Raw genomic sequence first — 50,184 nt, forward strand, 5'->3', positions numbered from 1 at the left:
GCCGGAAGTCGGATGTTGCAAGGGCTCTTGAGAGGAGAAGGGTTGGAAACCGGGCGGCTGCACGTCGCCACGCTCATGAAGAAGATGGGCATCGAGGCGATCTACCGTCGCCCGAACACCTCCAAACCAGCGCCAGGTCACAAAATCTATCCCTACCTCCTGCGCAAGCTGGCGGTCACCCGACCCAACCAGGTCTGGGCAATGGACATAACCTACGTTCCAATGGCACGCGGCTTTGTCTATCTCTGCGCCGTCGTGGACTGGTTCAGTCGGCGGGTTCTGTCGTGGCGGCTGTCGATCACGATGGAAGCAGCCTTCTGCATCGAAGCAGTCGAGGAAGCGCTGGCCCGTTATGGCAAACCCGACATATTCAATACTGACCAGGGATCGCAGTTCACCTCAATGGACTTCACGGCAGTGTTGAAGAAAGCCGAAATCGCCATCTCGATGGATGGCAAGGGCGCTTGGCGGGACAATGTCTTCGTGGAACGCCTTTGGCGTTCGATCAAATACGAGGAGGTCTACCTCCACGCCTACAAGACCGTGTCCGAAGCCCGCGTCGGCATTGGCCGATATCTGACCTTTTACAATAGCCGACGCCCACATTCATCCCTTGACCGGCAGACGCCGGATCAGGCCTACTTCAACGCGCTGGCAACAATGAAGGTGGCGGCATAATCGAGGCGGAAATCCACTTAGCGAAACGCCCGAAACTGTTCAGACAAACCGAGCCACCTCACTTGGTGCAATCCACACCATAAGTTTGAGTTGACCTGAGGTGTGGTATACTGAAGTGTAAAACTGCGACGCGCAAAATTCGTTTCAGCGGAATAGAATGCGACAATTTTCTCGGCCTTCCTCGCTCTTGATCGTCTCTGATCGTTTGGAATATCGGGTAAATAGCGGAAATATATGTATTTATGTCCGATCTGCGAGTCGCCGCGCGGATTTCATTGCTGCGGAAGCGAATTTTCTTTCGCGTTCTGTCAGTGGGGCTAATGCAAGGTGCGTTGACTTTTGGTATACCTAATGCTAGCTCTCATCTGATTAATATTGATGTTCGTGAACGTCGCTCTTATGTTTCGAGAAAGATTATCGATATGTCTGCAATTGACCTCCGTGTCGCTGAATAGGACGACTCGACCAGTGGCATGGCATCCCGGCGATCAAGGAGATTTGCTGGTGGGAGAATTTATGGATGGTAATCGAGCGGGAAATGTTGGCGCGGGGATAGATTCCGCAGCCGAGACGGGCCGTCGGCTCTCCCTAAGCAGTGATATCTATATGCGGCTCAAGAAGGATATCCTGTCCTTCTCGCTTCCGCGTGGCAGTGTTATTCAAGAGGCGGTATTGGCAGAGCGCTATCATGCCAGCCGCACTCCTGCGCGCGAGGCGCTGCGGCGACTGGTTCAGGAGGGGCTAACGGTCCGCAAGGGTCGCAACTACGTGGTGCGCACCTTTACGGCCGACGAAGTCCAGGACTTCTACGAGGTGCGCGAGGGCCTTGAGAAGATGGCTGTGCGCCTGGCCATCGAGCGTGCTTCGGATGAAAGCCTTGAGGCGCTCTGTAAGCATATAGAGAAGCAGACCCAGGCGACGCGGCGGAATGATATTGCGACGTTCAATCAGCTCGACACCGAGTTTCACGTCGCCATAGCTACCATGTCCGGCAATCGTCTCCTGGAGCGCGAGGTCTCGCTGCTCCATGACAAGGTGATGCTGATCCGTGCTCTCGAGCTGAGTCACGAGGCCGGAATGACCAATGCCATGAAAGACCACCAACGTATCGTTGATGCCATGTTGCGGCGCAATATCACCGTCGCGGAAGCCGAGATGCGATATCACGTCAGAAGCGTCATCGCTCTCTACCGCGGCTTCAAGGAACCTCCACCATCGGGGCTCGATTTGGCTATCGAACCCGACCCGACGCGCAAGTAGAAATTCATGAATAGCAAATCTGCCCATCCGCGACTCCCATTGCCATCACTTTGGGAGGCCACGGCCGCGCCCGCGCCCGTAACGGAGCAACTGGACGGAAGCAGCAGCGCCGACATTGTAATTGTTGGTGGCGGCTTTCTCGGTCTGACAACGGCGCTTGCATTGTCGGAGGCCGGCAAGAGTGTCACCATTCTCGAGCAGTACGAAATCGGTTGGGGTGCGTCTGGGCGTAATGGTGGTCAGGTCATTCCTGGGCTCAAGCGGGACCCGGATGAGGTGGTTGCCAAATTCGGTGAGGAGCTGGGTGAGCGGCTCGTCGCATTTGCCGGGCAGGCGCCTTCCGTCGTCTTTGAGAATATTGCACGTTATGGGATCGATTGTTCGTCGGTACGAAAGGGTTGGATCCAACCTGCTCATACGTCGGGCTCTATGGCGCTGCTCGAAAATCGCGCCGCGCAATGGCAACGACGTGGGGTAGAAGTCAGCCTTTTGGACGCCGCCCGAACCGCCGAACTCGTAGGCACGGGGACATATTGCGGTGGCTGGATTGATCCTCGCGCTGGCGGGATTCAGCCGTTGAGCTATGCACGCGGACTGGCCCGTGCAGCTATTGCAAGGGGTGTAAGGATTTTCACGCAGTCGCCGGCTACCAAGCTTGGCAGATCCGGCTCGTCCTGGTGCGTCAGCACTCCGAAAGGCGATGTTGTCGCCGATCAGGTCCTGCTGTGCACGAATGCCTATAGTGGAACGCTCGGCGCAGATCTCAGGCGCACAATCATCACGCCGAACAGCTTCCAGATCGCCACTCGTCCTTTGGATGAGGGGATCAGGCGCAGCATCCTGCCACAAGGTCATGTCGCTTCTGATGCGCGCCGGCTGCTACTTTATTATCGTCTCGATGATGACGGACGATTGCTTGTCGGCGGCCGCGGGACTTTCCGTGACCCAGAGGGCGCTGAGCATTTCGGGCATCTTCGACGAGCCTTGGCACTATTGTTCCCTCAGGCGGCCAACGCCGGAATTGAGTATTACTGGGGCGGGCGCGTGGCAATCACGCTGGACGACCTTCCTCATGTGCATCGGCTCGATGACGGTCTGATAGCTGTGCTCGGCTGCAACGGACGCGGCGTTGCCCTGACCTCGGCGCTTGGGCCGCGTATTGCTGCCTGGCTGCAGACCAATGATGACGACGAGATCCCTTTCCCTCTCTCCACGCTGCGATCGATCCCGTTCCACCAGCTCCAGACATTCTACGTCGCTGGCGCCTCGGCCTGGTACCGGCTGCGCGATTGGTTGACCTGAATTTATTCACCGTAGACTTGGCCGGCCGACATGTCGATGACAAAGAGTACCATTTCTATGCCTGTTCCAGACGCCGTCGCCATAGCGCACGATCTCGAGCAACTTTTGGGGGCGGATTGCGTCCTGGCAAACGCCACGGACATCGAGCCTTATCTCACCGAAAGTCGCGGACTTTATCGCGGCACCGCAGCGGCGGTTGTGCGGCCCCGCGATACGCCCGGTATCGCCGCTGCGGTCGGGTATTGCGCTCGCCATGGAATCGCAGTCGTCGCCCACGGCGGGAACACGGGCCTGGTAGGTGGCAGCGTTCCAGATGGCGGCGTCGTGATTAGTCTGGAGCGGCTGAATGGCGTTGTCGACCTTGACGCTGCCGACGGCACGATCACGGTGCAGGCAGGTGTCACACTCCAACGGGTGCAGCGGGCTGCGGAGGAGGTCGGATGCCTCTTCCCTCTCTCGCTCGCTGCCGAAGGCAGCTGCACAATCGGAGGCAATGTCGCGACCAATGCCGGCGGTACAGCTGTCCTGCGATATGGCAATGTCCGGGCGCTCGTCCTCGGTCTCGAAGTTGTTCTCGCCGATGGACGGGTCCTCGATATGCTGACGCGACTTCGAAAGGACAACGCCGGCTACGATCTGAACCATCTTTTCATCGGTTCGGAAGGAACATTGGGCATCGTCACCGCCGCGGTTCTCAAGCTGTTCCCGCGCCCTAAACACGTCGCGACAGCATTTGTCGGTTCAAACGACCTGAGCCAAGTTTTCGCAATGTTTGAGCGCATCCGCGGGGAGTTTGCAGACTCTATGGTCGCTTTCGAGCTCATTCCCCGCAACGGTCTAGAACTCGTACTGAAGCACATGCCCGCCTGCGTGCGACCGTTGTCAGAGGGGCATAACTGGTATGCGCTTGTTGAGCTTGCGTCGCCCTCGACCCAATCCGAACTCAGCGAACGGATCGAAGAAGTTCTGGCGCAGGCGATCGAAGACGGAGAGGTCGCCGATGCGGTCCTGGCGGCGACGGAGAGCCAGAGAAACGCTTTGTGGGCTTTGCGGGAGAATTTGGCAGAGGCCCAGCGTTGCGATGGTCCGTCAATTAAGCATGACATCTCGCTACCGCTGTCGTCACTGAAGGCATTCATAGACGAGGCTACTGTCGCTTGTGAAGCAGAGATCGAAGGCGTGCAAGTTTGCGTCTTTGGCCATCTGGGCGACGGCAACCTACACTTCAATATTCTCCCGCAGGCAGGGGTGGATGCGGCCGGCTTCATGTCCGAGACAGCACGTTTCAACAGGATCGTCCATGACCGAGTGAGCGCGATTCGAGGATCGATCGCCGCCGAACATGGCATCGGCATTCTTAAGGTCGATGAGTTGCTGCACTATAAGGACGCTACGGCGATCGATGTCATGCGCTCCGTGAAGCTAGCGCTTGACCCGAAAGGTATCCTCAATCCGGGCAAGATATTGAAGAGGCTTGCATGACTATTTGTTTCATCGACTGTTCGCCGTTCATCGCAACGCTGATTCATGAGCATGGCATCGACGCCTCTGGTGTGTCTATCCATGTTGGCGATCCGGCCGTAGGGGAACTTGCCAGCGTGGTCGGCAGAGCGCGCGTCGTGATAAACGGACATACCATGATGGACGGTCCCATGATGGAAAGCTGCCCGGACCTGAAAGGCATCGTTTTTCTTGGTACCGGGGCAGCGTCATATATCGACCTTGATGCGGCCGCCAAGCTCGGCATCGCAGTGCAAACGGTCAAGGGCTATGGGGACCGATCCATCGCGGAACACGCCTTTGCGCTGGCGCTGGTTGCCGCACGCAACATCTCGCGGATGGACCGTGATCTACGGGCGGGGATTTGGGATCCACTGGATGGGATCGAGCTTAAGTCGCGCAACATGGGCGTAATCGGTGCCGGGGGCATCGGGTCCGAGATGGTCGAGATCGCCAGAGGGTTCGGAATGCGTGTTTTGTTGTGGAACAGGACAAGGCGGCCTGAATTCGCGGAAATTCAGACTGACATCGAGACGCTTCTGGCAGAATCCGACATCGTGTCACTGCACCTGTCGTTGTCCGAGGAAACCCGCGGCTTCCTTGCTGCCCCACAATTCGCGCGAATGAAACGCGGAGCGATCTTGGTGAACACCGCGCGGGGAGCGATCATCAACGAGGCTGATCTTTTGGCCGCGCTCGCGTCCGGAGAAACGGTGGCTCACGCGGCGCTGGATGTCTTCGATACTGAGCCTCTTGATCCGACCAGCCCGTTGCTCGCGAACTCAAACGTGACGCTCAGCGCTCATGCTGGGTTCAAGACGCGTGAAGCTACCGAACGGTTGGTAAGAAATGGCCTCGAACTCGCGCGCGGATTACAGAGTCTCCAATAGGATAACAGCTGCGGTTTATTCAGGCTCCAGAAAAGCATGTCGCCGGCAACGCTGCGCCGTCATTTGGCGAACCTGGTTGAATGCGGGCTGATCATTCGCCGCGACAGTCCGAACGGCAAGCGTTATGCGCGCAAGAGCAGGGCAGGGGAGATCGAGCAGGCATACGGCTTCGATCTGACACCTCTTGTTGCCCGTGCGGCAGAGTTCAAGCAGTTGGCAGAAGCGACACGTGAGGCCAGACGTGCTCTGCGCGTTGCACGCGAGAGTCTGACGATCTGCCGCCGCGACATCGTCAAGATGATCGAGACCGGCATTGACGAAGGTGTTCCGGGGAATTGGGGCAGGGTGCACCTTGCCTATCAAGGCATTGTCTCAAGGCTGCCACGCACGGCCTCGCGGGAGCTTCTCCAGGCGATCATGAGCGAGCTCGATGAGTTGCGCACGGAAATCCGTGACACTTTGGAAACATTCATCAATTCACAGAATCTGAACGCCAACGAGTCTCAGTTTGATCGTCACATACAGAATTCAAATCCAGAATCTTATTTTGAATCTGAATATAGCTCCAAAGACATAAAAGAAGCTGGCAGTACGCTTGAGCATGACAACAACGTGCACAGCCTGCCAGACCGGAAGTTGCCCCTTGGCATCGTGTTGGAGGCCTGCCCGAACTTGGCGCTGTTGGCCCGAAGTGGCAGAGTTTCGAACTGGCACGATCTGATAGCGGCAGCGGAACTGGCACGATCAATGTTGGGTATCAGCCCAAGTGCATGGCAAGAAGCGGTGCTGGTGATGGGTAGCCGCGACGCGGCGGTAACCCTGGGTGCGATCTATCAGCGTCAAGAGCAGATCTCTTCGACAGGCGGTTACTTGCGTAGTCTGTCCGCGCGGGCTCGGCAGGCAAAGTTTTCGACTTGGCCGATGGTGATGGCGTTACTGCGCGCCAAGCTGGACGCCACCAAGACGGGCAGGGAAGGGGAGGGTGTCGGTGTGCTGGCAGACAGACCGACACGGTCTCTGGCTATCCCCCACTGCTCAGACTTCTTAACAAAGAAGATATGACCAAGGATCGGATGCTCACCACCTCGTCGCCCAGCCCGTCGCAGACGGGCAGGCGCAGTTCGCCACCGGTAATAATGATCCGGTTCGTGACCTCTTCACTCAGCGCCATCGCCGCCGTGAGATTATTGGTGATCACTGTCGGCCCTTGCGTGAACGCAGAGTACGGGCCACTGCCGCTGACGTAGAGTCGATAGCGATGAAGATCGTGGCGTGGGTGCCTGGTCGCTGCAGAGCCGGCAGACCACTGATGTCGTGCTGCAGGCATTGCTGATGGCGGTGTGGCGTCGAAAGCCGAAGAACAGGTCCTGGTCCACTCGGATCAGGGCTCGCAATTCACCAGCATGGACTGGGCGGCGTTCCTGAAGCACCACAATCTTGAGGACTCGATGAGCCGTCGCGGGAACTGCTACGACAATGCCGTGGCGGAAAGCTTCTTCAATCTCCTCAAGCGCGAGAGGATACGGCGCAGGACCTACCGAACACGCGAGGAGGCAAGGTACGACGTGTTCGATTACATCGAAATGTTCTACTGTCCGTCGTCAGAACATTTGGCTCAGTTTGGGGCGTAGCCTAGCGGAGTTTCGGGCTCGTCTTTATGTTGATGTTAAGCGGCGAGCTTGCGGTGCTGCAAGCGCCGATGTTGGATGGTTTGCCGTTTGATCCTTTCGCGCTGTTTGATGATGGCGCTGGCCCTGCCGAAGTAGGCGTCGGCCGGCGTCACGTTGCCCAGGCTCTCGTGATAGCGCCGATGGTTGTAGTGCTCGACGAAGGTGCCGATCTGGGCCTCGAGGTCGCCGGGCAGGAAGTAGTTCTCCAAGAGGATTCGGTTTTTGAGGGTCTGGTGCCAGCGCTCGATCTTGCCCTGGGTCTGGGGATGCATTGGAGCGCCCCGGACATGGCTCATGCGTTGGTCCTGGATATAGCTCTGTGCGATCCCTTCCTTACGGCACAGCTCGGCGATGCTGTCTTCACCGCGTAAACCGTCCAGCACGATCCGGATCTTGTCTTCCGCTGAAAAATACCGGCGGGTCGCCCGGCGAATGTCCTTTACCACCTGCTCGGCGGGCTTCTTGGCACTTGAGGATTTGGGGCTCATTTTGGTTCCTTCGTCATGACGACGAGACCAAAACCCTCCTTAAATCACAACCTCAAATCTGGGACACAGCTGCTGACGGGGAACACTCAGCGTGGTCACAGAAAAAGCCGTGAGGGTGCTGTCGATTTACACTTCAATCTGGGACTCTGGCACTCTGCGCGAGAAAGTTACACTCCAATTGAGACTCAGGGCAGGGGAGTCTCAATTGGAGTGTAACGTCTGGCGGCTATGCGAACGCTGCTTCCTTTTCCAGGGCAGGCCTCCAACATCCAATGCTTTCATCGGTGATGCGCTCGATACCGTCCTTGATCGCCTCGATTGCAAGTTCGTTTAATATCTCGAACACCCGAGCCGTGATGCCGTCACCGAGGCGAGAAAGATGGCGAAGGCTTTGGCTCGATAGACCCGATGGAAGTCTGAGCGGCAGGCTGCGCAGGATCGCGGTTACCAATTCCTGGAACTCCTCATCTGCCTTCCACCTGGGCAGTACGAACTGATCCAGCCGTCGGGCCAGTTGGGTGTCGCCGGCAATAGCGTCTCGCGCTTCCGACACGCCAAGGCAGACAAGCGAGGCTTTGATCTCGTTACTCAGATATCGCAGAAGCTGCAGGATCACGCGCTGTTCCCTCGGAGTCCCAGCGAGAAGGTTATGAACCTCGTCAAACACCAGAACGCGCACATTGTTGCTTTTCAGCAGGAGGACGGTTCTGATCTCAAGTTCCATGAGGGTCAGGCGTTCGTTGATGCTGGCTCCCATTGCCATCAGCAACTGCCCATATATCCGGCGCTCTGTTGGGCGCGACGTCAATGTAATTGCCAGCACCGGCATGCTCTCCACGCCGGTGCTGTGGTTGATGGTGGGCGGATGATCGCGCTTGAACTTCTCCACGAGCATGGTCTTGCCCATGCCGCTATGACCATAAATAGCGAGGCCGGGTGGGCGTGTTGTTGGCGGATGATCGCATAACGCATCAAGATGCCGCAATACCCGACGAGCGCGATCAAAGCCGACCCATCGATCGGACCGAATGGCACGAATCCTTGTATGGTTTGGTCCATTTGCCAGTGCGGCAGCGCCGGGTGCCAGGTGAGGGAGTTCAATCATTGGTCCCAATATTCCGTGTCGTCGTCAGAATGATTATGTTTTGTCAAATCGATAGATTGAACGGTACTGTGTCCTTCACGGCTCGGTTCAGTTGGTCTTCTTGTAACATTCCGGCGTGCTTTTGCGCTTGAGGATGCTGCGATATCCTCGATCTGTCTCTGTTGTGCGATAGCCGCAAATATAACGTCCTCATGCAATTCAAACCGTCCCTGGTCTCGAAGGGCCTTCTTGGCGTGCTTCCACTCCCACCAGGAAACAGGTGGGAATGCGAGATTGCGGTACCGTGCTTCAATAAATCGGCCATCTGATTGGCGAACGAATATTCGGGACAGGTCTCGTGGGTCATATTTGATCTCGAGTTCGCCGCCACGACCGACATCGCGTGATAATGCATCAGACCAGTACCGGATCTTTTCCAGATGGATGCCGTCTTTCAGCAGGCGCCGCCGTTCGCCAGGCAGGAAGCTGGTCCAGAATGCCATTCGATCAGATGGCAGGTTGAAGTCGACTTCACCTTGCCGTTCGCGCCAGACCGCCAGGGGAGGGCGCAACAGCGAGGTATGTATCCGCTGGTGATATTTGCCGACGATCTCCAGCGCGATCCATTTTTCCAACTCGCGCAATGTAAGATTCGCGCGACCCTCTGAATCGTAGCCGCCTCTAATCTTCACATTGCTGAAAGTTGTGCCGGGTAGCAGATGCACTGCCCCCATCATTGTGCCGATCAACCGTTCGATATGTCCGCCGAACCGGGGTGTGGCCGGCGGCCTGAACAGGAGTTTCATGCCGTACTCCCTGCAAGCATCGGCCAGCGCTCGTGACCTGAAATCTGCCCCGTTGTCGCAATGAAGAACCTCGGGCAATCCGGCGACAGGCCAGGGGATGTCAATTCCTCGCTCATCCAGCCAGGCAGTCTTGTCGTATACGGAATGCAGAAGGCATAGGCCGACTGACGTACTCGATGGGGCTTCCAATGATAAATGGAACCCCGCGACCATTCTCGTGCAAACGTCGATGGCGATCGTCAGAACTGGTCGACCGATGGGTTTACGAAACTGTTCGTCGACAACTATGACGTCGACGATGGTATGATCGATCTGCCAAAGGGCGTTCGGCTTTGCCACATTGAACTGACCAGGGCTTGGCGTCGAGGCGGCTTCAATCTCGCGTTCCCCCCGTTTGCGGGCCGCTGCCATAGGAATAAGTTCCGACACTCTACGCTGGACGGTGCTCCGGTGAGGAGGGGACAGACCTTCCGTTAGGCAGACTTGCCCAATACGCCGCAAGAGTGCAGCAAAGCTTGGTTTTTCTTTTTTAAGCCAGAAGCCATCCACTTGCTCGGCAATGACACGCTCGGTTCTCGGGTCCAGCCTGACAGCACCTGCTTGTGTGCCGCGTTTTCTGGGGCAGAGACTGGATGTGCGTTGCGTCTTTCTGAACCGTGCAGCGAGCCGAAACAGCGTTGATCGCGGGATGCCAAATTTTTCACGTGCTGCCGCGACGACCTCAGCAGTGACCTCACCGCCTGTACGGCGGAGAAGATATCGAAGGAATTCCTCCGGGCAATCATCGTGTTCAGGGTAATCTGGGGGTGAGATCATACGCGAGACTACGGTCGATCGACCGGTCGATCAATCTCATTTTGAGTGTAACGTATGCCCGCTGGAGTCTCATTTGAAGCGTAAGGTGTTACACTTCAATCTCACACAAGCAATTGAAATCACTCACTGCGTGAGTCCCAGTTTCAAACATAAATCGACATCAGGCCACAAGAGAACTGGCTCCTGCTCAAATTCTTTTGTAAAATAAACCTGTTTCGCCATAAGATTTCCTTTCATATCAAGAAAAACTCTCCGCTATTGCGAAGCAAGTCCGCTCAGCTCCTAGTGTGAAAATGGCTCAGGAATGAACGGGTGGCTTCCTCAGCTGGCTGATCGATAACCTGCAAGGCCGGCCCCTGTTCGACGATGACACCATCGCGCATGAATATTACCTTGCTTGCGACTTCGCGCGCAAATGCTATTTCATGAGTAACAATGATCATTGTCATGCCTTCGCGTGCAAGATCTCGCATGACCTGCAGCACTTCCGCAACGAGCTCTGGATCCAACGCAGACGTTGCTTCATCGAACAACATTACTGAAGGCTCCATTGCCAGAGCACGAGCGATTGCCACGCGCTGCTTCTGGCCACCGGAAAGAAAATCAGGATATTCCTGCGCCTTTTCTGCAAGGCCGACTTTCGCAAGCAGCTGATTGGCCAGCTCCTGTGCCTTTGTCTTGGACATTCCCTTGACCGTCAGTGGCCCCTCCATGACGTTTTGCAGAACCGTCATGTGAGGAAAAAGATTGAAGTGCTGAAACACCATGCCAGTGCGCGAACGGAAGCTAGCCTGAACCTTGGCACCAGGCAAACGTGACCCTTTTCCGAAAACGAAAGAATCTTCTCCGATGCGCAATTCGCCATTATCAGGAATCGTCAGAAGATTCAGACATCTGAGCAATGTCGATTTCCCTGACCCTGAGGGGCCAATCAGAGCAACGACTTCACCCGCCATTACATCAAGATCGATATGCCTCAGGACGATCAGGTCGCCGAATTGCTTGCGGATTCCGCGGACGTTGATCTTGGGCTGAACAGGCTGGTTCATGATGTCCTCAATTGCTCTTGTTGAGCTTATGTTCGGCACGCTTTGCAAAAGCGGTCATGGGCACAAGGATCAAGAGATAGATGATGGCAACGATCGTATAGACTTCAAGTGGACGATATGTGTCGGTTGCAGCCACCTGCCCCTGATAAAGAAGATCCGGAACAGCCAGAACAGAAACTAGAGACGTATTCTTGAACTGGATGATCGACTGGTTCATCAAGGGCGGACTCATCCGCTTGATTGCCTGCGGTAATACGATACGACGCATCACATGCAGCGGTCGCATCCCAAGCGCCAAACCGGCTTCGGTCTGGCCACGATCAAGCGAGATAATGCCGCCACGGATGATTTCAGCATAAAATGATCCGCCATAAAGTGAAAGCGTGACGACGGCAGCCGTGTAGGCAGTCATCTCGATGCCGAGGAGGATCGGCAGCGCGTAGTAGAACCACAACAGCAGCACAAGAAGTGGTGTACAGCGGAACAGTTCGATAAATGCCCAGGAGCCGAGCCGGAATGTACGAAAATTCGACAATTGTGCCAGCGCGGCAATAAGGCCGACCAGCAATCCCAGAACAATCACCGAAAGCGTCAGCAGCACGGTTATTTTCGTGCCGTCAAGCAAAATCCAGCGGTAGTTCCAGAGAATTCCGAACTCCCATTTATACATTTTCCATGTTCCCTTATTGTGCAGACTGCCTAGTTGGGCAGAAAGGAGGATAGGCGCAAAACCTATCCTCCATCCATGCAATCAGAGGCTGATGCCTTCCGGAATGTCAGCGGTTGTCAGGTCTACCGCCTCAAGGCTTTCAATTACCAACGAGCGGATCAGGCCCATATTGCGAGAATAGCTGATCCAGGCATTGGCATAGTCACGGAACGTCTTGTCCTGCTCGCGACGCACGCACGCATTGGACGTTGCACCAAATTGCGGCTGAGGAACCACAACATGCCCCATCTGCTCATCCCGCTTGACAGCCCGCAGAGCACCCATCCAGAACAGGCACTGAACGTCTGCGCGGCCACTGCGCAGCGTCATGGAAGCTTCATCGAGTGAACGCAGCCGTGAAATCGTGGCATTCGGGCACAGGCGGCTGACAATATGGTCATGGGCGGTGCCGACATCGACAGCGATGCGACAATCGGGATTGTTCATGTCTTCCCAGGTGACCGGTTCAAAACCATGGCGGGCGATGACGACCAGCGCTGAATCGTAGACAGTATCCGTGAAATCGACGGCAAGCGCACGTGTCGGGGTCAGGTTCATGCCGAACATGATGTCGATCTTGTTGGCCTGCAGATCCATGATCGCATTGCCCCACTGGGTTTCGACAACCTCAAGCTCGACATCCATATCTTCAGCCATTGTCTTGGCGATATGATAAAAGTGGCCATTCCACTCACCGGTGGCGACGTCCTTCATTGTCCATGGAGCGCCGGTGGTGACGCCACCCGTGCGCAGCTTCTTGGTCCGCATGATGCGTTCCCAGGTCGTCTCATGGGCTGTCTGGGCAGAAGCGCTGGTGGATAGAGCCCCAACGGCTGCAGCAGTGGCTCCCAGTCCTACCAGTCCGGCAAGATCACGACGTTTAATCATCTGCATACTCCCTAAAAGTTGGCCTTTCCTCCAGGCCAGGATTTCCGCGAAACTGCGGGGGTTCATGCGCCCTTGTGATCGGACATGCATGGGTTCAGCAAGACACCGGGATTCAAACGATTATCCGGGTCCAGCAAGGACTTGATCTGTCTCATCACCTGAATTCGCGCCGGGTCTGCCAGACGCTCAAGTTCGGAAGTGAGCTTTCGCCCAATTCCATGCTCTGCGCTTATGGTTCCATCCAGACGGACTGCTACATCATGAATGGCCTTCTCGACCTCAAGCGCAAAAACCTCATCATCGGCCGGAACGTCCTGGCGCTGAAACATCAGCGTGTAGTGCACATTGCCATCGCCCAGATGGCAAACAACCATGGATTTTGCTGATGGAAAGCGTGCAGCGCTTACTTCATCGGCGGCCTGGATAAAATCAGGCACGCGCGAAACACGTACGCAAACATCGTGAACGATACCGATGCCTTCTTTCTTGTTGGCTTCGGAAACTGAATGGCGGAAATGCCAGATTTCCTCAGCTTGCGCCTGTGAACTGGCAATGACAGCATCCAGGATCAGTCCCGTCTCATAGCCTTTTTGAAGGACATCCTCCATGATGGCATCAAGATCCGTCGCAGCGTCGGCAGACCCAAGCTCGACCATAAGGGACCAGGCTGGCAATTCGGCAAAAGGCAGCCGCACACGTTCTATGTGGCGCAGAACAAGCTCATACTGGCTTCGCGAAACCAGTTCACACGCCTCAAGAAGATTTGGCGCTCTGTCTCTGAACAGAGCCAGAAGGCTGGTTGCATCGGAAGGGCTGTTCAGTCCGATCCACGCATGTGCACTTGTTGCAATCCGGGGATGCAGCTTCAGAACCGCCGCCGTGATGATGCCAAGCGTGCCCTCCGCTCCGATGAAGAGCTGGTCGAGCATGTATCCGGTATTGTTCTTTTTGAGGCCTTCGAGATTTCGTAAAATAGTCCCGTCCGCCAGCACGAGCTCAAGGCCGGCGACAAGGTCGCGCATAGGCCCGTAGCGTATCACATTGGTGCCGCCAGCATTGGTCGAAATGAGGCCACCGATCTGGGCAGATCCTTCGCTGCCAAGATGCATTGGAAGCGATCTTCCTTCTGCTGCGACAGCATTATGCAAATCGCCCAGAACAACTCCTGCATCGACTGTAACGAGATTTGCAATCCGGTCGATCTCACGGATCGTGTTCATCCGGCGCAGTGACAGCATTATTCCCGGATGGACAGTATCCTGCGCCTGCGGAACAGCGCCAAAGCACAGGCCGGTATTGCCCCCGACAGGGAAAACCGGCTCGCTATAACGGGCGGCAATACGCATAATTGCAGACACTTCTTCGGTGTTCTTCGGGAACACGACACAATGCGCCCGTCCTTGGCGCCGCCCCCGCCAGTCCATGACGAAGGGGGCCATTTCTTCGGGAGAGCTTATGAGGCTGCTTGTACCCACGACGGCCAGAATCGCCTCAATCATGGCGGCCTTTTTGCTCATGCCAATTGCTGTTTAGCAGTTTCAGCAACGCTGGCGATCAACTTCAGAGTATCTGCTTTGGGCGGCAAAAGAGGCTTGCGGACACCACCTACCGAACGGCCGACCATAGCCATATAAGCCTTCAGGGGGCCGGGGTTGGTTTCCGTGAAGATGGCAGCGATGACGGGATCAATACGCCCCTGGATAGCCAGCGCCTCTTTCAGCCTACCTGTGGCAGCAATTTCCATGATTTCCAACCAGATGCGGGGATGAATTGTGGCTGATGCAAGGACGCCACCTTTAGCCCCTAGTGCCATGTGGGTTGCAAAAAGCGGCTCTTCTCCGCTTAAGATGGCCATCTTGTCGCCAGCCAGCTTTATGGTTTGAATGAATTCCGGCATGTCATAATGCGAGAATTTCATTCCGATCGCAGTTCCATCTTCAGCCAGGGCCTGAATGCTTTCCGGATCGAGAGTGACGCCTGTGCGGCGTGGAATCTGGTAAAGCATGATCGGAAGATCGACATCATTACGATAGGCACGGAAATATTCGACCATACCTTCCTGCGTTCCTGGCGCGTAATAGGGTGTGACAACCATTAACGCAGACGCTCCGGCTGACAGAAAATCCCTGCCCGCCTCAACCGCATCCATATAACCAGTAGACAACACACCAGGAATTACCGGTTTGCCTTCAGCAGCTTCAACGCATGTCTCCACGACGCTGCGGCGCTCTGCCTGAGAAAGCGCAGGATATTCCCCGGTCCCACCGATAGGAACGATCCCGGACGCGCCGCTTGAAATCTGGAAGCGGACCAGATCAGCCAGCGCGGCATGATCAACCCCGCCATTCACGTCGAAAGGCGTGACGATCGCGGTATAGAGACCGCGGATGTCGGTATGGGCTAGCGGCATGTCAGCAAAATTCCTGATTCGTAAGGTTGTGACTGCCGCTACCATACGCGGCAGATGTGGGAGATAATATTTGTTGTGATTGAATTGTGAAAAACGGAGTTTGTCAATCAGATAATGCTAAATTTGTCGGATATGATAAATAATAAGCTTCTCGATGAGAATCTGAGAATCAGCTAGAGATGATTGCTAAAATTCGAGGCAACCAAACTGAACATGGAAAAGAGTAAGCATCAGGATGAGGCCGCAGAGTTGCAGCCAACATCCATGATTCAAGGCGTCCTGACACAGAGCGAGCTTGGCGAAGTGGAGCGTAGCGGCAGCTTCGACGCCATCGCTATGGGTGAGCAGCTACATGCGTTGCGCAAATCGCGTAAGCTTACCCTTCAGGATATGGCCAGGCAGACTGGCGTATCAGCTTCGGCAGTTTCCAAGATAGAACGCGGCGAATTTTCCCCTACTCTTGGCACCATGCAACGTATCGCTGAGGGGCTGAAGATTGATATCGTCAGCCTGTTGAGTGGTACAAGCAACGAAGTTCAGCCTTATGGGCGCCGTAGTGTTAACTCAGCTGACAGCGGACGTCAGCATTTGACATCAACCTGTGTAAACCGTCTGCTTTCACCTGATCTGCGTGAAAAGCGGATGCTGCCGGTACGAACAACTGTCACTGCTCGCCATGTCGATGATTATATCGACTGGGCACGCTCCGACAGCGAGATTTTTCTTTTTGTTTTGAGCGGTATTTTGGTGCTTCACAGTCGTGCTTATGAACCCTTGCGGCTCAAAATGGGGGAATCTGTCTATTATGATGCCAATATCCAGCATGCATGGACATCCGAAGGCGATACAGATGCTGAGGTTTTGTGGCTTATTTCTACCCGTTGAGGTCTGATATATGCTTCTCAACTACAGCGACTACCGCAAGGCTGCCAGATATGTGCTGCCCCGCGGGTTGTTTGAATATATTGACCGCGGCACCGAGGACGAGCACGCTCTTACCAGAATCCGTGATGATCTGAATGCCATACAACTAGTTCCACGCATCTTTTCCAGGCCGGGAGATCTGGACTTATCCGTTGAACTTTTCGGTGAGCGATATGCTACGCCGCTTATCATCGCGCCAACGGCACTCGCTGGCATGCTGGCCTATAATGGCGAGCAAAAACTTGCACGCGCAGCCGGGAGAAACAATCTGACCTATTGCGCGGCCACCCAGTCTGTTTCATCCATTGAAGATATTGCAGCCGGGGCACCGGACTCGAAACTCTGGTTCCAGCTCTATTATTGGAAAAACCACGAACTGACGCGGGATCTGCTTGTGCGTAGCAACGCAGCCGGCATCAGAACCCTCGTTGTTACCGCTGATACACCAACCGGCCCGAAGCGAGAATATAATCAACGCAACCGGTTCGGTGTTCCTTTTGAAATAACCGTGAGAGGCATGATTGATGTGCTACGCCATCCACGTTGGTTTACGCGCGTTCTCCTGCGCTATCTCCTGACATCGGGGATGCCAAGTTATGGAAATTACCCAGCGCAATTCCATACACCAATCACCCGTAGGAGCATCAGAAATGATGTCGCCCTTGACCATGCGCTGACATGGAATGAAATAGCCGATCTGAGAGGAGTTTGGAACGGCAACATCATCATCAAGGGTATATTATCAGCGAAAGACGCTGAGCGTGCTGCAAGTCTCGGGATGGATGGGATCGTCGTTTCTGCCCATGGCGGCCGTAACCTTGATATAGCGCCAACCCCGGCCAGAGTTTTGCCTGATATCAGAAAAGCCGTTGGCAAGGATCTCTGCATTATCGCAGATAGTGGAGTAACGCGCGGTACAGATATTCTGAAATATCTGGCGCTTGGGGCAGATGCAGTGATGGCCGGCCGATTGCCTTTATGGGGGCTTGCAGCTGCCGACGAAAGAGGCGCTGGCGATGTATTGGCAATGCTTATCGATGAAATGAAGACGGCGATGACAATGCTTGGTGCTAACAGCCTGATAGATATTCAGGAACTTGAGCGCACAAGTTTTACGTAAAGGCCACTCAGGGGTGTCAATGACCGTGGAATCGGGACCCCGCATTTTCGTGTAAAAGGGGCTCTGACTCATATGTGGAACGGCCCGGTTGGCAAGGTTTTTCAGCGTGAATCGCCGTCGGACGGTGCAGTCATATGTCCGGCCTGTTAGTGCGGTCATCGACCGCTGGCCACGATGAGATCCGCGATGTCGATTGCCTAATCAAATTCTCGCGCTCAAAGGCGCACTGAGTCAGACGGTCTGATCGACATCGAGGTATCGCCCCTCGGGTTCATCACGCTCTCGTACCTTGCCGCTTTACCCCGACGCAGAGACGCCGGGGATCTGTCTTAAGCCTTCGCCATGATCGCCGGCGCTTGGTATGTGCCACCCTTGATGAGAAGCGCCCATATTGTGCGGGCCATCTTGTTAGCCAGTGCTACGGCTGCCACCTTGTAGGTAAGCGTTGGCTGCAGTGCACATTGTTTCAGCTTGACGGTGTGAAGTTCCATGGCAGGAGTTCGTCGATCGGTTTTGTTGCAACGGCAGACTGGAAACACAAAGAGGCCTGACCCGAGGCCAATTATGCGGCAAGAATTGCGAACTGCTCGGCCAAGGACGGATTCGGATTGAAGGCGTATCTCGCCTGTCGCTTGCGCATCATATGAACCATCTCGATGCCGGACAGGATGATCGCGGCTGATCCCTGTGATTTGAAGCCAAGCATTGGCCGGACGCGGCGCTTGATGCGCCGATGATCCTGTTCAATCCGATTATTCAAGTATTTACTCTTGCGTATTTCGATCGGCTTCAGCCGGCGTCGGGAGCGATCCAGTAAGCGATTTGTGGTATCACAGGAAACGATAGCCTCGTGGTTGGTCGGACTACCATCGATGACGACGCGGTCGGGCCGGCCATGACGTGCCAGTGCCTTCCTGAAAAACCGCTTGGCCGATGGCAAGTCGCGCTGCTCGCTGAACCAGAATTCAACCGTGTCGCCGACACTGTCGATGGCGCGGTAGAGGTACATCCACTGGCCGCGGACCTTGATGTAGGTCTCGTCGATATGCCATCTGCCGGTCACGCTCCGCTTCCGTCGGTTGAAACGCTCCAGCAATAGCGGTGCGTAACGGACGGTCCAGCGGTGAATGGTCGTGTGATCGACGGCAATGCCCCGCTCGGCCATCATCTCTTCCAGATCACGCAGGCTCAGACTGTAGGCCAGGTACCAGCGCACGCAAAGCAGGATCACGGACTGGTCGAACTGGCGGCCCTTGAACATTCAATCCTCCGAAAATGCCAGAGGCGCTCCTTGCCACAGTGACGGTATTCAAAACATTGCAACACAACCATATTGCTTCCGTACGGTTGATGAGCAACAGGGCCCACACTAGGGGCACGATCTTCCGAAACTCGGAATTTGGCTAAGCTGACTTACTTACCCATGCGGCTACCTACCCCAAGGGGAAAGCGCGTTCCGAAGACAGCTCTTACGGGAAGCTCTTGCTTTCCAGGTGCTCGCCGATGAGGAAGCAGTTTACCGTGATTGGCTCGGCCTGCACCTTGTTTACCTCTCCATCGATCAGGTCACATTCGATCAGGTTCTCATCGCTGGATTTGCGGGAAGTGTAGAGGTTGACATTGACGCTCGGCTGTCCCTTGACCCATTTCAGCCTCATCCCTCCGGCATTCTTGCCAGTGATATGCACAACACCGGGCTGCCCCGGCAATTCGAAGCTTTCCTTGCCGAGGTCAACCATACCCAGCTCATCGGTGTGTTTTTCGCCTTCGCGTGTCGGCTCGCCGTAAAATGACGCCCATACGGTTATGGTTTCATGCGCAGACTTGAGTTTTGCCGCGGCTTTTTCCGAAAGCGTGAGTTTGAAGTCGAAAGCAAGATTGGCGTCATTTGAGTGTGCCGGAACGGGTAACATCGACAGCACGGCTACCGACAGAAAACCGCCGCTGGCGAGGGTGCACACCTGCGCCCGCAGTTTGGAAAACCGGTCCCCGATCATTCTTTCACGCTCCTTCGTTGCGGCTGTCAGAACTGATAACGCAGTTTACTCATCAGCATCCGGATCATCGACGAGGCATCCCATGCCATGACAGCCCTGATAGTTACCCTCTTCATCAAAATTGGGTTCGCCCTGCTGGTCGAACTGGGGTGTGTCATCAATCTCCTCGTCGGGGTTGTCGACCAGACAGCCCACGCCATGACAACCATTGTAATCACTGCTGCGAACGTAGTTGGAAGTCGTGTGCTGTCTGTTGTGCTTGCGGTCGTCCGTCATCCCCTCAACAATTGCGCCTAGCACCACGCCAGCCGCCACTGCGCCGATATCGTGGCCATGATGGTCGTAGACGCGCGCATTGGTGTCGAACGTGTCACCGCGACCATGATGGTAACCGCCGACATCGGCGAAGATGCCCGAACACCCCTGAGCAACCCAAATGTACTTAGTTTTGGGATTATATCCCCAGCTGCGGTTGAGGATGCATGGGCTGCTGGAAGTCTGATGAATGAGTTGGGGCTTCGACAGCGGTCCGGCCCAGCATTCGCCATACTGATGATGGCGCGACTGGCATTCAACAGTGGATTGCGCCTGTGCTCCCGGGGCTTCCAGAAAGGCGAAAGCGAAAAGAGCGGCGGCAAGCCAGAGGGTTCTGTTCATCGATAGGCTCCGGTGGGATTACGTTGAAACACGCGATCAGTCGTTGATCGCAGTGACCTTGATCACGTCGGCATCGCCCACACCGGAGAACCAGATTTCCCCCTCGCCGACCATCACGCCCTGCCAGTTGGCAAACAGCGTTTCATATGTCTGTCCCTGCAGGGCATGCTTTACTTTGGCGGTAATGACTTGATCGTAGTCAGCAATGAAATGCGCGGCATCGCGGATTTTTAGCGATTTGCCACCAATGCGTACCTGGAAGGGATATTCGATCACCGCTGCAACTGCAGACTTGTCGCCTGCGGCCACGGCTTTCTTCAAATTGTCGAAGAATGTGTGATAGCGGGTATGGTCGCCGAACAACGTATCGAGTGTGTTGTTCATTTCGGCGACGGGATTGGCGAGGACAGGCAGCGGGGCCGCAAGCGCCACCAACGTTGCTGCAGCCATTCCCAGAAAAGATTTTCGCATAATGACTTCCTCGTATCAGCCGCGTCGATGATGAATATCTATCCAACCTGAGCTGACATCAGAGCAGCCGCATTCGTTTTCCAGATAGAAAACAGATAGCTAGAGCAACTATTGCTATCAAAGGAACCTTTGTGCGCCCGAATTCTCAATTCCATAGTCGGAATGTGAAAAGCAGATCGTATTCTGAAAGCCTGTCATCATAGCAGCACGTCACATGCGTGCGGTTATTCAGATAGCCAGCGACTCCAATGTTCGCATTTCAGTTTTCATATAATGACCGCTTCTTTCAAAAACGCATCACTATCTGCGCTGGACAACAGTCCTGATCTTGGAAGCAGGAAGACTATTTGGCAACAAGCGCAGGTTTGACGATATTAGAGAGTAATTATATGAGATCCATGTCGGTCATTGCTGCCGCTATTGCAGTCACCACGCTTGGCGCCTGTGCGCAAAAGGCTGATCGGGTGCAGGCGACCTATATGTCAGCAGCGCTTTACCAAAACCTGACCTGTGAGCAGTTGGTGCGCGAAGGCTGGACTGTTTCGAACCGCGCTCACGCCGCTGCTGGCAAACAAAACCGCCATCGCCTGGAGGATGAGGTAGCTATCACAGCTGGCGTCCTGGTTTTCTGGCCAGCGCTGTTCTTCACCCATGGCAACAATGCCTCGACAGCGGAACTTGCGCAATTGAAGGGCGAGATGGAAGCGATTGAGGCAGCATCGCGAGCCAAGAATTGCGGGATCGTCTTCAACCGCGCCTGATCTCGGCGAAACTCTCCACACAGAAACTGGCGCGCCTGCCGCAATACTGAGCTTTCGGAGGCGTTGCCACAATGCGGGACAGGATAGTCATGCGTAAGAACGGATTGAAAGCTGCTATTTCAGCAGCCAAAGTCGCAACCATTGCCGGAAAGCTGGTGCTGGCAGCCGGGATGACCATTCCGCACACGGTTCCCGCTTTTTCAGCTACACTCGATCTGCCGCCGCCCTATGTATCAAGGGCATTGGGAGCGGTGCTTATTCCCATCAACCACGCGTCGCGCCACCGCTACCAGATCCCGCCGAAGCTGCATGGCGTTTATGTGCTGGCAGTGTCACCGCGTGGCGCGGCTGCCCGGCAGGGTATCAGGCCGGGCGATGTGCTTGCTACGGTGCGTGATCACCCAATCCTTGTGCCTTCTGATGTCGATCGGCTGGTGTGGGGCGCGCTGGCAGTTAGTGTTACGGATTTTTTGTTTGGAGTCGCGCGCGGCCCCGACATTGTCCAAGTCAACACAAATATCACCGTCAACAACTTCAACCAGTCTATCAATATCAACAATATCAATAGCTGGACGAGCATAGAAACCCAAAACAACTGGACCCAGATTGTCAATCAGTACAACACCAATATCTCCACCAGCATCACGGATAACAGCTATCGTTCCGATGTCTCTGTCCCGGAGCCCGGCCAGAACTTCGACGGCACTAATCGAATAACGAACACCGGTACCGATGGCTTGCCAGAGCCAGGGCAGAATTTTGATGGCACGAACCGGACTGCTGATGACATTCCTGAACCCGGACAAAATCTCGACGGCACTAATCGAATTACCAACACTGGCACCGATGGCTTGCCAGAGCCAGGGCAGAATTTTGACGGCACGAACCGGACTGCCGATGACATTCCTGAACCCGGAGAAAACCTGTCTTCCGATGATGTCGATGATGTCGATGATACAGATGATGACAACATCACTGACGACGATACGGATGACACGGACGATGACGTCGATGATGGCGACGACGACGATGCAGATGACACGGATGATGGCGACGTAGACGACAGCGATGCCGATGATGACAGCGATGACACGGACGAAGACATCGATAATGGCGATGACGACGATGCAGATGACACAGATGATGACGACGTAGACGACAGCGATGCCGATGATGACAGCGATGACACGGACGAAGACATCGATGATGGCGACGACGGCGACGATGCAGATGACGCGGATGATGACGACGTAGACGACAGCGATGACTACGACTCTGCCGATGATGGCGACGACTATGAGGAGTGAGCGGTATTGGTGCACCTAACCCATCGGTGCCTCTTTAAAGGCCACCGATACTTCGGCCAGATGCCGTTAACAGTTGAAAGAATGATCGTAGTTAAGGTGTCAATTACAAAGCAGTCAGCGGCGTGTGGGAACCGGCAGCCCAGTTCGCTTTTCCGGCACTTCCGGGGAGCAAGTTGGGTACCGGACAGGTTGTCGTCCATACTGATCTGTAGCGTATCTAGTCTGGTTATCGGTGCGTTACTGGTTCCGGCTGCGGCCGAAGAGGTGCAGCCTGTCGGGATTCCTCTCAAGCACGTCCCATCGGATGACGACGAGACGGATTTCGATTCTCTTGGCATCATGATCGGCATTAACGGCGCCAGGCCGCGGCTATACCAATTCGACACGGGTTCCGACATGTTCATCGGCCAGTTCGATGAGACGGTATCCGGCGTACAGCCGGTACCCGGCAGTAAACCCGGTCTGTATGGCTATGGTGACGGCACCTATGGCTACTGGATGCAGGAAATCCAGTTCCAGACCATGGCCTATTACCATCCTGACGATCCAAGCGAACCAATCGCAACAATGCCGGGCAAACACATCGCCGGGCGCATCATCGATTGGGCCTACAGCAAAAAGCATGACAGCTTTAAAGACTACCACACCTCTGACAAGCCGATCGGCAACCATGACGGTGTCGCATACTATGCCGATCTTGACGTGCGCGCGCGCATGAAGAAGGGCGAGCCCAGTGATCATCCGCCCTTCTATGGCACCTTTGGGGCGGGCGACTATTCTCAAGACAAAACCTACATGGCCTCTCCCGGGACACAGACCAAGTCAGGCTATGTCGTGGCTGCCAACTCGAATATAGGAAATAACAATACCCCCGGCTGTGCACCCTGTCTTTCTTTGCATCTTACCCCTCAGCTTCGTGCGCAATTCACTGCTGTCATGCCGTGGGGCAAGTTGGATTATGACTATTCGTTGCGGCAGTTTCCGAGTTCAAACGCAAACGCTTCCAATATGCATGACGGAAACTACAGCTACACGATCTCAGTGCCGGTCGGGAAGAAGAAACGGGCCGTCGATTTTCGTGGCCCAATCCTGTTCGATACCGGCACCGCAGAGTTCATCCTCGTGGATGCGGACACGACACTCACCAAATTCCGGGCCAAGGGCTACAAGCTTGCAGAATACGACCAAGACAGTGTTGATATCAAGTTTTATGGCTTTGAAGATACGCTGAATGATCTTGAATATGATGATGTCATCATTGGGCGACTTGCAGATGAGGCTAGCGGAAATACCGTAACGATTGGCCTTCCATTCTTCCAAGAAAATTCCGTAATGTACGACCTTGAAAAGAAGGTTACGGCCTATTCTCCCTATTTCGTCACCACTGCTGATTATTCGACGGACGCGAAGGCGAATACGCTGCATCTTAGCGAAGTGAGTGAAGACATCGGCAGCTCTGGCTGGGTGGGATTGGCCGGAATATTATCCGGCAAAGGCGATTTCAAGATCAAGAAAGACGCCAATGTACGTATGACTGGCGCAAACTCCTACATTGGAGCGACACATATCGCAGACGGTGCCCATCTGCATCTGGCGGGGCCGGGCAGCATCGAACATTCTGCACGCATCCTCAACGAGGGGACTTTCAACATAGAGCAGAAGGGCGCTCACATCGCGCAATGGGGGGTCGACAAAGCCTACGAAGATGCCGTTATTTGCGACATCTCGGGCAGTGGCGATATTATTCTGGGCGCAAACCGACTGATCGTCACGGCTGCGACCGGATCAATAAGTGGCTCGATCACCGACTATGACGACAATTACAAAAATCTTGGCGGCGGATTGGTGCTTGTTGGTGGCCAACTGACCATCGAAGGTGACAATGATTTTTCTGGCCTGACGGAAGTCGCAAGCGGCGCTGAAATGCATGTTACCGGTCAGCTTACCGGCGACGTGTCTGTTTATGGCAAGCTCATCGTGGATGGACAGGTATTCGGCACGGTGAAGGTCAACGATGGCGGCACGCTTTCTGGCACGGGTACAGTTGGGGCTGTGAATGTTCAGCCCGGCGGTACGGCTGCCCGCATGAAAACAACGGTGGTGGATTGAGCGATGCGCAGTCCCAGACACAAATCCGCCATGGCGACTGGTACGAAAGAGCTGGCGCGGCTGGCTACGTGTGCGATGTTGTCGGCCATTTCTCCGGCCCATGCCAATGATACAACGGCAACGCTCAGCGCTGGTGGCCTTGAACTGACCGTCAGCACAGATATCGCGATGGAGAAAGAGGAGCTTTATCTCTCCACGAAGGATGTGCGGGTCAGCTCTCTGTGTCGCAATATGAGCAAGGCGGATATCCAGACGCGCGTTGCGTTCCCGATGCCCGAAGGGCCGTTCGGCCCCATCGACAATGTCGTTCTGCCACAACCCGACAAGGACAATTTCGTCGGTTTCACTGTAAAGGTCGATGGTGGACAGATCAGGCCGGAACTTCATATCCGAGCTTTGAGTGCCCCTGTCGATGGTGATGCCCAAAAGCCTGCTTTCCCGCCAGACACGGATATGACGGAGGCGGTTCACAGGGCAGGTCTGCCGATCAATGCCGGGCTGGAGAGCTGGAAAGCTCAGCTTTCTGCAATGTCGGACGATGATCGCAAGGCACTCGTCAACGAAGGGCTGCTCTATGACGGCGATGGAGATGCTTCGCCCGATGGGTTGTCGCCACAATGGTCAATGCGCGAAACCTATCATTGGCACCAGACATTCCCGGCAGACAAAGCCGTGAAGGTGGAGCACCACTACAAGCCGGTTTCGGGTATGTCGTTTTTTTGCTGGAGATGCGTCTGACATGGACGCCATTAGCGCGACATTCAGCAAAAACTATTGTCTCGATCAGAGCGGGTTGGCGGGCATACGCCGCCTGATCAACAACGCTCGCTCCGCGTCTGCTGCGGGTAAGGATACTGCCTATGTCTTTGCCACAGAAACCGAGTATGTGCTGCGTACCGGGGCCAACTGGAAAGGCCCGATCGGCGATTTCCGCATGACGATCGATAAGCTCTTTCCTGATGCGGTACTGCCAACCTGCGTTGAGGGCATCGTCAAGACTGGTCCGACCACCTTCACTGCCGAGCGCAAGCATTTCACCCCGGAGCATGACGTGCGCTTTGTGGTCTTCCGGTTCGGAGAACCGGGTTGATTGCTGATTTGCAGCGATACTACAGGCGAAACTGGCTAACCGCGTTCACGGCCCTTCTCGTGCTGGTTGCAGCCTCGGCGGCGGCGCGAGCGCAATCGCTGCCGGCGGGCGATTACTACATCGTAGCGAAGCACTCCCACAAAGCGCTGACCGCTTTCGAGTATGACGATGGCGAGACCTATCTCGGACAATCGGTGCGCAGCGACGAAATGGACGATGCGCAGGTCTGGACCGTCGCTCCGGCCGGCGGCAAATCCGATGCGAACAGTTACACGATTCATTCCCGCAAATATGGCACAGCCCTCTCGGTTGGAGAGGAGAACGATTATGGTGACACCAGCGCTGCACTGTCCAAAGAGCGCACCGCCAACGCTCCGGTCTGGCGGCTCAGAAAGCACCTTAATAGCTATGGGTTAGAGGCCGACAAAAGCGGGAGCGCGCTTAATGTGACCGGGGCCTCATTGGCAGACGATGCCTATATTATCGTCTATGAGGCCAGTACCAGTGATAACGGTCAGTGGCTCTTTTACCCGGCATGGGAACGCACAATCGCGAGCGATCCCATCTGGCATAGCTCCGAGATCAACAATGCCGACCGGCTCTACCGCCTTGTCGCCCTGCCTCCTGCCGGGCAGGAGGCAGACCGCATGCGGCGCATGAAGCTGATGGATTACCAGACCAGCGGCATGTATGTGCGCAAGGGCGACAAGATTTCGATGACCATCAGGGGGTTAACGGAGTCGCCTGACGGGCTAACCGTCATGGTCGGGCCGATGAACAGCTATGAGGGCGCCACAGACCAGAGCGAACCGCAACTGGTTCACACTCATGAGGGCGTTAACAGCTTTACCGCTTCCCGAAACGGCATGGTCTATTTCCTCTATGTCGACAGCGGCTTCAACGAGGAAACTTTGCCGCCGATCGAGATAGAGATCAGCAGCGGCGGAGTCCCAACGCCTTTGTTCGTTGCGGGGCAGACCACGCCGGATGAGTGGCTGTCCATGATGTCGGAATATAGCAGCTCCCCCTATGTCGAACTGATGAACGACAAGGTGCTGATTACGGTCACGCGGAAGGTATTCCAGAACGCAAAGCTTACCGACCCGGGCAGGATTCTTGATCTTCTTAACAGTCTTTTGAGCTGGTACGATGATCTCTCCGGGCTGGATGACTCATCGCCTCTGCACGCGGTTTCTCCACTCAGAATGCACTATTTGCAGGACCTCGTTTCTTCAGCAAAGGCGTTGGACGGCATCTACATGTATGCCGCCGATTATTTTGTCGGCATGCCGGGCGAGAATGTGGGCGATCTGCTCGTGCTGGATAAGCTGCGTCATGCCTGGTCGATCTGGCATGAAACCGGTCATAAATATCAGCAGAACGACTGGACCTGGAGCGAGGTAGTTGAAACCACCGTCAATCTCTACTCTCTCGAAGCACAAGCCCGGCAGGGCTTACCCTCGCGGCTGAAGTCACGCGATGAGGAGACCGGCAAGACACCGCTTGATCTGGCCAAGCATTTTCTCGATCGCAAGAAACGCGATTTCACCGATTCGAAACAGATGCGCCTTGAGCCCAACAGCGACAACGAATACTGGGTGCGCCTAGTGATGTTCAGCCAGCTACGTCAGGTATTCGGAGACAATTTCTACCCGGCATTGCATCGTTATTATCGAGAGAACCCCCTTGGCTTTGAAGAACAGGATGATCAGGACGCCCAGATTCAGGCGTTTGTGATCGCCACCAGCACCATTGCTGGACAGAATCTCACCCGTTTCTTTGCAGACTGGGGTGTGAGGCTGACTGATGATACGCGTCAGGCTCTTGCCGATCTTGATCTGCCGCCAGCTGCGGCCGAACTATCCCGAACAGGTCTTGGCAAATGAAGCCGAGCACACGATGCTGGCTCCGACTGTGAAGAGCGTTCTCAAAAGGTATTCGTTAAAAGACTGATGACTTATCACCCCTTCCTGTCTGTTCTCCGGATTTCTCTTCTGCTCGCGTTGCTCGGCTGCAATCCAGCATCAGCCCAGCAAGCCATGGTTTCGGAGCCGAATAATGAAAGAATGGCGAGTGTCGGCGTCTATGTGCATCCGCCCTTTGTGACAAAATCCGGCGACAGTTATGGCGGCATGGCAATCGACCTGTGGGAACTGGCAGCGGGACAACTTGGGATTGCCAGCAGGTACGTCGAATATGAAAACGTCGGCGAGTTGGTCGATGCGACGGCCTCAGGGGCGATCGATACTGCCGTCACCAATATGACAGCTACCCGCGAGCGCGCTGAACGTATCGACCTCACACATCCGTGGTTCGACGCCGGACAACGCGTGATGGTGCGGCAAGACGGGGGCGGGGGTAATGGCAATCTGTTGCGGGGCCTGAGCGAATCGGGCCATCTTCGCGCCTATGCGTGGATCGCGCTCGTCATCATTCTTGCGACCATTCTGATTACGCTGTTCGACCGCAAGTTTGACCGCGACTTTCCGAAGCGCTGGCGCGATGGCGTCGCCGAAAGCTTCTACACCGTCATGTCTGTAGTCACATCGGGTAAATCTCCGACGCGCAAAAACCTGTTTGGTTGGATGGGGCGGATATGGCAGGGCTTATGGCTTATCTGCGGCATCGCGGTGCTTGCCTATATCACCTCCTCGGTAACCAGCGTGATGACCACCCTGTCGCTGACGAACCAGATCAATTCAGTAGCCGATCTTCCCGGTCGTATCGTGGGTGTGCAGCCAGGTAGCGTTTCGGAAGATTATGCGCGACAGGCTGGTCTCAATACGCGCCCATTCCATCATATTGATGAGGCTGCGGATGCACTTGCAAACGGTCGGGTGGATGCTGTTTTGGGTGATGCCCCGGTGCTGGAATATTATGCGCACAGGAACCCGGCACGGGGGCTAACAGTGGTCGGGCCGATCTTCGCCCCTGACAAATATGCTTTCGGACTACCGCACGACAGCGAGCTTACACGCCCGCTGTCGATTGAGATCATCGGCCTGCATGAAAGCGGGCGGCTTGCGGAAATCAGGGCAGGCTATTTCGGCAACGAATAAGTTTGCTTTGCAGATAGTCTGGCTCGGTGTTTCAGAGCGGTTCGCAACGTAAAGCCGCTCCCACTCTTCCAGGAATGGCTCTAATTCAGAACGTTGAATAACACCGCGATCCAGACGACTTGCGCTGCAAGTACGCAGAAGGTGTAGACAGCGTCATAACGCGGTGAGCGGAATACCAGTCCTCCGGTGGCTCCTGCGATCAGAAGCGCCTGCCTGAGCGGATAGGCGATGCCATAATGATGGTAATATTTTTCGCCCTTCACCAGTGTGTCGATCACATCGATAACGAAAAGCACCAGCAGCAGCGCATAGAACCAACCGCGCCTCTGATCAAAATAGTCCTGAAAACCCTGGTACTCTCGAATCTCATCAGGAAATAACATGGCGGCCAGCATCACAAACACGATGGAATAGGAAATCAACAGGAAGTAGAGCGAGAAAGTCCAGACGCGGGTTTGCGACAGGGCGAACTCGAACCACCAAAAGTGAATGATAAACAGGAAGATGCAGATTACCCAGGCGAAGTGGACGGGGTAAATTTTTTCCTTGCCTGGATGCTGGATGAAACGTGTTACACCACTCACTAGCCGGGCGACGCTCAGGCCCAGAATCATGCCGATGATGATGCGGATATGCACGAAGATTTCGTGGCTGGGCTGAGTTAAAGTTTCGGCATCCATTAGTAGTTGCTTCCTGTTATTGGCTCTGGCTACGGACCTGCGAACGCCTTGTCCGTCACTTCCCCGCGCATTCAGGGCAAACAACAAGCCATTTCAATCTCGGATGATAAATTCTACGCGCGGGTTCTTCTGTCGGCCTTCCGGATTGTCAGTTCTATCGGCTAAGTCCACACCTTCACCTTGCTCATGGTTGTAATACGGGACATCATCTGGCTGTCGGTCAGCTAGCGTTGGACAGAGATTGCCCGGCGGTCCCACAAGCTTTGATTATAATTGTCACTGCCTTTCGACTCTGTATTGCCGACGATCATCACTGATGGATCCGCCATCGCTCGCAACGCCTCCATCAGACCGGTTAAAACAGGGCGGGCCACTGCCGCCTCCGTTGAGCTGATTCGTCTAATGCGTTGGATCGCGACGTTTGTTGGAAGCGTTAAACACCAAGCTTATGACTGCCCATGACACTAGCGAACTGCTTCCGGAAACACGATGTCCTGATCGACCAGGATATTGAACCGATAGCCCGCCCGGATTTTCAAAGTAGGCTGAACATTAAAATTGCGCGACATGGTCTGCTGCGACATCTGGCTGAAACCTTCAGCAAATGAACGCCTGGCGGCATCCTCGGCGCTGTTGGATGTTCCGAACGCATTGCGATCCTGCGGGATTATCATGTCGGTGCCGGCACCTATCAGGGCGACGAGGATGGCCGAGCCAAAGGTGCGAAGATAGTGGTTGTCGACCTTATCCCTGAACCCGCCATACCCTGCAGCATCGGTTCCTGCCATACCGCCGAGCTGCAGCGTCGAACCGTTCGGGAAGATGATATCGGTCCAGATGACCAGCACGCGATTTTGTCCGAACGAGACATTGGAATCATAGCGGCCGAACAATTTTGCGCCCTGCGGGATGATCAGATGTCGGCCGGTGGCGCTGTCATAGACGTTCTGGCTGACCTGAGCGCTGATGCGACCGGGAAGATCGGAATTGATGCCGGTTATGAGCGTTGCGGGAATGACCGAGCCACGCTTGAGCTCATAGGGCGACATCTGTGGCACGACCGGGTTCGACAAATAGCCAAGCTCCGCGATGTCCTGATTGAAGAAGCGTTCTTTTCCTGCCTGCCCGTTCGGGTCACCGTTGGGGCCGGTGAGTCCACCTTGCATGGCCGCGGCGTAGAGATCGAGTGCGTTTGGGGGCCGTCCAGACGGGTCAACCGGGGTGGTTCCAACCGATGCCTCGGCGGAAGGTTCCCGGTTGAGGTCATTGATGCTAACCGCAATAGGTGAATCATAGGCGGCATCGTTGGCTTGTAGCCGCGCCATTCGTTGCCGGTGCTGCTCACGAACAAATTGCTCGCGCTGTTCCCGCTCAAGCCGTGCACGCCAAACCTCTTCGGGCTCGAGCTGTGACGTGGCAGGCTGCGGGGTGGCTTGAGGTGCGGCCTCTGCTGCCGGGAAAGGATTGGTAGCAGTCTCTGCCGCCGTGGGTGGTCGTGGCTGGAATTGCGGTTGCGCCGGCTCACCGATGATGCCGTCGGGAACGCCGCGGGTGAGCTGGTCGGCATAGGTTGAAGCCGATTGCGATCTGGCCGCACCAGCACCGCCATCGTCGCGAAACCGCAACCCGCGCGATGTCAGCCCATAGAAGATAACGGCAAGGAAAATCACCACCAGAACAATGGCGCCGATAATCGGCAGCCGGTTGAGACGGCGGATTTTCGGGGTTGATGCGGTGTCAGTGCCGCCAAGCTTCAAAGACTGCGTCATGTCATGCCTGCCGAGCCATGCTGCAGAATAGAGAGCGGGCTGACCGGGGCGGCGCCACCAGTGCCAGGCTTATACATGCGGGTCAGATCGAAGCGCAGCGTCGACAGCCTGACCAGAACTGCTCCTTCGAACTCGTCGACCGTATAGGCAAGGGCAAGGATACTGGCTTCGTCGGTCTTCTGGTCAGTGATGACGGCATAGCCCCAACTTTTCAGGGATGCCTCAAGAGCTTGACCGAATACGGAAGCATCAGGGGTGAACCGGATCGTCGTGCTGCTGGGGCCGGCCTGTTCGGCAAGCCTGCCGACCATGTCGCTGGCGATGGCGTTGGCAGCTTCCGGCGACAATTCTGCCGTTACTGTGCTTTGGATCAGCCCGGCTTGCCCCAGCGTCTGACAGGCTGAGAGAAGACCGGTTAAGACGATCGCAGCGATGAGGCGACCGAACAGGGAGAATGTACGCACCCCCTACCCTCCCCGCCGGATGGTGATTTTTTGCTGCTGGCGACCGACACCGGAAACGAGGATGGCGTGATCGATATGATAGTCGACCACCATCATCGAGCCTTTCATCCGGTAGTTGACGATGCGGTTTTCACCGCCGGAAACGACGAACAGTACCGGCGCGTCCTGACCGGAAAGCGAGGATGGAAACTGGATATAGGTCTTGCTTCCATCGCTATAGATCCGTGTCGGCCGCCAGCGCGCCGTGCCAGTTGTGCGGAAGCCGAAGTTCAACTGATCGGCGGGCACACCTGCACCCGGAACGATGCTGGCTTCCATGCGCGCACTGATTTCGGCAAAGCGGGCATTGACGTCTTCCGGATAGTCGAAACCGACCCGGGCCATATACTGGCTTTGATGCGATTTGAGCTGGATGTGATAAGTGCGCCGCGAGGTGGTCACCACCATCGAGGTGACCAGTCCGGCCTCCGAGGGCTTGACGATCAGATGCGCCGCCTGACCGCCGGGCGCGCCGGAGGTTGCCGGCTCGACCTTCCAGCGCACCGTGTCGCCAAGCAGCACGTCGCGGACGATTTCTCCGGCTTGCAATTCGATATCGCAGACCTGCAGTGGTGAGCAGACGACTGAAGGCTGGACTTCGCCATAAAGGAAGATGACCTTGCCGTCATTGCCACGGGTTACGACCCCCTGCCCCGATTGCCACTGTCCGGAAAGACCCGTTGCTCGCGTCTCGTTGGCGTTCAAGGCTTGCGCCTGAGCAGATGTCGGCATTGCCGACAGGAGGAGAGCCGCGCAGAAAACGACGCCTCTTGTCCTCGAAACGTTCATGATACTCTCCTGCGGTGCGCTCACAGTTGCGCCGTCCACTCGAAATCTCTCAAATAAAGCCCGATCGGGTTGAAGCGGATGACTGCCTCATCCTGCGGCGGGGTCAGTGTCACGGTGGCGATGCCACGATAACGACGCGTGCCAAGTTCCTTGCCCTGCCGGTCGCGCTGGAATTCCGTCCAGTCTACCTGATAGCTCTGGTTCGACAGAGGCACGATGTTGGTCACTTCAATGGCGACGGTCATGGTAACGGCGCGATCAAATGGCGAATTGCCCCGGAACCAGGCATTGATCTTCTCGGTGGCGGAATCCGATGTGCGCAGCAGCGCATAGGTGCGATCGATATATTGCTTCTGGACGACGGCATCTGGCGTGACCGAGCGGAAGTTGCTCACGAAACTGCCGAGCGTGGCGCGCACGACCCTTGCATCGGCATATTCGATCTGCTGCGGGAACCCGGCGCTGGCGGCTGTTCCGAGGCGATCGACCTCGACGATATAGGGAACGAGCTTGACCTGCGTGCTTTGATAAAGCGCGTAGGAAAAGCCGATCACCGCCATCAGCATGCCGGTGATGCCGACAATGCGCCAGGCCCGGGCCGCCATCACATAGGAGCCATAGCGCTCGTTCCACTCCTGACGCGCAGCAAGATAGGGGTTCTCGGGTGGATTGCGTCCAGCCATGTTGTTACTCACGCTTTGTCGTCGCTGGAGGGTTTGCGCATCGATCGGCCCTGGGCCTGATCGAGCTTTGAATTGGCAAGACCGAGTGTGGACGCGCCCCATGTTCCCGGAACGCCGATGGCCTTGTCGCGCGCAGCACCTGCCAGTGCGCCACCGGCAGCACCGCCCCCCGATGCCATGCCCTTGAGCGCTGCCGCGCCGAATGACGAACCCGCGGCGCGCGCATCGGAATAAGCGGCCGCCCCTGCCCTTGCGCCTCCGGCGGCAAGGGCTGCGCCACCGACTGCAGAGCTTGCGGCATGCCCGCCATGGCGGATGGTCTCCATGCCGCCGGTCACGGATACGCCCTGCACGACACCCTGAATGATGTTGGGCACATAGATTGAGATGATGAAGACGACGACGGAGATACCGGCAATGGCGAGTGTCGAAAGATATTCGTCCGAGCCTGCTGGTCCACTCGCCAGATTGACCAGCACCTGCGATCCAATGCGGGCAATCATGACAAGCGCCATCAGCTTCATGCCTACACTGAAGGCATAGACGAGGTAGCGGACGGCAAAATCCTTGGTGAAGCTCGAGCCTCCCAGGCCCAGCATGATCATGCCGGCGAGCAGCCCGACATACATTTCCACCATTACCGAGATGAAGATTGCGGCAACCAGGCTGAAACAGATGACGACGACGATCATGGCAAAGACCGCAGCAATGGCGAGCGCATTGTCTTCGAAGAGGCCGAACTGGGCCTTGCTCGACATGGCGCTTGCCACCTGAAGGCCGGCATTGAAGACATTGGCCGGTGAGGCCGAGCCACCGCCAGCGCCGATCTGGAACAGGCTATCGACCATAGCTTTTGCAAAGGCAGGCCCCTGTTCAAGAATGAAGACGAAGAGGCCGATGAACATGATGCGGCGCACGAGTTCGGCAAACCATGTATCGAGGGATGCGGCCGCCAGAGCCAGCCAGACCGCGGCTATGCCGATCTCGATGCCGGCAAGGATCCAGAACAGCGAGCGGGCCGCCTGCAGGACGGTTGTCTCCCAGCCCTGGGCGGCACTTGCCACCTCGTTTTCCAGATTGGTCAGGAGCGAGCCATCCTGCGCGATAGCCGGTTCAATCAGGATCGACAGGCCAAGCAGGGTGACGAAGACCGCCCTAATTCTCGGCGGCGTCATTGCCCTGCTCCTCCCCGTTGTCCCAGCGCGGCCGCATTTCCTGACCGCCGGTCGTGTCGAATTGCAGGGGAGCGACGGCGACCGGAGCTACTGAGGTGCGCGCGTCGGCGGGGTTCTGAGCAATCCAGACTGTAACGCCGATGCCGATCACGACGATGGCGGCTACAACAATGAAGAAAATCCTGTTCACCAGCGGGGCTCCATCATCTGACCGCCGGAACTTGACGGTGCTGTTGATCTGAAAAATTCCTCACGCCGTGTCTGGGCGAGATCCTTTGCCGCCTGTTCGGACTGATACCAGGTGGCCATCATCGTCATCTGCTGGGAGACCAGCCCGCGCAGTTTCTGGGACTGGGCCACTTGCTGGGCGGCAATCTGATGTCCGACCTGAAGGGCCTGCATCTGGCCGACCGCGCTTTCCGACATCGAGCGCAACTGCGACATGGTCGCTTCCTCACTGCCAAATTGTTCGGCGGTGAAACCAGCGGCACGCAATGTCGATGCGATGGTGTCGCGATTGGTGTCGGACCAGTCCTGATAGCTCGACGAAAAGCTCTCGCCATTGGCAAGGCCGCTTTTGAACTCGGCAAAGCTCTGGAACCGCTGCTTGAGCACATCGTCGATATTGCCCATCGAGAATGCGATCCCCTGCCCCTGATTGACGAGGGCCTGAAGGCGGGTGAGATCGCTTTCCACCTGTCCCCAGATATGGTTTGGGAGCTGCAACGTGTTTTGGAGCATGTTCTCGTAGATCCGGATCTGGTTCTGGATCTGCTCGGCCAGTTGCGTGATCTGCTGCACCTGGTTCTGGATTTGCTCCGCCGACTGGCCGACCAGCCCCACCAGCTCAGAATTGTTGAGGATCTGCGTCCATTCCGTCGCTTGCCCCGTGACAGCCCCGGCATATGCGGGGTTGGACTGGACAACGCAGACGACGCCAAGCGCTGCAACGGCGACCCTAACGATTTGCGAGAATGGTTTCGGCATTGCCGATCCCCCTTTCCGTAAGCCAGACTTTTGGCCAGTTCGCGCCATGGTCATGGTCAAGCTGCTCAATGCGTTTGAGATCGTCCTTGCCGGTGGCCCCAACAAAGGACAGCGCGACCGGTCCAAGCGCCATGTCGAACAGGCGTCTTCCTTCAGGCGAGGCGACGTAATATTCCCGTTTGGGTGTGGCCAATGCGACAATCTCGATCTGGCGTTCATTGAAGCCGATGCGCTCGTAAAATTCGCGTGTGCCCGGTTCACGGGCCGCGCCATTCGGCAGGCAGATTTTGGTCGGACAGCTTTCCTTCAGCACATCGATGATGCCAGAGCGCTCGGCGTCCGAAATTGATTGCGTGGCGAGTAGCACCGCGCAATTGGCCTTGCGCAACACTTTCAGCCATTCGCGGATCTTGTCCCTGAATGTTGGATGGCCAAGCATCAGCCAGGCTTCATCGAGCAGAATCAGGCTCGGCGCACCAGTCAGGCGCTTTTCGATCCGACGGAAGAGATAGAGCAGTACGGGCACGAGATTGCGCTCGCCCATATTCATCAGTTCTTCGACCTCGAAGCATTGGAAGGCGCCGAGCGTCAGACCGTCCTGTTCTGCGTCAAGCAACTGGCCCATTGGTCCGTCGACGGTGTAATGGTGCAGCGCGTCCTTGATCTCACGCAGCTGTACGCCGCTGACGAAATCCGACAGCGAGCGGCCGGGCGCAGAGGCCATGAGCCTGATCTGGCGCGAAATTGCATTGCGATGATCGGGCGTGATTGTCACCCCTTGCATGGCGACCAGCGTTTCGATCCATTCGGCTGCCCAGGCGCGGTCACCATCACTGTCAAGTTCAGCCAGTGGACAGAAGGCCAGCATGGCATCGCCCTCCCCTGCCCCGATCTCGTAATGATCGCCCCCAGTGGCCAGTGTCAGCGGCAGAAGTGATCTGCCCTTATCAAAAGCGAAGATCTGCGCATCGCGGTAGCGGCGGAACTGGGCTGCGATCAGGGCCAGCAGGGTTGACTTGCCGGATCCGGTTGGGCCGAACACCAGCGTGTGGCCGACATCATCGACATGAAGGTTCAGCCGGAAGGGAGTGGAGCCGCTCGCAACCTGCATCAGCGGTGGTGAATTGGGCGGGTAGAATGGACAAGGTGCGGTTGCGCTGCCCGACCATACCGAATTGACAGGAATGAGATCGGCGAGGTTACGCGTGTTGATCAGAGGTTCGCGAATGTTGGCGTACCAGTTGCCGGGCAGGGACCCCAGATAAGCTTCGGTGGCATTGAGCGTTTCGATTCGCGCGCCAAAGCCTTCCGCCTGAATCAGCCGGCGGACCGCCTCGGCCTGTTCGCGCAGACGATTATCATCATGATCGAACATGACGATGACGGGGGTATAGTAGCCATAGGCAACCAGTTGCGATGCGGCTTCTGCGATCGCGTCCTCAGCTTCGGCCACCATCAGTATGGCGTCCTGATCGACCGATCGGCTCTGGGTCTGGAACAGCTGGTCGAAGAAGGGGCGCACTTTCTGCTGCCACTTCTTGCGGGTGCGCTCGAGCTTTTGCCGTGCGTCCTGCTCATCCAGGAAGACGAAGCGGCTTGACCAGCGATAGGTCAGCGGCATCAGGTCAAGGTGGTTCAGGATGCCGGGCCAGCTTTCGGCCGGGAAACCGTCTATGGCGACGACTGCCAGATAATGGCCATCGACCATTGGCGATAGCCCATGATGGAACTCGGCGGTCGCCAGCCAGTCGAGATACATCGGGATTTCCGGCAGGCGGACCGGATGGTTCTCCCCTACGATGCAGAAGCGGATGAACTGGAAGAGTTCATCGTAGCGCGCTTCGCGTCCGGTCCCGGGATCAATAACGGTCCGCGTGACCATGCGGCGGATCGAAAGAACGTTCGCCAGATATTGCTCGACCTCGCGGATCGATGTCCGGAAATTGTCGAGAACAGTGTCTGCATAGGTCTCGGAACGGCTTTCGACGTCGGAATAGACATAGCGTGTCATGGCTGACCTGCGCCGCTCGGGCGGGCGATAGGTGAGGATCAGCGCATGCTGGCTCTCATAATGGCCCCGCTCGGCCTCGAAATGTGCACGCCGCTCATTATCGATAGCTGCCGTCACTGCGTCAGGGAAATAGCTCTCTTCGCGTGACGGGTAGGAAACGGCCGGCACGCGCACGGCCTCAACCTGGATCATCCAGCCGGAACCAAGCCGCGACAGGACCGCGTTGATCTGGCGCGATACCTCATTGCGTTCGGAGTTGGTCGAACTTTCCGAATCCGGACCGGCGAAATACCAGCCGGCCATCAGGCTCCCGTCCTTGAGCAGGATCACGCCATTGTCGACCAGCCCGGCATAAGGGACGAGATCAGAAAACGACGGCTGTGTGTTTCGGAACTGACGAAGTGCGACCATGGACGGATCAGTACCTGCGCCATGGCGAGGATGTCGGGCGGTAGGCTTGCTGATAGCGAACGTGGCGCAGATAGACCTGTCGCATCATCGGATCGGCCTTGGCCATCATCCGCAATGCGCCAACGACACCAATCCAGATTGCGATGCCGAGCAGCGCAGAGAACCAGGTCAGCACGACAAAGATCAAAATGACCGTCGCAAGTCCGGTCAGCAAAACCAGTTCGCGATCGGCGCCCATCAAATGGTTCGGGCGCGACAGCGCCCGATGAATGCGGGATCGTGCGAGCGGAGCGACTGGCTCAGCCATCACCGCCCTCCCCTGCCCCGCCCTTTCTTACAAGGGTCGACTGGACAGTTTCGACTGTGCCGATAGATGCGCCGGAGGCACCGAAGAGCCCGACGATTTGGGTTGCGCCAAGCAGAATGCCGGCAACCAGCACGACATACATTAGCCGTCTGGCAAAATCGTTCAGCTCGCCGCCGAAGATCAGCATCCCGCCGGCGACGGCAACTGCCGCAAGGGCAATGAAGCCGGCCACCGGCCCGGTGATCGATTGCTGGATCTGTTGCAGTGGCCCCTCCCAAGGGAGACCGCCGCCGCCAGCAGCAAGAGAGGGTCCCATGGAGAGGATGAGAACGGTGAAGCTTACCGTCAGAAAGGCGACGGTCCTGTTATGCTGCATCAAGGTGCCCCTCTTCCGGATAGGTTTCGATCTGGTAGTTGCCGTCGCGCCAGGCCTCGACATGGATGACTTCGCGCACCCTTCGTCCGGTTGGTGTGCGCTCGATCGAAACGACAAGATCGACGGCCTCGCCGATCACGTCGTGCATTGGCTGCTGGCTGGCTTCAGCGGTGAGTTGCTCAAGCCGTCGCAAGGCCGAAAACGCATTGTTGGCGTGGATGGTGGTGATGCCGCCCGGATGACCGGTATTCCATGCCTTGAGCATGGTGAGTGCCGCACCATCGCGGACCTCGCCGACAATGATACGATCGGGCCGTAACCGCATGGTGCTCTTCAGCAGCCGGGCCATATCTACCGTATCGGTGGTGTGGAGCTGCACTGCATTCTCGGCTGCGCACTGGATCTCGGCCGTATCTTCCAGGATCACCAGCCTGTGTTCCGGCGCTGTCCGTACCATCTCGGCGATGACGGCATTGGCGAGCGTCGTCTTCCCCGAACCAGTGCCGCCGGAAATGACGATGTTGAGGCGCGCCTTGATCGCCTTGCGAACGAGGGTGGCCTGTTCGCACGTCATGATGGCGCTTCGGATGTAGTCCTCCAGCGGGATCAAGCGCGAAGCTCGTTTGCGGATGGTGAAGCTTGGACCTGCCACCACGGGCGGCAGCAGCCCTTCAAAACGGTGGCCACCTATCGGCAACTCACCGGAGATAATCGGCTGGTCTTCATCGGCTTCCGTCTGCAGTGCATGCGCGACGCTGCCGATGATGATTTCGGCGGCACCTGGCTGCAGGGTGCCCATGCTGTCGATCCCCTGCCCCAATCGCTCGACGAACAGCTTTCCGTCCGGGTTCAGCATGATCTCGACCACGGATGTATCTTCAAGCGCGGAACAGATGGTCTCGCCAAGCGCATCCTGCAGCTTACGGACCAGACGGAGGTGGGAGCGCGAGGCGGTCATGCCAGACGCCTGCTCTCATAACGCAAAGCCGTCGGCATACGCCTGGACATAGGATCAGGAATTTGATGCTGCCACATGTGGAATCGCTGCCCCCTTCTGATAGGGCAACATCAACATCACATAGGCAGATGCGTCAGCCCGGCATAAATGCCGGGTATGGAGCTTAGTGAGTCGCTTCTATCCTTGAAGACCCATTGGTGGCAGGAAGACCGAGTGGAGCCTTCAAGAGCTACTTTCCCCCTGGCATTTCTACCGGGCCGCTTTAGCTGGGTGCCAGAACAGGAAGTCTGGCTAACTAGCGGGAATCGTGGAGAGATTCGCCTTAGTGTGTGATCAAGGAGTTGACGAACCAACGCTTCCGTTAAGGTCTTGTTAACCTTATTCTTCTTGCCAACCGGACAGAATCGGAGATACTGGCGCTAAATTCGACCAAATGATGAATTTGGCGCTATTATCGTTAAGGATGAGATGGGATGAGTTCGCTTCCGTCATTTGAGTTCGACGAGAAGATCTTGGCGCAAGGCGCGGAGATCTCGCGGAAGCTCGACCAACTTCGACTGGAGAAATTTCCGCCCAACGCAAAGAAGACCCTACGTCGCTTTCCGATGGCAGAAGTAGCCCACTATCTCGGCGTCAGTCCCAATAACCTAAAACGTTTACACCTCGAGGGGAAAGGACCTGAACCCCATATCGCCTCGGGTGGCCGTCGTTTCTATTCAGCCGAGCAGATGATCGAATTGCGCGATTATCTGGACAAAAACGGCCGTTCGGACGCGAAGAAGTACGCCCCTTTTCGCAAGGAAGGCGAGAAATTACAGGTTATTGCTGTCGTCAACTTCAAGGGAGGCTCAGGGAAGACGACGACCACGGCGCATCTTGGTCAACATCTTGCTCTGACCGGACATCGTGTGCTCGCAGTTGATCTCGATCCCCAAGCATCACTCTCTGCACTGCATGGCTTTCAGCCTGAGCTAGATCGTAATCCGTCACTTTACGATGCAATCAGGTACGATGAAAAACGACGACCGGTCGCTGACGTCATTATGTCAACCAACTTTCCACTGTTGGACATCATACCGGCGAACCTTGAGTTGCAGGAGTATGAGTACGACACGCCTCTCTCGATGCAGACTTCGAATGAGGGAAAGCGGTTTTATACACGGCTAGGACGTGCCCTGGAGGAGGTCGATGATCGATATGATGTCGTCGTGATCGATTGCCCTCCCCAACTCGGCTTTCTGACATTGACTGCACTTACCGCGTCGACATCGGTATTGATAACCGTCCATCCACAAATGCTCGACCTCATGTCGATGAGCCAGTTCCTGCTGATGCTAGGCAACTTCGTCAAAACGATCCGCGAAAAAGGTGCGCCAGTCAAAATGGACTGGCTGCGTTATTTGATTACGCGCTACGAACCGACTGACATTCCGCAGGCTCAGATGCTTGGTTTCATGCAATCTATGCTTGCTGAGGAAATTCTTAAAAATCCCATGCTGAAGTCAACCGCGATTTCAGATGCTGGCTTGACGAAGCAGACACTGTACGAAGTCGAACGCGCGAAATTTAATAGGGAGACGTACGATCGAGCGATCGAATCTCTTGATGCAGTCAATTTTGAGATTCAAGCACTTATTCATCAGGCATGGGGGCGGCTCTAATGTTGACTGCCGTAAAAAGTAAGGAAAAACCCTTCATTATCAAGCAAGTAAGTGGGCAGACGAGGTTAAGTGATGGCTCGTAAAAATCCATTCGCGAGCGTTCTTGACGACAATGATAAGCCAGCGTCGCCGTCTGCCGTGCAATACGCAGCTAGAGGCGCGTCGCGGTCTATTCTGAGTTCACTTGATGAGATAGCGGCACGGGCTGATAAGCTTGTCGAGGGCGAAACCATCGTTGAGATTGATCCGGACCTGATCGATCCGTCGTTCGTGCGTGATCGGCGTAGCGATGATGAACAGGAGTTCAAGGAACTCCTCGATGCAATTCGCGAAGGTGGCCAGAACTCACCTATACTCGTCCGACCTCACTCACATGCCGCCGGCCGATACATGGCTGTGTTCGGTCACAGGCGACTAAAGGTTGCGAAAGTGCTCGGCCGAAAGGTGCGGGCCATAGTTAAGGATATGCAGGATAGGGAGCATATTCTGGCGCTAGGGCACGAAAACTCCGCTCGCGCGAATGTGCCGTTTATCGAGAAAGCGCGATTTGCAGCGGATGTTGCTCGACTCCGATACGAAGAAGATAACTCCACCATCCTGAGTGCTCTCTCGATCGATCGCACTACGCTCTCCAAAATGCTTTCGGTCGCGAGCTTACCCGAAGCAATTTTGGACGCTATCGGCGAAGCAAAGACGATTGGCAGAGATCGCTGGTACGACCTCAAACTGTTGCTCGATAATCCGGCTAACCTTGAAGTCGCCACCACGATGGTTGCTGAAGATAGTTTCACTACGGTTCCAAGTGAGGAGCGGTTTGACCTTTTAGTGCAGCGTTTGAAGGCAGCGGCATCGCGAAAAGGCGCTAGGCCGAAGCCAACGAAACGTAGTTGGGCACCGAAAGACAATTCATTAACTGCGGAGATGGTCGCGGACAGTAAGCGCTTCACTATGGCGGTGAAGTCAAAAAACTCGGACGCACGAGAATTTGGCGAGTTTCTGTCGAGGAACCTCGATCAACTCTATGATGCGTTTCGCGAACGTACCGATATCAAAACTAAAGGAGGCTAATCCGCAAAAGAAAAAGGCCCCCCGAAACAGCGTCCGGAAGACCTTCTCTGTAGTTTGGCGACTTAGAGAATCTCATTTCCGCGAATCAGTGTCAAGCCCAACTCGGCCTGAGTAGTCGTTTCGGCGAGCAGGTTTCTTTTGCCTAGCGATAGGTGAAGGACAATGCAGACGCATATCTCAACGACGCCCTTCGGGCGGCGAACGATGACGCTTGGCCAGATTGCAAATCAGGCAAGAGCAAAGGCGATGCCGAAAGAGGCAGTCGTCAATAAATGGCAGGTGTTTCAAAACATCCGTGAAGCCCGTGAACTGCTTGGCGCAACGGACCGCTCACTGGCGATTCTCAACGCCTTGCTGTCGTTCCACAGAGAAACAGAACTCTCGGCCGAGGGCGAACTTATCGTCTGGCCGTCGAACGAGCAACTGATCGCCCGCGCTAACGGAATTTCGCCAGCAACGCTTCGGCGGCATCTTGCCATTCTGGTCGAGTGTGGATTGATCATCCGGCGCGACAGCCCGAACGGCAAGCGCTTCGCGCGTCGCAGCAGGGCAGGGGAGATCGAGCAGGCTTATGGCTTCGATCTGTCGCCGATCGTCGCCCGTGCTGCTGAATTCAATGATCTGGCAGAAGCAGTACAAGCCGAGAAGAAGGCCTTCCGCGTCGCCCGGGAGCGTTTGACGCTGCTACGGCGTGATATCGTCAAGATGATCGATGCCGGGATCGATGAGGGGGCGCCAGGGAACTGGGGCAGGGTGCTTCAGACCTATCAGGCCACCATCTCCAGACTTCCCCGCACGGCCTCGAGGCAACTCATTGAAGACATTTGCGCCGAGCTTCACGATCTGCACGCTGAAATCCGGGATGTATTGGAATCTTTCGCAAAAACCCAGAATCTGAACGCCAATGAGTCTCATTTTGAACGCCACATACAGAATTCAAACCCAGACTCCATTTCTGAATCTGAAAATAGCTGTCGAGAAAAGAAAGAAGCGAACGGCAGCGTTGCGGAAACTGACAACGTACGCAGCCTGCCGAAACGGGATCTGCCGTTAAGCATTGTGCTGGATGCCTGCCCAAATATGCGAGATGCGGCCCAGACGGGCGAAATCCGCCACTGGCGCGACTTTCTGGCCGCAGCGGAACTGGTGCGAACGATGCTGGGGGTCAGTCCGAGCGCTTGGGCCGCGGCTCGAGAGGCCATGGGCGAGGTTCAGGCAGCAATTGCACTGGCGGCGATCTATCAGCGAGCAGACCAGATCAACAGCGCCGGCGGCTATCTGCGCAGCCTGACCGACAAGGCGCGCGACGGGAAATTCTCGACCTGGCCGATGGTGATGGCCCTACTGCGCGCACGGCTGGACGAGGGGAAGCAGCAACAAACCCCGGAAAGCGTGACATCGGAACCCGGGGCACGACTTGAGGTATCGGATTCACTTCTGAACAGCCTGCGAAAGCGGAAGCTGTGAACCCGTTACGCTCATCACCTGACAGAAGACGCTGGATCAATTGGGTGGAATTGGATGGGAGAATAGCTAGCCACAGGATGGGTCGATGTCCACGGATTGCAGAGATCGATCTCTAAGCTGCCGAAATCCAAGATGTTGCGCGTTGCAAGAGTGAGGTTGTGCGCGATTGCGGTGGCGCCGATCAAGCCATCCATTGACGACAGGCCGCGACGCTTTGAAAGGCCATCAAAGCTTCTCAAGCTAGCTCGGTTCCCGAGAGCCCGACCCGAAGGATGACGCTCAAATCTTCATCATCCGCGCAATCAGGACTTGATAACAGTTATTAAATGCCTCATTTTTAGAAGAAATCAGGAGCGAGGTGACGTCATGATCAGTGCCGACCTGGGCAAACAACTGGAAAGCTACGTCAAGCAGCTTGTCGATACGGGCCGCTATGGCTCAAAGAGCGAAGTTCTGCGCGAAGGCGTCCGGCTGATTCAGGATAGAGAGACACGTCTTGCTGCGCTGGACGCTTCGATCATGCGTGGTGTTGCCGATGCTGAAGCTGGCCGAACCGCGCCGGCCGGGAAGGTCTTCGATCGACTTGAGGCCAAGTACAAGGCTATGGCTCAAGAGGCAGAACGCTCCGCATGATCGTGGAACTCACGGATGAGGCGGAAGGCGATCTGGAAAGGATCGCCGACTACATTGCACGGGACAATCCCCGGCGGGCTCTAACCTTCATTCAGGAGCTTCGGACCAGCTGCCTGGAGCTGGCAGACACGCCGGAGGGCTTCGCGTTGGTGCCTCGCTATGAACGTCACGGCATTCGCCGCAGGGTTCATGGCAGTTATCTGATTTTCTATCGCGTCCAGGGAGAGCGGATCATTGTGATCCACATCCTTCATGGCGCGACCGACTACGCGGAGGTTCTTTTCGCAAGCTAGTTCGGCCGTAGCCGCCCGAGGGGACGCTTATCTTTCGCCGGCGTCCTTGTGGGATTTCTCCTTGCGGATGACGATGCGGTCATTAGCGTCGATGCCGGGGGTAATGACCAAGTTTAAGCTGTCGCCGTCTTCGTGACCGTAGAGCATTCTGACCTTGGTCTTGCCATAGATTACACGGTCTTGCTTGGCAAAAGTCCGGATCGTTTGGCGCGATCGAGCAGGTTTTTGACCGAGGAAGGCGACCATTTTGTCCCGCCGCGCGGTGTGCGCTCATGCAGTTGCTCGAGCTGGCTGGCGATTTCACGCAATGTCAGGCCAGGATTGGATGAATGGATGCCGGCAACCAGGGTCATCAGGCGATCTTCTGGCAGGCGAGGTGGCGATCTACGAAGCAGGGCTGCATCAGCCATGCCCTCGGCAACCATCCATTTGACCGCGCGTCGAAGACGTTCCGGTGTCCAGTCGAAGTCGCGTTGCTTCAGAACACGGGCGATATCGTCCCAGGTGTGATCGGGCCGCATGCGCTTCACGGTTGGAAGCCACTGGTTTGCTGTTGCCTGGATGCGTGTTCCGTAGGCCGCCTTCTGCGCGGCCGTCATTTTAGCCAGCGCTTCCGGCCGGCGCTCGCGTATTCCCGGATTGCCTGGCAACCGCCCTTTGGCTTTGGCAGCCTTTATCCCGGCCTTGGTGCGTTCGGAAATGAGAGAGCGCTCCAGCTGCGCCACGGCACCGAGCACCTGCAGCGAAAACATGCCTTGCGGCGTCGAGGTGTCAATGGGATCACGCAGCGACCGGAAATGCACGCCTTTTTCAGTCAGCCCCTCAATGACCTCGAGAAGATGGCTGACGGAGCGCGCCAAGCGGTCGATCCGGACGACGGCGAGGGTATCACCGTTGCTGATGTCGCGAAGGAGCTTAGACAGAACTGGGCGCGCGCGTGAAGCACCGGATCCGTGTTCCTGGACGATAGTCTCGCAGCCGGCCGCACGCAGCTCCATTTCCTGCGCTTCGGTGGTCTGCTCGTCCGTAGACACGCGGGCGTAGCCGATAAGCCGGCCCTGTGGTTGACGGGAAGCACGATTTTGCATGTCAGCGGCCATTTGCAGCGCCTGAGAGAGTAGGGGAGGGCAATTTTCCAAATACACAAGATACGGATAAAGGATCGGTTGAAGGCACCGTAACGCGGAAGCCAACATTGACTTTTGACCTCACTTTCTCATATATGCCCCATTGGGTTATAGGAAGCATATGCAGACCGTTGCCGAGACACCTTTGTTCATCAAGCAGGCGGCTGATCTGTTCAGTGAGGATGAGCGGAAGGAACTGATCGATTTTCTCGCGGCCAATCCGCAGGTGGGTGACGAGATCCCGGGCACCGGCGGCGTTCGTAAGATGCGGTTCGGAGCCAAAGGCAAGGGCAAACGTGGCGGAGCCAGAGTCATCTACTACTGGTACAGCGATGATGCGCCAATCTATGCGCTGCTGGCCTATGGCAAGAATGAAAAGGTCGACCTGAAACCTGATGAGGCAAAAGCGGTTGCTGCGTTCGCCAAAGCGATAAAGGCAGCGCATAGGAGCAGAACATGAGCGAGATGACAAAATTCGGCGCCGATCTGATCCAGGCCATGTCGGAAGCTTTGGCGCATGCGCAGGGCAAGGATGTTCCCGGCATCAAGATTCATACCATCGATGTCGGTGCAGTCGACGCAAAGGCGATCCGCAAGAAGCTCGATCTGACCCAGGATGAGATGGCGACTGTGCTGGGAACCAGCCCTTCCGGTTATAAGAAATGGGAGCAGGGTACGCGGCAGCCGAGCGGCGCTGCGCGAACCTTGCTTCGTGTCATGGATCGGGAACCGGAGGCTGTCTTACGTGCGCTCTCATCTCAGGATGCGGCAACTGAGAATAAGGAAGCTGCGCACTGAAAAGGGCAGGGGAGGGGGCTTTGCCGCTCCCTAAAGCCCAGACGCCTTGGTGAGATTGACGCGGAACCGATCGCGGCGGCGCTGATATTTTCGGGTCATTTCGGCCGAGGCGTGGCCGAGCTGCTTCTGGACATAGCGTTCGTCGACCTCGGCTGAGGAGGCAAGCCCGGCGCGCAGCGAATGGCCGGCAAACAGCTTTGCCCGCTCTGCTTCGCTGAGGTCACCGCGCACCCCTGCCGCGAGCGCGGTCCGCTTGACGAGCCGCGCGACCTCCTGGTCGTTGAGCCGGTTGGCGCCGACCTTTTTGCTCTGGCCGGTAACGCGGCGAAACAGCGGGCCGTGCGCGATGCGCGCGAAACTCAGCCAGGTTTCGAGTGCGACGACCGGGCAGGTGGCATCGGCCGAGCCACGTCCGATCTCAACCTCACGCCAGCCGGTTTTTCCTCGGAGTGTGACGAGCAGGCCCTTGTCGGGAAAAAATTCGACCCAGCCGGAAGAATCCTCGGTCTGGTCGCGACCGCAATCGAGGCCGACGACTTCCGAACGGCGCAGGCCACCGGCAAAGCCGATGAGAAGCATTGCCCTGTCCCGGATGCCGCGCAGGGTTCCCCTGTCGAGTGTCTCCAGCATGGCGCGCAGATCCTCGGGCAGCACCGCTTCCTTCTGCCGGGGCGGGGCGGCGTGTTTGTTGCGGATGCCGGCCAGGACGGTGGCGATATGCCGGTCCTTGCGGTCGAGGGGCTGGCCGCGCTGGGCATAATTCCAGGCGAGCGCGGACAGCCGGCGTTCGATCGTCGACACGGACTTTTTCTCCACGGCCCCCGTGCTCTCCACGGTCCCCGTGCCTGCGGCGCTGCCGGAGGCGAGCGCGGTGATGTACAGCCCCACAGTCTGCGGATCGGGCGGCATCAGCGCAAAACCCTGGCGGCGGCACCAGCTGGCAAACTGTTTCCAGTCGGAGGCGTAGGCCCGGCGGGTGTTGCTGGAACTCGCCGCCTCGACATAGTCGCGCGCGCGATCAGCCAGCGCGTCGAGATGCGCCGGCAGGCGCGGGGCCGTGACGGCCGGAGGGGAGGGGGCTTCCGCGGACGGCTCGTCCGGCGCGTGGCCCATTTTCAGGACGATGTCGATGATGTCGGGCAGCGCGCTGTCCAGACAGTCGTCGGCGCTCGACCCGTCGGGCTCGGCCGAGGACGCCTGCGTGCCTGATCCGACATCCAATGCCGTGTCCTGTGATTGAGCGGAACGGTGCCGAGCCCGGTTTTCGGGAGTTTGATCGACGCGAGAGGCCATTTTGCGAGACTATTGCAAAACGACCGATAATGCAACATTATCATTCATTTGGTTTTGTCGACAGGCGCGGCGGTTTTGTGCATATCGGTTGATAAAAGCGCCGCCATGATTCATCGTGCTTTCGATGATTCTGCGTCCCAAACCCTCTCCGTGTCACAACACCACGCTTGCCGGTGCCGCTTCGGCCGCGCCGATGGCAACGGTGCCGGCCTGGCTGCGCCGCGCCATCCCAGATGCCCAAAGCCTTGCGGGAAAAGACGTCGAGGACGTGGCGCTTGCCGCGGGCGCCACCATCGGCGCGCTCGATGCGGTTGTGCGCCGGCAGGAAAAATGGGCCGGCGCCTGGCGGCAGCGGCTGGCGCTTGCCGGGGCCGCAGCGACGGCACGACAGGCGGGCCGCATCGAGGATGAAGCGGCATTGCGCGACGCCGTTCTACTGACGCGGCCGGGCGATTTTTCGTCCGTCGGCCCCGCCGGATCGATGCTGCTCGCCTGGCGCCGGCTGGCCGGCACGCCTGCCGAGAAATTGCTAACCGAGGCGGGCATCGGCGCGGTGCTGGATGATCTCGGTCTCCGCCGCGACGACGACGCAGTCAGCGACCTGGCGGACGATCTTCGACAGCTTTCCTCGGGTATCGGAATGGTCGGCATGCTGACCGGCGCGTTCGCGGCCGCCGAAAGATATGGCTTCGCACGAGCCTTCAGATGCTGGCTCGCCGACGCCCTGCTGGCGCAACGGCTGGGTTGGGTCCATGCCGTGCCGCTGCTGGGCGCCGAGGCAGCCCTGGGCACAAGCGCCCGCCCGCGTCGATCGGCAGCCAGCTCCGTGGCGACAGGCATCGAGACAGATCCGGAGCGTGCCAAAAGTCTGCTGGCCGCGCAGGCGCGCGCTGCGCTGCGCGCGATCGATCTTTCTGCCGAACTCGAGCGCCGAGCGGATCGGCTCCTTGCCGTCGCGCCAAAGCTCAGGGCCAAAGCGGCGGGCCTGGTCGTCGAACGACTCCTGTCCGATGACGCGATCGTCGCCTCGGAAAGGATCGCAGGCATGAGCGACCGCGGCCTGCGCCGGCTGTTCGACCGGCTGGTTGAGTTCGGCGCCGTGCGCGAGCTGTCCGGCCGACCAACGTTCCGCATGTACGGCCTGTAGCAATGGTTGCGGGGCGCGCGAGACGGGGTAAAGGTCGATCGGATGACGATCTGTTTGACCGGGATCCGTTCATCCTGGCGATGCATCGCGCGATAGACCCCGTAGGGCAGACGCGCGATGACTATGAGATATTCTCCGCACTGGCCGAGCGCCTCGGCTATCGCGATGCCTTCACCGAAGGCCGCAGCTCGGATGAGTGGGTGCGTCTCCAATGGGAGAACAGCCGCGCATCGCTGGCCAGACGCGGTATCGAAGCGCCGGATTTCGAAACCTTCTGGGAACAGGGCTATTTCCGCATGCCCGAGCCCGAGGCGATGCAGGCCCGTTTCGAAGGATTTCCGCAAGGACCCTCAAGCCAACCCGCTCGAGACGGAGACCGGCCGTATCATGATCTCGCTTGCGAGCGTGAGAGCGGAGGGGCTTCCCCCGCACGCGGCCTGGCTTGGCGCTGACGAATATCTGGGCGGCGATCTGTCCGGGCGCTATCCTCTTCATCTTCTGACGCCTCAGCCCGTGGGCCGGCTTCATTCGCAGGCGGGCCTGTCGAGCGCGAGCAGGACACAGCGCCGCGATGGCTATGAGGTGCTTCGCATCCATCCAGAAGATGCGCGGGCAAGGCGGATTTGCGACGGCGACATTGTGGAGATTGAACCGCGCCGGGTTTGCCGGAGGCCGTTTGGTTTAAGTTATGCGGCCATGTCTGGGGCGTCCAGCATGGCGTAGTAGCGTTGTTCGGCCTCCGCTGGCGGAATGTTTCCGATGGTCTCCAGAAGCCGCCTGTTGTTGAACCAGTCCACCCATTCCAGGGTGGCGAATTCCACGGCTTCGAAGCCGCGCCATGGTCCTCTTCGATGGATGACCTCGGCCTTGTAGAGACCGTTGATCGTTTCGGCGAGCGCGTTGTCGTAACTGTCGCCCACGCTTCCTACGGAAGGCTCGATGCCTGCTTCCGCCAGCCGTTCGGAATAGCGAATGGACACGTATTGCACGCCGCGGTCGGAGT

At 56.8% G+C, this 50,184-nt stretch carries 51 protein-coding genes and 5 pseudogenes; 27 read left to right on the forward strand and 29 right to left on the reverse strand.

Annotated features, from left to right (window positions below; translation table 11 throughout):
- The 8 genes and pseudogenes from BMZ42_RS14335 to BMZ42_RS14365 all read left to right on the forward strand — a co-directional run.
- A partial coding sequence (locus BMZ42_RS14335) for an IS3 family transposase (RefSeq protein ID WP_139207946.1) occupies positions 1-678 on the forward strand: 678 nt, incomplete at its 5' end.
- 504 nt (positions 679-1,182) lie between these two features.
- Positions 1,183-1,938 (forward strand): GntR family transcriptional regulator, encoded by a 756-nt coding sequence (locus tag BMZ42_RS14340; protein WP_175556739.1) that lies wholly within the window; start codon positions 1,183-1,185, stop codon positions 1,936-1,938.
- Positions 1,939-1,944: 6 nt separating this feature from the next.
- Positions 1,945-3,240, forward strand: a complete 1,296-nt coding sequence (locus tag BMZ42_RS14345) for an NAD(P)/FAD-dependent oxidoreductase (protein WP_091523748.1) — start codon at positions 1,945-1,947, stop codon at positions 3,238-3,240.
- A 57-nt stretch (positions 3,241-3,297) separates the two neighbouring features.
- Positions 3,298-3,777: pseudogene (locus BMZ42_RS18450) on the forward strand (FAD-binding oxidoreductase); the annotation flags it as partial.
- A 132-nt stretch (positions 3,778-3,909) separates the two neighbouring features.
- On the forward strand, positions 3,910-4,722 hold the full coding sequence (locus BMZ42_RS18455) for an FAD-binding oxidoreductase (protein ID WP_342028960.1): 813 nt from the start codon (positions 3,910-3,912) through the stop codon (positions 4,720-4,722).
- Complete coding sequence (locus BMZ42_RS14355) at positions 4,719-5,630, forward strand: 2-hydroxyacid dehydrogenase (protein ID WP_091523752.1); 912 nt, start codon at positions 4,719-4,721, stop codon at positions 5,628-5,630. The genes BMZ42_RS18455 and BMZ42_RS14355 overlap by 4 nt, the downstream gene beginning before the upstream one ends.
- 36 nt (positions 5,631-5,666) lie before the next feature.
- Positions 5,667-6,692, forward strand: a complete 1,026-nt coding sequence (repC, locus tag BMZ42_RS14360; RefSeq protein ID WP_091523755.1) for a plasmid replication protein RepC — start codon at positions 5,667-5,669, stop codon at positions 6,690-6,692.
- A 204-nt stretch (positions 6,693-6,896) separates the two neighbouring features.
- Positions 6,897-7,261: pseudogene (locus BMZ42_RS14365) on the forward strand (DDE-type integrase/transposase/recombinase); the annotation flags it as partial.
- Between the two features lie 35 nt (positions 7,262-7,296).
- Here BMZ42_RS14365 and BMZ42_RS18270 read toward each other — a convergent pair.
- From BMZ42_RS18270 to dapA, 8 genes and pseudogenes are all read right to left on the reverse strand, one after another.
- Positions 7,297-7,602: pseudogene (locus BMZ42_RS18270) on the reverse strand (integrase core domain-containing protein); the annotation flags it as partial.
- 412 nt (positions 7,603-8,014) lie between these two features.
- Positions 8,015-8,893, reverse strand: a complete 879-nt coding sequence (locus BMZ42_RS14375) for a TniB family NTP-binding protein (RefSeq protein ID WP_091523759.1) — start codon at positions 8,891-8,893, stop codon at positions 8,015-8,017.
- Complete coding sequence (locus BMZ42_RS14380) at positions 8,890-10,089, reverse strand: Mu transposase C-terminal domain-containing protein (RefSeq protein ID WP_175556740.1); 1,200 nt, start codon at positions 10,087-10,089, stop codon at positions 8,890-8,892. Before BMZ42_RS14380 ends, BMZ42_RS14375 begins: the two co-directional genes overlap by 4 nt.
- 680 nt (positions 10,090-10,769) lie before the next feature.
- Positions 10,770-11,543 (reverse strand): amino acid ABC transporter ATP-binding protein, encoded by a 774-nt coding sequence (locus BMZ42_RS14385; protein ID WP_091523763.1) that lies wholly within the window; start codon positions 11,541-11,543, stop codon positions 10,770-10,772.
- A 7-nt stretch (positions 11,544-11,550) separates the two neighbouring features.
- Entirely contained in the window at positions 11,551-12,213 is a 663-nt protein-coding gene (locus tag BMZ42_RS14390) for an amino acid ABC transporter permease (protein ID WP_091523766.1), read from the reverse strand.
- A gap of 81 nt (positions 12,214-12,294) precedes the next feature.
- A complete protein-coding gene (locus BMZ42_RS14395; protein WP_091523865.1) occupies positions 12,295-13,140 on the reverse strand; it encodes a transporter substrate-binding domain-containing protein in 846 nt (281 codons plus the stop codon).
- Between the two features lie 62 nt (positions 13,141-13,202).
- Positions 13,203-14,657 carry an FAD-binding oxidoreductase gene (locus BMZ42_RS14400; protein WP_244523275.1) on the reverse strand — a complete coding sequence of 485 codons (1,455 nt, stop codon included), beginning with the start codon at positions 14,655-14,657 and terminating at the stop codon, positions 13,203-13,205.
- Entirely contained in the window at positions 14,654-15,550 is an 897-nt protein-coding gene (dapA, locus tag BMZ42_RS14405; RefSeq protein WP_091523767.1) for a 4-hydroxy-tetrahydrodipicolinate synthase, read from the reverse strand. The genes BMZ42_RS14400 and dapA overlap by 4 nt, the downstream gene beginning before the upstream one ends.
- 213 nt (positions 15,551-15,763) lie before the next feature.
- Between dapA and BMZ42_RS14410 the strand changes: the two genes are divergently transcribed.
- Both BMZ42_RS14410 and BMZ42_RS14415 read left to right on the forward strand, forming a co-directional pair.
- Entirely contained in the window at positions 15,764-16,435 is a 672-nt protein-coding gene (locus BMZ42_RS14410) for a helix-turn-helix domain-containing protein (protein WP_139207937.1), read from the forward strand.
- 10 nt (positions 16,436-16,445) lie between these two features.
- Complete coding sequence (locus BMZ42_RS14415) at positions 16,446-17,594, forward strand: alpha-hydroxy acid oxidase (protein WP_091523772.1); 1,149 nt, start codon at positions 16,446-16,448, stop codon at positions 17,592-17,594.
- A gap of 329 nt (positions 17,595-17,923) precedes the next feature.
- On the opposite strand, the pseudogene BMZ42_RS18060 reads toward BMZ42_RS14415, so the two are convergent.
- The 5 genes and pseudogenes from BMZ42_RS18060 to BMZ42_RS14435 all read right to left on the reverse strand — a co-directional run.
- Positions 17,924-18,031: pseudogene (locus tag BMZ42_RS18060) on the reverse strand (IS110 family transposase); the annotation flags it as partial.
- 125 nt (positions 18,032-18,156) lie between these two features.
- Entirely contained in the window at positions 18,157-18,855 is a 699-nt protein-coding gene (locus BMZ42_RS14420; protein WP_091523775.1) for an IS6 family transposase, read from the reverse strand.
- A gap of 208 nt (positions 18,856-19,063) precedes the next feature.
- On the reverse strand, positions 19,064-19,555 hold the full coding sequence (locus BMZ42_RS14425; protein WP_139207939.1) for a hypothetical protein: 492 nt from the start codon (positions 19,553-19,555) through the stop codon (positions 19,064-19,066).
- An 81-nt stretch (positions 19,556-19,636) separates the two neighbouring features.
- Positions 19,637-20,248 carry a DUF3011 domain-containing protein gene (locus tag BMZ42_RS14430; protein WP_091523780.1) on the reverse strand — a complete coding sequence of 204 codons (612 nt, stop codon included), beginning with the start codon at positions 20,246-20,248 and terminating at the stop codon, positions 19,637-19,639.
- A 36-nt stretch (positions 20,249-20,284) separates the two neighbouring features.
- Positions 20,285-20,719 carry a hypothetical protein gene (locus BMZ42_RS14435; protein ID WP_091523783.1) on the reverse strand — a complete coding sequence of 145 codons (435 nt, stop codon included), beginning with the start codon at positions 20,717-20,719 and terminating at the stop codon, positions 20,285-20,287.
- A gap of 389 nt (positions 20,720-21,108) precedes the next feature.
- On the opposite strand from BMZ42_RS14435, the gene BMZ42_RS14440 reads away from it, so the two are divergent.
- The 7 genes from BMZ42_RS14440 (at position 21,109) to BMZ42_RS14470 (ending at position 29,045) form a co-directional block, all read left to right on the forward strand.
- A complete protein-coding gene (locus tag BMZ42_RS14440) occupies positions 21,109-21,480 on the forward strand; it encodes a hypothetical protein (RefSeq protein ID WP_244523276.1) in 372 nt (123 codons plus the stop codon).
- A gap of 89 nt (positions 21,481-21,569) precedes the next feature.
- Positions 21,570-22,787 (forward strand): PDZ domain-containing protein, encoded by a 1,218-nt coding sequence (locus BMZ42_RS14445; protein WP_091523787.1) that lies wholly within the window; start codon positions 21,570-21,572, stop codon positions 22,785-22,787.
- Between the two features lie 189 nt (positions 22,788-22,976).
- Positions 22,977-24,896 carry a hypothetical protein gene (locus BMZ42_RS14450; protein ID WP_139207941.1) on the forward strand — a complete coding sequence of 640 codons (1,920 nt, stop codon included), beginning with the start codon at positions 22,977-22,979 and terminating at the stop codon, positions 24,894-24,896.
- Between the two features lie 3 nt (positions 24,897-24,899).
- Positions 24,900-25,634, forward strand: a complete 735-nt coding sequence (locus BMZ42_RS18415; protein WP_091523791.1) for a DUF4424 family protein — start codon at positions 24,900-24,902, stop codon at positions 25,632-25,634.
- 1 nt (position 25,635) lies between these two features.
- Positions 25,636-25,986 (forward strand): DUF4424 family protein, encoded by a 351-nt coding sequence (locus BMZ42_RS18420; RefSeq protein WP_091523794.1) that lies wholly within the window; start codon positions 25,636-25,638, stop codon positions 25,984-25,986.
- Positions 25,983-27,872: a M60 family metallopeptidase gene (locus BMZ42_RS14465; RefSeq protein ID WP_091523795.1), complete on the forward strand. Its 1,890-nt coding sequence runs from the start codon at positions 25,983-25,985 to the stop codon at positions 27,870-27,872. Before BMZ42_RS18420 ends, BMZ42_RS14465 begins: the two co-directional genes overlap by 4 nt.
- A gap of 246 nt (positions 27,873-28,118) precedes the next feature.
- Positions 28,119-29,045 (forward strand): transporter substrate-binding domain-containing protein, encoded by a 927-nt coding sequence (locus tag BMZ42_RS14470; RefSeq protein ID WP_420492476.1) that lies wholly within the window; start codon positions 28,119-28,121, stop codon positions 29,043-29,045.
- 80 nt (positions 29,046-29,125) lie between these two features.
- Here BMZ42_RS14470 and BMZ42_RS14475 read toward each other — a convergent pair whose 3' ends face one another.
- The 12 genes from BMZ42_RS14475 to trbB form a co-directional block, all read right to left on the reverse strand.
- Positions 29,126-29,725, reverse strand: coding sequence for a hypothetical protein (locus BMZ42_RS14475; protein ID WP_091523798.1), 600 nt, complete (start codon positions 29,723-29,725; stop codon positions 29,126-29,128).
- Positions 29,726-30,189: 464 nt separating this feature from the next.
- Positions 30,190-31,494: an IncP-type conjugal transfer protein TrbI gene (trbI, locus tag BMZ42_RS14480; protein ID WP_091523799.1), complete on the reverse strand. Its 1,305-nt coding sequence runs from the start codon at positions 31,492-31,494 to the stop codon at positions 30,190-30,192.
- Positions 31,491-31,958, reverse strand: coding sequence for a conjugal transfer protein TrbH (gene trbH / locus BMZ42_RS14485; protein WP_091523802.1), 468 nt, complete (start codon positions 31,956-31,958; stop codon positions 31,491-31,493). The genes trbI and trbH overlap by 4 nt, the downstream gene beginning before the upstream one ends.
- A gap of 3 nt (positions 31,959-31,961) precedes the next feature.
- Positions 31,962-32,786, reverse strand: coding sequence for a P-type conjugative transfer protein TrbG (gene trbG, locus BMZ42_RS14490; protein ID WP_091523804.1), 825 nt, complete (start codon positions 32,784-32,786; stop codon positions 31,962-31,964).
- Between the two features lie 20 nt (positions 32,787-32,806).
- Complete coding sequence (locus tag BMZ42_RS14495; RefSeq protein ID WP_091523806.1) at positions 32,807-33,469, reverse strand: conjugal transfer protein TrbF; 663 nt, start codon at positions 33,467-33,469, stop codon at positions 32,807-32,809.
- Between the two features lie 8 nt (positions 33,470-33,477).
- Positions 33,478-34,644, reverse strand: coding sequence for a P-type conjugative transfer protein TrbL (trbL, locus tag BMZ42_RS14500; RefSeq protein ID WP_091523808.1), 1,167 nt, complete (start codon positions 34,642-34,644; stop codon positions 33,478-33,480).
- Positions 34,625-34,834 (reverse strand): TrbJ/VirB5 family protein, encoded by a 210-nt coding sequence (locus tag BMZ42_RS14505; RefSeq protein WP_091523811.1) that lies wholly within the window; start codon positions 34,832-34,834, stop codon positions 34,625-34,627. The genes trbL and BMZ42_RS14505 overlap by 20 nt, the downstream gene beginning before the upstream one ends.
- Entirely contained in the window at positions 34,831-35,631 is an 801-nt protein-coding gene (gene trbJ / locus BMZ42_RS14510) for a P-type conjugative transfer protein TrbJ (RefSeq protein WP_091523813.1), read from the reverse strand. The genes BMZ42_RS14505 and trbJ overlap by 4 nt, the downstream gene beginning before the upstream one ends.
- Positions 35,603-38,053 carry a conjugal transfer protein TrbE gene (locus BMZ42_RS14515; RefSeq protein ID WP_091523816.1) on the reverse strand — a complete coding sequence of 817 codons (2,451 nt, stop codon included), beginning with the start codon at positions 38,051-38,053 and terminating at the stop codon, positions 35,603-35,605. The genes trbJ and BMZ42_RS14515 overlap by 29 nt, the downstream gene beginning before the upstream one ends.
- Before the next feature lie 7 nt (positions 38,054-38,060).
- Complete coding sequence (locus BMZ42_RS14520; RefSeq protein WP_091523818.1) at positions 38,061-38,360, reverse strand: conjugal transfer protein TrbD; 300 nt, start codon at positions 38,358-38,360, stop codon at positions 38,061-38,063.
- Positions 38,353-38,736: a TrbC/VirB2 family protein gene (locus BMZ42_RS14525; protein ID WP_091523821.1), complete on the reverse strand. Its 384-nt coding sequence runs from the start codon at positions 38,734-38,736 to the stop codon at positions 38,353-38,355. The genes BMZ42_RS14520 and BMZ42_RS14525 overlap by 8 nt, the downstream gene beginning before the upstream one ends.
- Positions 38,726-39,694, reverse strand: a complete 969-nt coding sequence (gene trbB, locus BMZ42_RS14530; protein ID WP_091523823.1) for a P-type conjugative transfer ATPase TrbB — start codon at positions 39,692-39,694, stop codon at positions 38,726-38,728. Before trbB ends, BMZ42_RS14525 begins: the two co-directional genes overlap by 11 nt.
- Before the next feature lie 473 nt (positions 39,695-40,167).
- On the opposite strand from trbB, the gene repA reads away from it, so the two are divergent.
- From repA to repC (BMZ42_RS14545), 3 genes are all read left to right on the forward strand, one after another.
- The gene (gene repA, locus BMZ42_RS14535; RefSeq protein WP_091523825.1) at positions 40,168-41,355 is read left to right on the forward strand and encodes a plasmid partitioning protein RepA; all 1,188 of its coding nucleotides are present in this window, start codon (positions 40,168-40,170) and stop codon (positions 41,353-41,355) included.
- A gap of 72 nt (positions 41,356-41,427) precedes the next feature.
- Positions 41,428-42,423 carry a plasmid partitioning protein RepB gene (repB, locus tag BMZ42_RS14540; protein WP_091523828.1) on the forward strand — a complete coding sequence of 332 codons (996 nt, stop codon included), beginning with the start codon at positions 41,428-41,430 and terminating at the stop codon, positions 42,421-42,423.
- A gap of 162 nt (positions 42,424-42,585) precedes the next feature.
- A complete protein-coding gene (gene repC, locus BMZ42_RS14545) occupies positions 42,586-43,890 on the forward strand; it encodes a plasmid replication protein RepC (protein ID WP_091523831.1) in 1,305 nt (434 codons plus the stop codon).
- A gap of 86 nt (positions 43,891-43,976) precedes the next feature.
- On the opposite strand, the pseudogene BMZ42_RS18280 reads toward repC (BMZ42_RS14545), so the two are convergent.
- Positions 43,977-44,114 (reverse strand): annotated as a pseudogene (locus BMZ42_RS18280) (VapC toxin family PIN domain ribonuclease); the annotation flags it as partial.
- A gap of 142 nt (positions 44,115-44,256) precedes the next feature.
- On the opposite strand from BMZ42_RS18280, the gene BMZ42_RS14555 reads away from it, so the two are divergent.
- Entirely contained in the window at positions 44,257-44,523 is a 267-nt protein-coding gene (locus tag BMZ42_RS14555) for a type II toxin-antitoxin system ParD family antitoxin (protein WP_091523833.1), read from the forward strand.
- The gene (locus BMZ42_RS14560) at positions 44,520-44,816 is read left to right on the forward strand and encodes a type II toxin-antitoxin system RelE/ParE family toxin (RefSeq protein ID WP_091523836.1); all 297 of its coding nucleotides are present in this window, start codon (positions 44,520-44,522) and stop codon (positions 44,814-44,816) included. Before BMZ42_RS14555 ends, BMZ42_RS14560 begins: the two co-directional genes overlap by 4 nt.
- Positions 44,817-44,986: 170 nt before the next feature.
- Here BMZ42_RS14560 and BMZ42_RS14565 read toward each other — a convergent pair whose 3' ends face one another.
- Positions 44,987-45,916 carry a recombinase family protein gene (locus BMZ42_RS14565; protein ID WP_091523838.1) on the reverse strand — a complete coding sequence of 310 codons (930 nt, stop codon included), beginning with the start codon at positions 45,914-45,916 and terminating at the stop codon, positions 44,987-44,989.
- 148 nt (positions 45,917-46,064) lie between these two features.
- On the opposite strand from BMZ42_RS14565, the gene BMZ42_RS14570 reads away from it, so the two are divergent.
- Together BMZ42_RS14570 and BMZ42_RS14575 are read left to right on the forward strand one after the other, a co-directional pair.
- Positions 46,065-46,403, forward strand: coding sequence for a type II toxin-antitoxin system RelE/ParE family toxin (locus BMZ42_RS14570; protein WP_091523841.1), 339 nt, complete (start codon positions 46,065-46,067; stop codon positions 46,401-46,403).
- The gene (locus tag BMZ42_RS14575) at positions 46,400-46,741 is read left to right on the forward strand and encodes a helix-turn-helix domain-containing protein (RefSeq protein WP_091523843.1); all 342 of its coding nucleotides are present in this window, start codon (positions 46,400-46,402) and stop codon (positions 46,739-46,741) included. The genes BMZ42_RS14570 and BMZ42_RS14575 overlap by 4 nt, the downstream gene beginning before the upstream one ends.
- A 30-nt stretch (positions 46,742-46,771) precedes the next feature.
- Here the strand turns inward: BMZ42_RS14575 and BMZ42_RS14580 are convergent, their stop codons facing one another.
- Complete coding sequence (locus tag BMZ42_RS14580; protein WP_091523845.1) at positions 46,772-48,034, reverse strand: site-specific integrase; 1,263 nt, start codon at positions 48,032-48,034, stop codon at positions 46,772-46,774.
- A 124-nt stretch (positions 48,035-48,158) separates the two neighbouring features.
- Here BMZ42_RS14580 and BMZ42_RS14585 point away from each other — a divergent pair, with 124 nt between their 5' ends.
- From BMZ42_RS14585 to BMZ42_RS18510, 3 genes are read left to right on the forward strand one after another with little or no spacing between them, the layout of a single operon-like run.
- Positions 48,159-49,181 carry a DUF1403 family protein gene (locus tag BMZ42_RS14585; protein ID WP_091523848.1) on the forward strand — a complete coding sequence of 341 codons (1,023 nt, stop codon included), beginning with the start codon at positions 48,159-48,161 and terminating at the stop codon, positions 49,179-49,181.
- Between the two features lie 2 nt (positions 49,182-49,183).
- Positions 49,184-49,633, forward strand: coding sequence for a hypothetical protein (locus tag BMZ42_RS18065; RefSeq protein WP_175556736.1), 450 nt, complete (start codon positions 49,184-49,186; stop codon positions 49,631-49,633).
- Positions 49,569-49,904 (forward strand): molybdopterin dinucleotide binding domain-containing protein, encoded by a 336-nt coding sequence (locus BMZ42_RS18510; RefSeq protein ID WP_175556741.1) that lies wholly within the window; start codon positions 49,569-49,571, stop codon positions 49,902-49,904. Before BMZ42_RS18065 ends, BMZ42_RS18510 begins: the two co-directional genes overlap by 65 nt.
- Here BMZ42_RS18510 and BMZ42_RS14595 read toward each other — a convergent pair.
- The coding region (locus BMZ42_RS14595; protein WP_139207944.1) for an integrase core domain-containing protein at positions 49,868-50,184 on the reverse strand (317 nt) is incomplete at its 5' end. The genes BMZ42_RS18510 and BMZ42_RS14595 overlap by 37 nt on opposite strands.

The sequence above is a fragment of the Aquamicrobium aerolatum DSM 21857 genome, from assembly GCF_900113935.1.
Taxonomy (GTDB): domain Bacteria; phylum Pseudomonadota; class Alphaproteobacteria; order Rhizobiales; family Rhizobiaceae; genus Aerobium; species Aerobium aerolatum.

Excerpts from the sequence above, each read along its gene's own strand:
- BMZ42_RS14520 (WP_091523818.1), bottom strand. The coding sequence starts at position 38,360 with ATGGCTGAGCCAGTCGCTCCGCTCGCACGATCCCGCATTCATCGGGCG.
- BMZ42_RS14390 (WP_091523766.1), bottom strand. The coding sequence starts at position 12,213 with ATGTATAAATGGGAGTTCGGAATTCTCTGGAACTACCGCTGGATTTTG.
- BMZ42_RS14400 (WP_244523275.1), bottom strand. The coding sequence starts at position 14,657 with ATGAGCAAAAAGGCCGCCATGATTGAGGCGATTCTGGCCGTCGTGGGT.
- BMZ42_RS14380 (WP_175556740.1), bottom strand. The coding sequence starts at position 10,089 with ATGGCAGCGGCCCGCAAACGGGGGGAACGCGAGATTGAAGCCGCCTCG.
- BMZ42_RS18420 (WP_091523794.1), top strand. The coding sequence starts at position 25,636 with ATGGACGCCATTAGCGCGACATTCAGCAAAAACTATTGTCTCGATCAG.
- trbL (WP_091523808.1), bottom strand. The coding sequence starts at position 34,644 with ATGACGCCGCCGAGAATTAGGGCGGTCTTCGTCACCCTGCTTGGCCTG.
- trbI (WP_091523799.1), bottom strand. The coding sequence starts at position 31,494 with ATGACGCAGTCTTTGAAGCTTGGCGGCACTGACACCGCATCAACCCCG.
- BMZ42_RS14345 (WP_091523748.1), top strand. The coding sequence starts at position 1,945 with ATGAATAGCAAATCTGCCCATCCGCGACTCCCATTGCCATCACTTTGG.
- BMZ42_RS14575 (WP_091523843.1), top strand. The coding sequence starts at position 46,400 with ATGAGCGAGATGACAAAATTCGGCGCCGATCTGATCCAGGCCATGTCG.
- BMZ42_RS18415 (WP_091523791.1), top strand. The coding sequence starts at position 24,900 with ATGCGCAGTCCCAGACACAAATCCGCCATGGCGACTGGTACGAAAGAG.
- repC (WP_091523755.1), top strand. The coding sequence starts at position 5,667 with ATGTCGCCGGCAACGCTGCGCCGTCATTTGGCGAACCTGGTTGAATGC.
- BMZ42_RS14470 (WP_420492476.1), top strand. The coding sequence starts at position 28,119 with ATGGCAATCGACCTGTGGGAACTGGCAGCGGGACAACTTGGGATTGCC.
- BMZ42_RS14420 (WP_091523775.1), bottom strand. The coding sequence starts at position 18,855 with ATGTTCAAGGGCCGCCAGTTCGACCAGTCCGTGATCCTGCTTTGCGTG.
- trbB (WP_091523823.1), bottom strand. The coding sequence starts at position 39,694 with ATGACCGCCTCGCGCTCCCACCTCCGTCTGGTCCGTAAGCTGCAGGAT.
- BMZ42_RS14385 (WP_091523763.1), bottom strand. The coding sequence starts at position 11,543 with ATGAACCAGCCTGTTCAGCCCAAGATCAACGTCCGCGGAATCCGCAAG.
- BMZ42_RS14395 (WP_091523865.1), bottom strand. The coding sequence starts at position 13,140 with ATGATTAAACGTCGTGATCTTGCCGGACTGGTAGGACTGGGAGCCACT.
- BMZ42_RS14355 (WP_091523752.1), top strand. The coding sequence starts at position 4,719 with ATGACTATTTGTTTCATCGACTGTTCGCCGTTCATCGCAACGCTGATT.
- BMZ42_RS14525 (WP_091523821.1), bottom strand. The coding sequence starts at position 38,736 with ATGCAGCATAACAGGACCGTCGCCTTTCTGACGGTAAGCTTCACCGTT.
- BMZ42_RS14580 (WP_091523845.1), bottom strand. The coding sequence starts at position 48,034 with ATGGCCTCTCGCGTCGATCAAACTCCCGAAAACCGGGCTCGGCACCGT.
- repA (WP_091523825.1), top strand. The coding sequence starts at position 40,168 with ATGAGTTCGCTTCCGTCATTTGAGTTCGACGAGAAGATCTTGGCGCAA.
- BMZ42_RS18510 (WP_175556741.1), top strand. The coding sequence starts at position 49,569 with ATGATCTCGCTTGCGAGCGTGAGAGCGGAGGGGCTTCCCCCGCACGCG.
- dapA (WP_091523767.1), bottom strand. The coding sequence starts at position 15,550 with ATGCCGCTAGCCCATACCGACATCCGCGGTCTCTATACCGCGATCGTC.
- BMZ42_RS14375 (WP_091523759.1), bottom strand. The coding sequence starts at position 8,893 with ATGATTGAACTCCCTCACCTGGCACCCGGCGCTGCCGCACTGGCAAAT.
- BMZ42_RS14440 (WP_244523276.1), top strand. The coding sequence starts at position 21,109 with ATGAGATCCATGTCGGTCATTGCTGCCGCTATTGCAGTCACCACGCTT.
- trbG (WP_091523804.1), bottom strand. The coding sequence starts at position 32,786 with ATGAACGTTTCGAGGACAAGAGGCGTCGTTTTCTGCGCGGCTCTCCTC.
- trbJ (WP_091523813.1), bottom strand. The coding sequence starts at position 35,631 with ATGCCGAAACCATTCTCGCAAATCGTTAGGGTCGCCGTTGCAGCGCTT.
- BMZ42_RS14585 (WP_091523848.1), top strand. The coding sequence starts at position 48,159 with ATGATTCTGCGTCCCAAACCCTCTCCGTGTCACAACACCACGCTTGCC.
- BMZ42_RS14570 (WP_091523841.1), top strand. The coding sequence starts at position 46,065 with ATGCAGACCGTTGCCGAGACACCTTTGTTCATCAAGCAGGCGGCTGAT.
- BMZ42_RS14560 (WP_091523836.1), top strand. The coding sequence starts at position 44,520 with ATGATCGTGGAACTCACGGATGAGGCGGAAGGCGATCTGGAAAGGATC.
- BMZ42_RS14495 (WP_091523806.1), bottom strand. The coding sequence starts at position 33,469 with ATGGCTGGACGCAATCCACCCGAGAACCCCTATCTTGCTGCGCGTCAG.
- BMZ42_RS14435 (WP_091523783.1), bottom strand. The coding sequence starts at position 20,719 with ATGCGAAAATCTTTTCTGGGAATGGCTGCAGCAACGTTGGTGGCGCTT.
- BMZ42_RS18065 (WP_175556736.1), top strand. The coding sequence starts at position 49,184 with ATGGTTGCGGGGCGCGCGAGACGGGGTAAAGGTCGATCGGATGACGAT.
- BMZ42_RS14410 (WP_139207937.1), top strand. The coding sequence starts at position 15,764 with ATGGAAAAGAGTAAGCATCAGGATGAGGCCGCAGAGTTGCAGCCAACA.
- BMZ42_RS14565 (WP_091523838.1), bottom strand. The coding sequence starts at position 45,916 with ATGGCCGCTGACATGCAAAATCGTGCTTCCCGTCAACCACAGGGCCGG.
- BMZ42_RS14415 (WP_091523772.1), top strand. The coding sequence starts at position 16,446 with ATGCTTCTCAACTACAGCGACTACCGCAAGGCTGCCAGATATGTGCTG.
- BMZ42_RS14445 (WP_091523787.1), top strand. The coding sequence starts at position 21,570 with ATGCGTAAGAACGGATTGAAAGCTGCTATTTCAGCAGCCAAAGTCGCA.
- repB (WP_091523828.1), top strand. The coding sequence starts at position 41,428 with ATGGCTCGTAAAAATCCATTCGCGAGCGTTCTTGACGACAATGATAAG.
- BMZ42_RS14515 (WP_091523816.1), bottom strand. The coding sequence starts at position 38,053 with ATGGTCGCACTTCGTCAGTTCCGAAACACACAGCCGTCGTTTTCTGAT.
- BMZ42_RS14555 (WP_091523833.1), top strand. The coding sequence starts at position 44,257 with ATGATCAGTGCCGACCTGGGCAAACAACTGGAAAGCTACGTCAAGCAG.
- BMZ42_RS14475 (WP_091523798.1), bottom strand. The coding sequence starts at position 29,725 with ATGGATGCCGAAACTTTAACTCAGCCCAGCCACGAAATCTTCGTGCAT.
- repC (WP_091523831.1), top strand. The coding sequence starts at position 42,586 with ATGCAGACGCATATCTCAACGACGCCCTTCGGGCGGCGAACGATGACG.
- BMZ42_RS14430 (WP_091523780.1), bottom strand. The coding sequence starts at position 20,248 with ATGAACAGAACCCTCTGGCTTGCCGCCGCTCTTTTCGCTTTCGCCTTT.